Here is a 56,079-nt window from a genome sequence, read left to right as displayed (position 1 = left end):
GCTGGCGCGTCGTCGCCGTCGGCGCAGCTGGCTTGGTATCCCGCCGTGGGCTTGTTGATCGGCGGCCTGCTGTGGTGCCTGGGCTGGTTGCTGTCCGGCGCGGAGCCCATGCTCGCGGGGGGACTGTTGCTGGTGGCGTGGGTGGCGCTCACGGGTGCGCTGCACCTGGACGGGCTGGCCGATAGCGCGGATGCCTGGGTCGGCGGCCTGGGCGATCGCGAGCGCACGCTGAGCATCATGAAAGATCCGCGCAGCGGCCCCATCGGCGTCACGGCGATCGTGCTGGTGCTGCTGTTGAAGTTCGTGGCGCTGGCAAGCGTGCCGCAGCCGTCGGCGATGCTGTGGCTGGCGCCCTTGCTGGGACGCGCACTGCTCACGACGGCGTTCATGACCACGCCCTATGTGCGCAGCGGCGGACTGGGCAGCGCCCTGGTAGGCGAATCGCGCATCGCTTGCGGCATGGCGCTGCTGCTCACCGCGATCGTCGCGCTGTTCGCCGGCTGGCACGGCTTGCGGGCCATCGTGGTGGCCGCGCTGGTCTTCGCCTGCTGGCGCTGGTCCTGCATGCGCCGGCTTAGCGGCATGACCGGCGATACCTGCGGCGCCTTGACCGAACTCACCGAGGCGGCCGTGCTGGTGGCGCTGGCGCTCTAGTTTCGGAAGATATAACGGATTGCTATTGACAATATCGCAATTTGCGATATTTTTGTCCCGAACTCTCAGGGATGAGCTGCTGTGCGAGTGATATCAAACAAGCGGCTGGCCGTGTTTGGAGCGGCTCATCCCGATGCCGATGGCCCGCTGCAGATCTGGCGGAAGCTGATGGAAGGCAATCAGTTCTACAGCTTTCACGATCTTCGCCGGACGTTCGGATCGATGGATATCTACGAAGAGAAGTACATCTTCGATATCCGCGGGAATCACTATCGCATCGTCACTGGCATCAGCTTCAGCCAGCAGGTCTGCTACACAAAGCACGTGCTGACCCACGCCGAGTACAACAAAGGAAAATGGAAATGAGCGCGCTTGCTCTTGCCACCCTTGCCGAAGCCTGGGAGACCTTTCAGGAGGTCACTTGCGTGCGCCACATCGCCAGTGAACAAGACTACGACGAGGCAACCCGGATCGCCGATGCCCTGCTCGAAGAAGGCGCCATGGATGAGGCGCACCCGCAGCATTCGTTGTTCATGACGGTGAGCGACCTGATCTATGCCTACGACCAGGCGCACTACCCGCAGCCTCATGTGCGCGGTGTCGACGTCGTGCGCTTCCTGATGGATCAACACCATCTCACGCAGAATCAGCTGCCGGAGATCGGTCGCCAGAGTGTGGTGTCCGAGATTCTGGCCGGTAAGCGCAGCTTGACGGTGGAGCACATTCGAAACCTCTCCGAGCGCTTCTCGGTGAACCCCGGAGTGTTCTTCTAGGCGTGCAGCCTGGAACCTGAGAAAGCGAGCGCGAGCCGAGATTCTTCACTGCGCTTCCGGCCTCGCATCCTTGCTGCCGGGTGCACTGCAGCCGGTCGCACTATCATTGAATTCGCGCCGTTCGCCTCGATAATGGCCGATTGTCGCCGCCCGCGGCCGGAGCCTGATGCCGGCGCGGCGGCTGATCCTGTGGAGTGTCCATGCCTATCTACGAATTCGAATGCAGCAGCTGCGGCCACCGGTTTGACCGCCTGCAGAAGATCTCCGACCCCGATCCGTCGGTGTGCCCGGCCTGCGACGTGGCTGAAGTGAAGCGTCGCCTGAGCGCGCCGGGCTTTCGCCTGGCCGGTAGCGGTTGGTACGAAACCGACTTCAAGAAGGACGGCGACAAGAAGCGCAACCTGGCCGGCGACAGCGGGGCTCAGTCGACCTCGTCGAGCTCCGCCGGAACCAGCGCATCGACCGCTTCCAGCGGGTCGTCGGGTTCGTCCGGCGAGAGCTGACGGGCCGGCCGTCTGAACGCCGGATAGCCGGCCGGCAGGTTTCTACGAAACAGTCGCAAGATATTCAATTCCGGTTGAAGATATCCCCACTAGCGTGACAAGCCGTCACATGAAGGAGTGGGGTCGATGTTCCGGATACGAACTGGCTTGATGGGTGTGGCGACGGGCCTTGTGGCCGGCCTTTTGTGGATGTCCGCTCCGGTCGCCCAGGCGCAGGGGCGCGACCAGGTGCGCTGCGGCAGCGACGACGGCCGCTTTACGCGTTGCCAGGTGCCGTGGCGCGATGCCGAAATGATCCGGCAGGAATCGAACAGCCCGTGCATCCGCGGGCAGACCTGGGGCGTCGATCGCGGTGGCCTGTGGGTGGATCGCGGCTGCCGCGCGCAGTTCGTCGAAATGGGACGCGGAGGCGGTGGCTATTACCCGCCGCCGGGTTATCGACCGCCGCCGGATCAGGGGGGCTGGCGTCCGGGTCCCGACTGGGATCGCGAGATCCGCCTGCAGTGCGAAAGCAACGACAAGCAGTACCACTTCTGCCAGGTGGACGTGGGCGCGCGCGGCAATGCCGTGTTGGTGCGACAGTTGTCCGGATCGGCTTGCCAGCAGGGTTACAGCTGGGGCTGGAATCGCGCCGGCGTGTGGGTTTCCAAGGGCTGCCGCGGCCTGTTCTCGGTCAATCGCCGCTGGTAGTCGGGTGAAACACGGGCCTGGGCGCGGTCTTCGGGCCGCGCCCGGCGTCCGCCGCCGGGGCTGCCGGTGTTAACATTCCGGGTCTTCTTGTCCACGCATCACGCCGCTAGTCGGCCCGGAGTTCCAAGCGCATGCGCACGCATTTTTGCGGCCTCATCGATGAGGCACTGGTCGGCCAGACCGTCACCCTGTGTGGTTGGGTCAACACCCTTCGCCTGCAGAGCCACGTGGCTTTCGTCGACCTGCGCGACCACGAGGGCCTGGCCCAGGTGGTGATCGAGCGCGAGAACGCCGAGGCGTTCGCGGTGGCCAACGAGATCGGCAACGAATACTGCCTGCGCGTCACCGGCACCATCCGCAAGCGCCTGTCGGTCAACGACAAGCTGCGCACCGGCACGGTGGAGCTGCTGGCCGACACGGTCGAGATCCTCAATGCCGCGAAGGATCTGCCGTTCGCGATGCACGAGAATCCGAACGAAGACATGCGGATGACCTACCGCTATCTCGACCTGCGCCGCCCCGACATGCAGAAGATGATGCGCCGTCGCATCAAGCTGGTGCAGTCGCTGCGCCGCTATCTGGATGCGGCCGGTTTCCAGGACATCGAAACGCCGATCCTGACCAAGGCCACGCCCGAAGGCGCGCGCGACTACCTGGTGCCCAGCCGCGTGCATCCGGGCCAGTTCTACGCGCTGCCGCAGTCGCCGCAGCTGTTCAAGCAGATCCTGATGATGGCCGGTTTCGACCGCTACTATCAGATCGCCCGCTGCTTCCGTGACGAAGACCTGCGCGCCGATCGCCAGCCGGAATTCACCCAGCTCGACCTCGAATTCGCCTTCGTCGAAGAGAAGGACGTGCAGGATTTCGTCGAGGAACTGATCCGCCACGTGTTCAAGGAAGTGGTGAACGTCGAGCTCGACGCGGTCTTCCCGCGCATGACCTGGGCCGAGGCGATGCGTCGCTTCGGTTCGGACAAGCCGGACCTGCGCATTGCGCTGGAACTGGTCGACATCGCCGACGCGGTCAAGCACGTGGAGTTCAAGGTGTTCGCCGAACCGGCCAACGCCGACAACGGTCGCGTGGCCGCGTTGCGCGTGCCGGGCGGCGCCAGCTTCACCCGCAAGGAAATCGACCAGCTCACCGAATACGTGGCCAAGTACGGCGCCAAGGGCCTGGCCTGGTTGCGCGTGGACGATCTGTCCAAGGGCCGCGACGGCATCAATTCGCCGGTGGCCAAGTTCCTCGACGACAAGGCGCTGGAAGGCGTGCTCAAGCTCACCGGTGCCGAGAGCGGCGACATGGTGTTCTTCGGCGCGGGCGCGTGGAAGGCAGTCACCGATTTCATGGGCGCGCTGCGCCTGAAGGTCGGCAAGGATCGCGGTCTGGTCGAAAACAGCTGGAAGCCGCTGTGGGTCACCGACTTCCCGATGTTCGAATACGACGAGGAAGAGAAGCGCTTCGTCGCCCTGCATCATCCGTTCACGGCGCCGAAGGTGGACGACATCGCCGAGTTGCGCGCGAACGCGTCCAACGCGGTGAGCCGCGGTTACGACATGGTGCTCAACGGCGCCGAGATTGGCGGCGGTTCCATCCGTATCCATCGCCCGGACATGCAGAGCACGGTGTTCGATCTGCTTGGCATCACCCCGGAAGAGGCCGAGATGAAGTTCGGCTTCCTGCTCAAGGCGCTGAAGTTCGGCGCGCCGCCGCACGGCGGCCTGGCCTTCGGCATCGACCGCATCGCGGCGCTGATGGCGGGCACGGAATCGATCCGCGACGTGATCGCCTTCCCCAAGACCACCAGCGCGCAGGACTTGATGACCGACGCACCGTCGCCGGTCGGCGAGTCGCAGCTCAAGGAGCTGCACGTGAAGGTGGCGGCGGAGGCGAAGACGGCTGGGTAAGAAAGCGCCCGGTTCGTTCGCGCGTCATTCCGGCGCAGGCCGGAATCCAGTGGCGAACGAGCAGGGCTTTCGCGTCGAGCCCCAAAAGCATGCGTGGCCACGCGAAAGGCGCCCACTGGCGTCCTGGATTCCGGCCTGCGCCGGAATGATGGGCAAAAGATCGCATGCTCAAGCGTCGCGACGCGAAGGCATCCGCGCACTGCGTCGCGGCCCGGTCGCAACTTTTTGTGCACAATGGACTCTTCAGGATGACCGGGCTGCAAAAGCCCGGTGGTTCCCGTCGTCGATGAATGTCCCTTACGCGCCATGACCGATCACGTCATTCTCCTGCACGGCCTCTGGATGCGCGGTTTCGCGCTCTTGCTGCTGCATCGGCGAATGATGGAGGCGGGTTTTCGCGTGCATCGTTTCGACTACATGAGCGTGGCCGCCTCGCAGCCGCGCATCCTCAACAGCCTGCAGGCACAGATCCACGAACTGGGACAGGACGCCCATCGGGTGCATCTGGTCGGGCACAGCCTGGGCGGTTTGCTGGCGCTGCAGGCCTGCGTGGACGTGGCCTTGCCGCCGGGGCGTGTGGTCTGTCTAGGCTCGCCGCTCAAGGGCAGCGCGGCAGCGCGTCGGTTTGCCGGCATGGGGCGGGGTGGCGAGGTGTTGCTCGGCCACAATCGCGAACTGCTGGAAAACGGCCTGGACCACTGGAACGGTGAGCGCGAGGTTGGCGTGATTGCCGGCAAGGTGTCACTGGGCCTGGGTGCCATGATCGGCCAGTTCGACGGCGACAACGATGGCTGCGTGACGGTCGAGGAAACCTGCCTGCCGGGCATCGCCGACCATTGCGCCATCGAGACCAACCACACCGGCCTGCTGTTTTCGCAGGAGGCCGCGCGACAGGTCACCCAGTTCCTCCAGCAAGGCGCGTTCGACCACGCGGAGAGCTTGAACAGGCTCTGAGCCCGCCTGGCAACTCACTTTGAGTGCCGCTTGCCCGTCCGACACCGTGAAGCGATACAATTCGCGGCTTGTCCGTTCACCAGATTTGCAGGAAGTGCCATGGGTAGAGGCCCGTCCATCGAAGGTCGCAAGAACGCCGAAGACGCCAAGCGCGCCAAGGTGTTCACCAAGCTGATCCGCGAAATCACCGTGGCAACACGCGCCGGCGTCGCCGATCCGTCCGCCAATCCGCGCCTGCGCTCGGCGGTGGACAAGGCGTTGTCGGCGAACATGACCAAGGACACCATCGAGCGCGCGATCAAGCGCGGCTCGGGTGCCGACGGCGGCGCGGCGATGGAAGAGCTGCGCTACGAGGGCTACGGCCCGGCCGGCATCGCGCTGATCATCGACTGCTTCACCGACAACCCGACCCGCACCGTGGCCGACGTGCGCCACGCGCTGACCAAGCATGGCGGCAACCTGGGCACCTCCGGTTCCGTGGCATTCCAGTTCGCCCGCGTGGGTGAGCTGGTATTCGCCACCGGCGGCGATGAAGCCGCCGAGGAAAAAGTGCTGGAGGCCGCACTCGAAGCAGGCGCCGACGACGTGGTGAACGAGAACGGCGAAAGCACCGTGCTGTGCGCGCCGGAAAACTTCGAAGCCGTGCAGCAGGCGCTGGCCGCGGCCGGTCTGCACGCGGAGCACGCCGGCGTCGGCATGCGCCCGAGCAACCGCTTGCCGGTACCCGGCGAGGCGCTGGAGTCGCTGCTTGACCTGCTGGAGAAGCTCGACGGGCTCGACGACGTCAGCGAGGTCTCGCACAACGCCCTGCTGCCTGCCGAGGCCGCCGGCTAAGTACGCGGCTGTCACCGGCCCGCGGCGAGCCTTCGCCCATGACCCGCATCATCGGCATTGACCCGGGCAGCCAGCGCACCGGTGTCGGCATCATCGATGTCGACGCCAGCGGCAAGCTGTCCCATGTCTTCCATGGCGCGCTGGCGGTAGCTGGCGAGGCCACCTTTCCGCTGCGCCTGAAACGCATATTTGACGAGCTGTGTGCCATCATCGCCGCCCATCGCCCGGATGAGTGCGGGGTGGAGCGCGTGTTCATGGCGCGCAACCCGGATTCGGCATTGAAGCTGGGGCAGGCGAGGGGCGCCGCGATCTGCGCGGTGGTCAGCCAGGGGATCGCGGTGCACGAATACGCGGCGACAGAAGTAAAGCAGGCCGTGGTTGGCAGCGGCCGAGGCGACAAGACCCAGGTGCAGCACATGATCGGCGTCCTGCTCGGACTCAAAGGGCCCCTGCAGGCAGACGCGGCAGACGCGCTCGCTGTGGCGGTGGCCCATGCACACACCCGTGCCAGCCTTGCGCGCGTGGGTATTCCCCGGACCGCCTGGAGGCGTCGATGATCGGTCGTTTGCGCGGCACCCTGGTGTCCAAGCAGCCGCCGTGGCTGATGGTGGAAGTGGGTGGCGTGGGTTATGAACTCGAAGCGCCCATGTCCACCATCTACGACCTGCCGCAAACCGGCAAGGAAGTCACCCTGCTCACGCACTACGCGGTGAAGGAAGACAGCGTGGCGCTGTACGGATTCATGCACGAATCCGAGCGCACCCTGTTCCGCAACCTGCAGAAAGTCAGCGGCATCGGCGCGAAGATCGCGCTGGCCGTGCTGTCGGGCGTGTCCACCAACGATTTCGCCCGGCTGGTGCAAACGGGCGACGTGGTCGCGCTCACCAAGATTCCCGGCATCGGCAAGAAGACGGCCGAACGCATGGTGGTGGAGCTGCGCGATCGCGTGGACGGACTGGGCATCACGCTGCCCGGCACGCATGCCGCTCCGAACGGCGCGCCGCTCGATCCGGCGGGCGAAGCCACGGTGGCGCTGCAGCAACTGGGCTACAAGCCGGCGGAAGTGACCCGCCTGGTGCAAAAGGTGGCCGCCGAAGGCGATACCGCCGAATCGATCATCCGCAAGGCGCTGCGCGCCGCATTAGGGAGCTGATACGTGGGCCACGAAAGCACACAGGGCGACAGCGCGATCGATCTGCGCCGTCGCATGATGAAGCTTGCGCTGGGCGCCATTGGTGTCGTGTTCGGCGACATCGGTACCAGTCCGCTTTACACCATGAAGGAAACGCTGGGCACGCACGGCATGACGCCGACGCCCGGTGCCGTGCTGGGCGTGCTGTCGCTGATCTTCTGGTCGTTGATCATCGTGGTGTCGCTGAAATACGTGACCTTCGTGATGCGCGCCGACAACAAGGGCGAGGGCGGCATCATGGCGCTGATGGCGCTGGCCCAGCGCTCCATGAGCGGATCGGCGCGGGCGCGCTGGATCCTGGGCCTGATCGGCATCTTCGGCGCCGCGCTGTTCTACGGCGACGGCGTGATCACTCCCGCGATTTCCGTGCTCGGCGCGGTCGAGGGCCTGGAAGTGGCGGCGCCATCGCTGTCGCGTTTCGTGGTGATCATTGCGCTGGTGATCCTGGCCGGCATGTTCGCGCTGCAGCGCCACGGCACCGATGCGGTCGGCAAGGCGTTTGCGCCGGTGATGATCGTGTGGTTCGTGGTGCTGGCGGTGCTGGGCGTCAACCAGATCATGCAGCACCCGCAGGTGTTGTGGGCGTTGAGTCCGGTTTATGCCGTGCGTTTTTTCATCAGCCACGGCTACGCCTCGTTCATTGCGCTGGGCGGCGTGGTGCTGTCGCTGACAGGCGCCGAGGCGCTGTATGCCGACATGGGTCATTTCGGCAAGAAGCCGATCCGCCGCGCGTGGTTCTTCTTCGTGCTGCCGGCGTTGCTGCTGAATTACTTCGGCCAGGGCGTGCTGCTGCTGAACAATCCGGCGGCGATCGAGAGTCCGTTCTACCTGCTGGTGCCCGATAGCCTGCTCTATCCGATGATCGCGCTGGCCACCGCGGCAGCCGTGATCGCTTCGCAGGCGGTCATCTCCGGCGCGTTCTCGATGACCCGCGAAGCGATGTCGCTGGGTTATTCGATGCGCATGCCGGTGGTGCACACCTCGCGCGAAATGTCCGGGCAAATTTTTGTGCCGTGGGTCAATCGCATGTTGATGGTGCTGGTGTTCGGCGCCGTGCTGGGTTTCCGCAGTTCCGACAATCTCGGCGCCGCCTACGGCATTGCCGTGACCGGCACCATGACCATGACCACGCTGCTGGCCTTGGTGGTGGCGCGCCGTCACTGGCACTGGAACTGGGTCGTGCTCATTCCCGTGGGCATTCTGCTGCTGACGCTGGACCTGGCCTTCTTCGGTGCCAACGCGTTGAAGATCGCCCACGGCGGCTGGTTCCCGCTGGTGTTGGGCGTGTGGATCTTCATCGTGATGACGACCTGGCGTCGCGGCCGCGAGCTGGTGATCCGCGAGATCAAGCAAAGCGGACTGGCGCTGGAACCGTTCATCGAGAACATCAGCGAGCATCCGCCACTGCGCGTGCCGGGCACAGCGGTATTCCTCACCGCCAACCAGAACGCCGTGCCGCATGCGCTGTTGCACAACCTCAAGCACAACAAGGTGCTGCACGAGCGCAATGTGCTGCTGACGGTGGAAACGCTGGAAACGCCCACGGCCGACCCGGGCGAGCGCATCGAGATCACCGAGCTGGGCGGCGACTTCTACGGCTTGAGCCTGCGTTTCGGTTTTGCGGAAGATCCGAACATTCCCAGGGCGCTGTCCAAGTGCTCCAAGCTGGGCCTGCCGTTCGACATGATGGACACCACCTTCTTCCTGTCGCGCGAAACCATCGTTGCCGATGCCCGCCGGCCGGGCATGGCGCTGTGGCGGGACAAGTTGTTCGCCTTCATGGCGCGCAACGCACTGCCGGCCACCGCGTTCTTCCAGATACCGGGCAATCGTCTGATCGAACTGGGTGCCCAGGTCGAAATTTGACGAAAAGGGCGCTTCGGCGCCCTTTTCCATGCTGGGTGCCGGGTGAGCGGGCTTTTTTTCAAGCCTGCGTCACCCTGCTCTGCCATAATTTCGCCCATGACCGAACACCGCATCGTTACCGCTGCCGCCCAGATGGACGACGAGGCCCTCGAGGCTTCCATCCGTCCCAAGCGACTGACCGAATACCTGGGCCAGCAGACGGTGCGCGAGCAACTGTCGATCTATATCGAGGCGGCCAAGAAGCGCGGTGGCGCGCTCGATCACGTGCTGATCTTCGGGCCGCCCGGCCTGGGCAAGACCACGCTGAGCCACGTGATCGCCAACGAGCTGGGCGTCAACCTGCGCTCCACCTCGGGTCCGGTGTTGGAGCGGGCAGGGGACCTGGCGGCGCTGCTGACCAACCTCGAGCCGCACGACGTGCTGTTCGTGGACGAGATCCATCGCCTCTCGCCGGTGGTCGAGGAAGTGCTCTACCCGGCGATGGAAGACTTCCAGATCGACATCATGATCGGCGAAGGCCCCGCCGCCCGCTCGATCAAGCTCGATCTGCCGCCGTTCACGCTGATCGGTGCCACCACCCGTGCCGGCCTGCTCACCGCGCCGCTGCGCGACCGCTTCGGCATCGTGCAGCGTTTGGAGTTCTATACGCCTGACGAGCTCACCGCCATCGTGCGGCGTTCGGCGCGCATCCTGGGCATTCCCTGCGAGCTGGAAGGCGCGCAGGAAATCGCCCGCCGCTCGCGCGGCACGCCGCGTATCGCCAACCGCCTGCTGCGTCGCGTGCGCGATTACGCGGAAGTGCGTGCGGCAGGGCAGATCACCCGCGATGCCGCACGGGCCGCCACGGACATGCTGAAGATCGATGCCGAGGGTTTCGACGAGCTCGACCGCCGCCTGCTGACCATCATCATCGAGAATTTCGATGGCGGTCCGGTGGGGGTGGAATCGCTGGCCGCCGCGCTCAGCGAAGACCGCGGCACCCTCGAGGACGTGGTCGAGCCCTATCTGATCCAGCAGGGTTACCTGGTGCGCACCGCGCGCGGCCGCATGGCCAGCGCCAAGGGTTGGCGCCATCTGGGCCTGACCCCGCCGCCGCGTCCCTCGGTGTCCGCCGACCTCTTCACTGCCGACAACAGCGATGTCTGATACAAGCCAAGTCCTGGCCACCGAGCCGTTCGAATGGCCGGTGCGCGTCTATTGGGAAGATACCGATGCGGGCGGGGTGGTCTACCACGCCAGCTACCTGCGTTTCATGGAACGTGCACGCAGCGAGTGGTTGCGTGCCCTGGGCATCAACCAGTCCGCCGTCAAGGAAAGCACCGGCCTGGCCTTCCTGGTGCGGGAAATGCAGATCGACTTCCTGCGCGCGGCCCTGCTGGATGATGAACTGGCGGTAAGCGTGGAAGTCAAAGAACGGCGGGCAGCCAGTATCCTTTTCGCCCAGACGATCCGCCGGGCGGACGGCGCGGAGCTGATCCGCGCAAAGGTGCGCGTGGCGTGCGTCGATGTTCGCCGCATGCGTCCTGTACAAATTCCGGCCGACCTCATCCCCGGCCTTTCCCCTTAAATAAAAGTACGTGCGCTGGAGAACCCCCAAGCAATGAACGGTGGATTGAACATTTTCAAGTTGATCGCGGAAGCGAGCATCCTGGTGCAGGCCGTCATGCTGGTGCTGCTGGTGTTCTCCTTCCTCTCCTGGGTGATCATCATCCGCAAGCACGCACAGCTGAAGTCCGCGATGCAGGAGGCCGAGGGCTTCGAAGAGCGCTTCTGGTCCGGCGCCGACCTGGCCCAGCTGTTCCGCGAAGTGAGCAATCGCGGCGCCGAGAACGGCGGCATGGAAAACGTGTTCGAGTCGGGCTTCCGCGAATTCGTGCGCCAGCGCCAGCGCCGCGTGCATGACATGCGCGTGGTCATCGAGGGTTCCGAGCGCGCCATGCGCGTGGCCGGCACCCGCGAGATCGGCCGCCTGGAACGCAACCTGGAATTCCTCGCCAACGTGGGTTCGATCAGCCCGTACGTCGGCCTGTTCGGCACCGTCATCGGCATCATGGGCGCCTTCCAGGGCTTGGGCGAAATGAAGGATGTCACCATCGCCGTGGTGGCGCCGCACATTTCCGAAGCGCTGATCGCCACCGCGATGGGCCTGTTCGCCGCGATCCCGGCGGTGTGGGCGTACAACCGCTTCGCCAACAAGGTCGAGCGCGTGGCCTCGCGCTACGAAGTGTTCCAGGAAGAGTTCTCGTCGGTGCTGCAGCGTCAGATCCAGACCGACGAAGCGGCCTGAGGACTCGACGATGCGTAGCTCCGCGCGCCACAAGCGCTTCAAGCTCAAATCCGAGATCAACGTCGTTCCCTATATCGACGTGATGCTGGTGCTGTTGATCATCTTCATGGTCACCACGCCGATGCTCAATTCCAACGTCGACGTGAACCTGCCGCAGGCCAACGCCAAGTCGATGCAGGACAAGAAAGATCCGGTGATCATCGCGGTCGACCAGGGTGGCCAGCTGTACCTCACGCTGGGTGCCGAGAAGCATCAGCCGGTGGATGTGGCGACCATGAAGCTCAAGGTCGGCGCCTTCGTGAAGGCCAATCCGCAGGTCAGCGTGCTGGTCGCGGGCGATCGCGACGGCAAGTACGACGGCGTCTACCAGGTGCTGGCCGATCTGCAGCAGGCTGGCGTGGCCAAGGTGGGCCTGATGAGCGCACCGGAGTCGGGCGCCAAGAAATGAGGGCCGACTCCCCTAAGGGCACGTCCAAGGCGGTCGTCCTTTCCGCCATTCTCCATCTTGGCATCGTGGGCTTCCTGGCCTTCGCGGTGATTCCGTGCTCGTTCTACGAAGAAATGTTCGCCACGCTGAACCTTCCGGCCAGCTGGAATCCGATCACCTGCGCCAAGCCGGTGTCGCTGCAGGGTGAAATCATCGAGGCCGAGCTGGTGGGCATCACCGCTGCGCCGCCGCCGAAATCGGCCAAGGCCAAACCGGTGCCCGACACGGTGCCGCCGCCGCCCTCGATACCGCCGCCGCCGTCGGAAGAAACCCCCAAGATCAAGCAGCTGCCGCCCCCGCCGGAGCATCCGGACACCGTCGATCAGGAAAAGATCGTGGCCGATGCCGCCCAAAAGGCGGAAGACGCCAAGAAGGAACAGGAAGAGAAGCAGCGCCAGCGCGCCGCCGAATTGGACGCCCAGGCGGCCAAGCACAAGCAGGAAGAGCAGAAGAAGCTGGACGAGCTGTTCGCCAAGATGGACGCGGCCGACAACTCGCGCAAACAGGCGGAAAGCAGGGCCAAGCAGGCTCAGCAGCAGATGCAGGACCTCAAGAACGCCCAGGACAACGGGCGTGAGAACTTGCCGTATGCCGACCAGGCGCAGACCGGCAGCAACGGCAATGACGCCGATTTGAGGGCGCAATACCTCGCGGCGATTCAGAATACGCTCAAACAGAACTGGGTCGGGCCGGATAACATGCCCAACCAGCCGTGCCTGCTGCATATTGTGCAGCTGCAGGGCGGGCAGGTCGTCAGCGCGAAGGTCGACGCCAGTTGCCCGTTCGATGAAGCCGGGCGCAAGTCCGTCGAAGACGCCGCGATGAGGGCCAACCAGTTGCCCTTCAAGGGCTTCGAAAAGGTCTTCAGCCGCAACGTTGATATGTTTTTCAAGCCATAGGTGAGAACGCAATGAAAAAGCCATCCCGCTATCTGGCCCTATTGCTTGGACTGCTTGCCCTGCTGTGCGCAGGGCTGGCGTCGGCGCAGACCTCCACCCTCACCGGCACCGTCGAGGGCGTGACGAAATCGGCCACGCCGATCACCGTCGTGCCGTTCGCGCAGGCCGGCGGTGCGCCGTTGTCGACCGACATCGCCGATGTCATCCGCAACGACTTCAACCGCTCCGGCAAATTCCGCTCGCTGGCCAAGAGCGAAATCGTGGAGACGCCGTCCAAGGGCGCGGACATCAACTTCGCCACCTGGCGCCTGCTCAAGCAGGACTACATCACCGTGGGCCGCATCAGCGATGCCGGCGGCGGCATGCTGCGGGTGGAATACGAACTGTGGGACGTGAACCGCCAGCAGAGCCTGCTGGCCCAGGCATTCACCGCCCCGGCCGGCGACCTGCGCGGCGTGGCCCACCAGATTGCCGATGCCATCTACGAGAAGATCACCGGCGTGCGCGGCGCGTTCTGGACACGCATTGCGTACATCACCTCGGTCGGCCTGGGCAACAACACCACCTATTCGCTGATCGTGGCCGATTCGGACGGCTATAACCCGCAGGTCGTGGCCCGCTCGCGCGAGTCGCTGCTGTCGCCGGCGTGGTCGCCGGATGGCCGCAAGATTGCCTACGTGTCGTTCGAAAGCGGCAATTCGGCCATCTACGTGCAAGACATTACGACCGGTTCGCGTCAGCTCGTGTCGGCTCGCGCGAAGGGCATCAACGGTGCACCGTCCTGGTCGCCGGATGGCAGCAAGCTGGCGCTGGCGCTCTCGTACCAGGGCAACCCCGAGATCTACGTGATGGACGTGGGCTCCCGCTCGGAGACCCGCCTGACCAACAACCTCGCCATCGATACCGAGCCGCGCTGGACGCCGGATGGCCAGAGCATCATCTTCACCTCCGACCGCTCGGGCCGCCCGCAGCTCTACCAGATGTCGGCCAGCGGTGGCGGGGCAGAGCGCATCACTTTCCAGGGCCAGTTCAACGCCAACGCCTCGATCAGCTATGACGGCAAGCAGATCGCGATGGTGCAGGGCAACGGGAACGTGTATCGTATTGCCATTATGGATCGCAGTCTGGGTGGGCAGGTGCGCTTCATCTCGCCGGGTCCAATCGACGAAACCCCGAGTTTCGCGCCCAATGCGAGCATGCTGCTGTACGCCGCTTCGGAAGGTCGACGCGGCGTGCTTTACGCCGTGTCCGCCGACGGCCTGGTTCGTCAGCGACTGGTGCTTGCCGATGGCGACGTTCGCGAACCGGCTTGGGGTCCTTATCGTCAGCGATAAACAGTTCATGCCGTAACGCGTAAGCGTCACGACCATGTGATCACGGCGTGAAGTCCTTGGACGACACGCCGGGGTCAAGCAGCTTGCCAGCCGCGGCCTTGCGTCGCGGTCGGTGGGCGAGGCAGTGCGAGACAGCGCACGGCCGGCAGCAAAAATGTCAAAATAACAGCCGGTTCACCGGCGAAAACTGTCCCGTAACCGCAATCATTATTGACTGTCGGAACTCAAACCTGTTTGAAGGAACGTCCACCATGAATAAGACCGTTCGCGTCGCCCTGGTCGCCCTGCTCTGCGTTGGCGCGGCCGCATGCTCGAAGAAGCAGGAAGTCAAGCCGCAGCCGCAGCCGGAAGCGCCGATGACCACCCCGGCTCCGTCGACCGCTGGCAAGTACACCCCGGCCGATCTCGATACCGACGCCTGCCTCCGTCAGCGCGTTGTGTACTTCGATTTCGACAAGGACGAAATCAAGCCTGAGTTCCAGCAGATCATGGCTTGCCACGCCAAGTACCTGCAGGATCGCCCGATGGCGCAGATCCGTCTCGAAGGCAACACCGACGAGCGCGGCACGCGCGAGTACAACCTCGGCCTGGGCGAGCGTCGCGGCAATGCCGTGTCCAGCGCGCTGCAGTCGAACGGTGGCTCGGCCAGCCAGCTCAACGTGATCTCGTACGGCAAGGAAAAGCCGGTGTGCCGTGAGCACAACGAAGATTGCTGGAGCAAGAACCGTCGCGTCGAGATCGTCTACACGGCGAAGTAATGAAGAAGACACTGGCTAACAGCTTCACGGCCAGGATGGGCATGGCGGGCGCAATCGCGTCCGCCATGCTTTTTGTCATCCCGGCACAGGCCCAGGATTCACGGCTCAGCCTCGCCGACCGCGTATCGCGGCTCGAACAGCAGGCGCAGGGCCAGAATCAGGGAACCGCCCTGGTCAACCAGGTGCAGGCGCTGCAGTCCCAATTGCAGCAGATGCAGGGCCAGATCGAGGAACTGCAGCACCAGCTGCAGGAAGCCAACGACAAGAACAAAGCGCAAGCCTCGGATTTCGATTCGCGCCTGGGCCACCTCGAAAGCGGTGCCGGTGCAGCGGGTGCAAATGCGGGGAATGCCAATCCCAACGTGCCGCCTCCGGCCGCCAACGTCGCACCGCCGGTGCCGCCTGTTGCGCCGCAACCGGCCGCAGCAGCCAAGCCGGCAGCGGCCGCGGCTGCGGCAGGCAAGGGCGCCGCGGCGACCAATGCCACCGCGCAGGCCGCCTATGACGACGCCTTCAAGTCGCTGCGTGCCGGCGACTACGTGAAGTCCTCGCGTGACTTCCGCAATTTCATCCAGCAGTACCCGGACAGCCCGCTGCTGCCGAACGCGTTCTACTGGCTGGGCGAGTCGTACTACGCCACCAGCAATTACCAGGTGGCGATGGAAGCGTTCCAGCATCTGCTGACCCAGTTTCCGCAGAGCGAGAAAGTGCCCGACGCCATGCTCAAGGTCGGCTACAGCCAGATCGAGCTCAAGCAGGTCGACGCCGGCAAGAGCACGCTGAAGAACGTCAGCGCGAAGTACCCCGGCTCCAAGGCGGCCGGTCTGGCGCAGGAGCGCCTGCGCCGCCTGCAGGCCCAGCCGGCCAACTGAGGACGTGGTTGTGACTGGCAGTAGCACGAGCGTGGCTTCCACCACCTCGACCCAGGCGGCCGCTGAGCGCCTGCGCATCACCGAGATCTTCCACTCGATTCAAGGCGAGGCCGATGCCATCGGCTGGCGCACGGTGTTCGTGCGATTGACCGGTTGCCCGCTGCGCTGCGTGTGGTGCGACACCGAGTATTCCTTCTACGGCGGCGACTGGCGCGAGATCGACGACATCGTGGCCGAAGTCGCCTCGCATGGCGCCAAACATGTCTGCGTCACCGGCGGCGAACCGCTGGCGCAGAAGCGTTGCCTGATCCTGCTGACGCGCCTGTGCGACGCGGGCCACGACGTATCGCTGGAAACCTCCGGCGCGCTGGACGTGTCGACGGTCGATCCGCGCGTGCGCAAGGTGATGGACCTCAAGGCGCCCGACTCGGGCGAAGCCAAGCGCAACCTGTGGTCGAACATCGAGCATCTGCTGCCGCACGATCAGGTCAAGATCGTCATCGCCAGTCGCGCCGATTACGAATGGGCGCGCTATACGGTGGCCGAACATCGCCTCACCGCGCGCTGCATGGTGCTGTTCTCGCCGGTGCACGGCGCCATCAAGCCGCGCGAGCTGGCCGAATGGATCATCGAGGACAAGCTGGACGTGCGTTTCCAGTTGCAGCTGCACAAGCTGCTGTGGAACGACGAGCCAGGACATTGATGGGGTGAGTGCCGAGGCATGCGAGGCGCCTTCGTTGCGCTGCGCTGCTCGCCGCCCGCTTCATGCGTTTCGCGCTTCGGCCTGTGTTGCCGCTGGCGCTCTCTCGGCCGGATCACCGGCCTGAACCTGCAGTGGATCTCATCCCATGTCTCAAACAACTCCCCGCAAGGCCGTCGTGCTCGTTTCCGGCGGCATGGATTCGGCGGTCACCATTGCCATCGCGCGCGAGCAGGGCTATCAGGTGCATGCGCTGAGCGTAGCCTACGGCCAGCGCCACAGTGCGGAACTGGCGGCTTCCGAACGCGTGTCGCGCCTTCTGGGCGCGGTCGAGCACAAGACGGTCCAGGTGGATCTGCGCACGATCGGCGGCTCCGCACTGACCGCCGACATCGACGTGCCGCTCGACCAGACCGGCGAGCAGGGCATTCCGGTCACCTACGTGCCGGCGCGCAACACCATCATGTTGTCGATCGCGCTGGGCTGGGCCGAAGTGCTCGGTTCCACCGATATCTGGTGCGGCGTGAATGCGGTGGATTATTCGGGCTACCCCGATTGCCGCCCGGCCTTCATCGAGGCCTTCGAGCAGTTGGCGAACGTGGCGACCAAGGCCGGCGTGGAAGGCGCGGGCATCCGCATCCACGCGCCGCTGATGCGCATGAGCAAGGCCGACATCGCCCGCGAAGGCCAGCGCCTGGGCGTGGATTTCGCCGAGACCGTGAGCTGCTACCAAGCCGACGCCGAGGGTCGCGCCTGCGGCCATTGCGACGCCTGCCACCTGCGCGCCCAGGGCTTCAGCATTGCCGGCCTGCCGGATCCGACCCGTTACGCCTGAACGGGCTTGCTTGTGCCTGGGGCGCTCAGCCCATAAAATATCGGGCTGGCTTTTGACGCGTGGGTCGTTAGCTCAGTCGGTAGAGCAGTAGACTTTTAATCTATTGGTCCCGAGTTCGAATCTCGGACGACCCACCAAAAGTATCGGAGGCCCGCGGCGACGCGGGTCTTTTTTTGCCTGCGATACGAGGAGCTCGGAGGTCAGCTCGCCTGGCGCCAAGCCGGAGCGGCCGGCTTCTGTGCGCTGGAGCTGGAGTGGCGTTCCATCTGCGGCATGCGCGGCAGATCGAACCAGAACGTGCTGCCGCGGCCCGGTTCCGAACGCAGGCCGATGCGCGTGCCGAGCAGGCGGGCGAGGCGTTCGGCGATGGCCAGGCCCAAGCCGTAGCCGCCACGGCGTTCGCTTTCGCTGGCCTGCAACTGCACGAATTCCTCGAAGATGCGCTGCTGGTGGATCACGGCGATACCGGGGCCGTTGTCGCGCACTTCGATGCGGATGGCCTGGCCGCGACGACGCGCCGCGATCAGCACGCGTCCTTCCGGCGCATTGGCGATGGCGTTGCTGGCCAGCTGATAGAGCAGGCTGGCGGCCACGTCGGCGTCGCCGTGCAACTGATGGTGGCTGCCACGCCAGGCCAGCGTCACGTGCTGTTGTACGGCCTCGTGGTTGAGCGACGTGCGATCGCGCATGAACAGTTCGGCGGCGGTGAAACCGATGGGTTTCACGGCGATCACGCCGGCATCGAGGCGCGAGATTTCCAGCAACGCGTCGAGCAGGCGCGTCATCGACGCAATGCTGTGACGCATCTGCCGGAACAGCGACTGCTGCTCTTCGCTCGCATTCTGGTCGAGGCCGGCGGCGAACAGTTCCAGCGCCTGCAGCGGCTGGCGGAAGTGATGGCTGACCAACGCGATGAACTGCGATTTGCTGCGCGTGGCCGCCTGGCTCTGACGCAGGCGGTCGAGTGCCTCGACCGCGTTGTCGTGCTGCATCGTGCTCCAGTCGCGGCGTTGCGCTTCGTGCAGTTCGGAGAGGCGCTGCAATGTCTTGCGCAGTTCGAGGAATTCGCTGCTGACCGGCGTCTCGTCGATCTGCGGATGGCGGGCGTTGACCAGCTCATGCACGGCATAGCGAACCTGAGAGAGCGGTTCGAGCACGCGATGACGGATCGACACGCGCGCCAGCCAGGCCAGCACCAGGATGCCGGTGGCGCACAAGGCGCCCAGCAGCCAGACCATCGCCTGCGCCTTGCGCAGGGAATGGGTGTCCACTTCCATGCTCACCCACGACGACATCGTGCCTTGCGGGCGCACTTCGTTGCGGTAGGTGGCACCGGTATCGGTCGGGGCCGCGCCACTGCTCCAGAGGCGACCGTCGGAGCCGTGCAGTTCCACCCGCAGCACCTGGTCCGCCTTGCCTTCCTGCAGGGTGCGATCGAGGGCCGCCTGCGGCGAGACGCCTTCCGTGCTGCCGAGTTCGCCGGCCAGCCGCGCCAGGCGCAGGCTGGCGGTGGCATCGGCGCGTTCGGCCAGGCTATGAGTCTGCTGCAGGCAAAGCGCCAGGATCAGGGCGAGGGCCGCGATCGTGCTTGGCAAAACCACATCGATGAACAGGCGGGGCAGCAGGTGCGCGCGCGGCTCCATGCGTCAGGCCTCCCGCTCGCAGCGGCACGTCGACGGCGGGCAAGCATGCCGCCATCGAGGCCTTGGACGAACGCAGTGGCAGGTTGACGGCATTACGCAGGATCCCGGCAATCAGGAAGCAAAAGGGTTCTCGGGCGCATCACCACGCGTAATCGCCCTGGTTGGCACTCTAAAGAATCCAAACGGCCCCTTCGATACACAGTTCGATCTAGCGCGAGGCGCCATAGTGCAAACGGTCTATGGGCCGAATTTGTGACGTGGTGCGCTGCGCAACGGTTCAGCATGACGCGGGGCGATTTTGGGGTTACCTTGCCACCCGACGCCCACTCCGGGCGAAATGGAGAACCCCATGTCCTCTCGTTGTCGCTGGTTGCTCGCTGTTTCCCTGTTGAGTGTGGCCGGTGCGGCCCTGGCGCAGGATATTCCCGCCAATATGCCCAAGCGCAAGCCGGGGCTGTGGGAAATGCAGACCTCCGGCATGGGCGGCCAGGCGCAGACGACCAAGATCTGCCTCGATGCCGACACCGATACCGCGATGTACAAGATGGGCACGCACATGAGCGGCCAGATGTGCAGCACGTTCAAGATCGACGTGCAGGGCAACAAGGTCGTCACCGACGCCGTGTGCAAGATCAACGCGCCCAGCGGCGCGGTCAACATGAGCAGCCACAGCGAAACGACGTATGAAGGCGATACGGCGTATTCCACCCAGGGCCACATCAAGTACGACCCGGCGATCATGGGCCACGCCGACATGGCGATGACCAGCACCGGCAAGTGGGTCGGCCAGTGCGCCGCCGGCCAGAAGCCGGGCGACATGGTCATGCCCAACGGCCAGACCTTCAACATCAAGGACATGCCGGGACACTAACGCCCGGGTGTGTTTACGGGGTGCTGGGCGCCATCAGCTGGCGCACCAGCGCTTCGTGCTCGGCGTCGATCTTCTTCAGGCGGGCCTGCATGGCCGCATCGCTCACCCATTGCGCGCTGTAGGCGCGGCGGCGGTCGAGGTTGAATTCGATATCGGCGAACGGCACCAGGGTTTCGTTGCCGGCAGGCGCGAAACCGCTGATGTCGTGGATGAGATGCAGCTTGCCCACTTCGGCCTGCGTGTTCTTGCCCTTGGCATAGGAGGTGAGCGCCGCGGCCACGCGCTGGCGCAGCTCGGCCGGCAGATCGGTGCGGATCACCACCACGGCGTGGGGAATCAGGCTGGACGTCCATAGCACGCGCAGGCGTGCGTACTGGTCGGGAAACCGTTCGGCGAAGCGCTCCATGTCGGCGGTGTTGTTGGAGGCGACGTCGGCTTCATTGTTGGCCACCGCCAATGCGTTGTTCTGATGGTTGTCCACCATGACATTGGCGAAGAACGTATCCGAGTCCAGCCGGCGGTTGGCAAACACCTGCGTCTCGGGCACCAGGTAACCGGACACCGAGAGCACCTCGCCGCGCGCATAGCGCAGCTTGCCGGGCTGGCGAAACAGGTCTTCCAGATTGCGGATGGGCGAATCCTTGGCCACCAGCAGCACCGAGTAATACCCGCGTGAACCGTTGCTGCGGGTGAGCTGCGCGATCACCTGCATGCGATCGTGCACGACCGCATCGAGCGCGAGCCGGCCGGAGACGAAGGCGAAGTCCACGCGCTCTTCGGCCATCGCCTGGCCCAGCCCTTCATAGGTACTGACCGAGAGACTGTGAATGGGTAGGTGCAGCGTGCGGCTCAGGTCGTCCAGCATGGGACGCCAGGCGGCCAGCGATTCGGAAGGACCGCCAATGGGCAGGATGCCGAAGGTCAGCGCATTGATGTGTCCGCTGTCCTGCGGCGGGTCCGCCCAGGCGGCCGAGGTGCCCGCCTGGGTGAGCAGCAGGACGAGCAGCAGCAGGGCATGGCGCAGCAGGCGGCAGGGCATCGGTCGGGGTCCGGCGAGGGTCTCGGCAGATGCGTCCGGAACGAGCGACATAGGCGGGCGTGGCTGCCGTGAGATGAAGCGCGCGGCGATCAGAGGCCGCTGATGCGGCGCGAGGCCACCACGGCCTCGACGCGGTTGCGAACGTTCAGGGCGCGGAAGATCGCGGCGAGATGGATCTTCACCGTGCCCTCGCTGATGCCCAGATCGCGGGCGATCAGCTTGTTCGGCTTGCCCTGGGAGAGCAGCCGCAGCACATCGATCTGGCGTTCGGTGAGCAGTTTGCGCAACCGCTCTTCCAGCGAATCGGCGCCCGGTGTCATCTGCGCCGCGGAGGCCGGCGGCGGCGTGGGCACCGCGCCATCCACGCGTTCCTGCAGCAGCAACGGCGGCACGTAGACGCCGCCCGCCAGCACCAGGCGCACGGCGGAAAGCATCACGTCGGGGGAATACGCCTTCGGAATGAAACCCTGCACGCCCATGGCCAGCAGGCTTTTCATCAGCGCGCCATCTTCCGAGCCCGACAGGACCATCACGGGAACGTGGGGCAGGTGTTCGATGACTTCCGCCAGGTGCTCGCTGCCTTGCACGCCGGGCATGGCCAGGTCGATCAGCGCGAGCGACAGCGACGGCGCCTCCGGCGCATGGATGGCCTCGCGCAGTTCGGCCATGTCCATGGCCATCACAAATTCCGTATTTGGCCCAAGCTCGGCCAGCTTGAGCTTGACACCTTCGACGATCAGCCGATGGTCGTCCGCGATCAATATGCGCATCTCATTCCCCATGGCGCTGTACGGTAATCCCATCACCGCACGTCCGCTTATGCAACATAGCCCCACCCCGTTCGCGCGGCAACCTCGACGTGCGTACGAACGGCATAGCCTCAACGGGATATGGCTGTCGTGGACGCCAACCGCGAAGATTCCACCGCGATAGGGGAATCGCTCATCGATGCCGTGACTGGGTGAAACGGAGCGAGTCGGATCGTGCAGAAGCTTGGCGCGATCCACACCGGACACCGAGAGAACGGCAACTTGATGAAAGTCACGCGTAGCGTCACCGGCCCCACCGAGCCCGCCACGTGCTGCAGCCAGCCTCCCCTGATCCCGTTGGAACCCCCGGCATGCGGGTAGTCCTACCCGCGTCCGCCGGTTCGCCATGGATGGCCCTCTTGCCTGGCGACAGGCTCATTTCCAGTGCTTCGGGCTGGGCGCCGCCTCAGGCACGCCCGGATCGGCACGGCGGCGACTATCGTCGTAGACTTCGGCGCTCATCCCCGGCCAGCGCGGCATGCTGTTCCGGCGGGGGCGATAGAGCGACATGCAACAGGTTCTGACGGCGATAGGTGCCATGCGGCTGCTGGAGTGTTTTGCGCCTTTGTTCGCATATGGCCTGCTGATTGACGAGCAGGCCGCCAGCCAGAATCTTTCCGACGACGAGCTGCCGTCCGTGCACGCTCGCGCCTTGGCGCTGGTGGAACAAAGCCGGGGCGCTGCGTTTTCGCGGGGCAGGGCGCTGGCCGAGGTGGAGCTGGCGGCGTTTGCCGTCACCGCGTGGTTTGACGAAGTGGTCAGCCGCCACGGCGGTTGGCGCGGCCCGATGAGCCCCTTGCAGCAGACCCTGTTCCGCACCAGCGACGCGGACACCGAGTTCTTCGACCAGTTGGGCCGGCTTGGCAGCAGCGACGACGAAGTGCGCGAAGTGTTCAGCATGGCCTTGCTGCTGGGCTTCGCCGGTCAGTATTACTACGAGCAGGGCGATACCGGGGAGCTGGGGCGCATCAAGGCCTTGTACTGCCCGGCCAGCACGGCAGCGCCGGCGGTGCTGCAGGCCTTGCAGCGCGAATCGGTGACACCCCAGCCGTACATGGTGCCGGGCCTGCCCGTGCTGCGCCTGCCGGTGACCTGGATGGGCCGCCGCCTCGCCCAACTGGTGGCGGCGGTGCTGGTGCTGCTGGTGTTCGTGGCCTTCGTGGCGCCGGTGTTCAGTCATGCCCTGTCCGAGCAGGCCTGGTTTGCCAGCGGCATCATCGTGGCGGTGCTGGGCGTGATCGGCTGGACCGGCGTGCTGGCATGGCAATCGCTGGTGATGATGCGCGCGCATACGCGCGTGGCCGACAGCACGGACGCCGGCTACGGCATCGGCAGCTTCTCGGCCGCGGTGAAGGACGCCGCGCGCCGCCTGCGCGGCGCGATCCTGCATCCGTTCCGGCGTCGCGGCCAATGGCGACAACTGTCCCGTCACCCGTGGTTGCTGTTCATGGGCGACAGCGCCGCGGACGTGCGTTCCTTGTTGCAGGCCGCCGCATCCGCACCGCATGCGCGCGAGCTGACGCGTGCCAACGATACGCGCCCGTGGCACTGGTGGGTGTTCCGCTCGCTGGTGGCCATCGAGCCCGGCCCGCGACTTGCCCATCCGCATGCCAGCATCGGCGACGTCGAGGCGCCGTGGTCCAAGGCGCTGGCCCTGCTGGCGACCGAGCGCCGCAAACTTCCGCTGGACGGCATGGTGATCTGCATCGCCGCCCAGAGCCTGCGCGAGCCGGACAACGCGGTGGCGATGCATGCGGATCGCCTGCATCGCCTGGCAGAGGAAGCCACCCGCCGGCTGCAGCTGCAGTTGCCGGTGTACGTGGTAATCACCGGTCTCGAAGCATTGCCGGGACACGCCGCGTTCCGTTCCACGTTGCCTGCATCGGTGTTTCGCCGCGTGTTGGGCTGGCGCCGTCCGGTCGTGATCGAAGATGGTGCGCTCGATGCGCGCGTGGAAGCCCAGGCCGATGCGGTGAGCGAGCGGCTGCTGGCCACCGCGCAGGCGGTGCTGGCGATCGAGCGCGATCCGCGCCGCCGCCGCGAGGCGTTCGCCTTCCTGCAATCGCTGTATGGGCTTGAGCGCGGACTGCGCAGCTTCCTCGAGCGTCTCCACGCGAACGAGGCGCATGCCGAGCGGCGCCTGCACTGGCAGGGTGTGTATGTCACCGGCGGTTCGCGCAACGACGCGCCGAGCGGCGACTTCGTCGACGACTTGTTCAACCGCTTCCTGCCGGCCGACCGGGTGCTGGCGCGCCGCGTCGCACCGAAAGATTGAATGCCCTAGACGGTGGTGATGCGCGAGGCGCTCCAGGCCACCATCAGCGCTTCGCGCAATTGTTCCGGCGATACCGGCTTGTACAGCACGGGAATGCGTGCGGCCATGATTTCGCGTAGGCGGTCGCTGCGGGTTTCGCCGGTGATCAGCAGGCGGGAGAACGGCGGGTTGCCGTCGATCTGGTAATGCGCATCCAGCGCGGCCAGCACGTCGAGGCCGCTTTCGCCATCGCGCAGGCGCAGATCGGAAATCACGATGTCCGGCGGCACGTTCCATTCCTCGGCCGCCTGCAGGGCCTGGATGCGATCTTCGGCCACTGCCACTTCGCAGCCCCAACTCTTCAGCAGATAGCGGATGCCCGAGAGAATCGCCGGTTCGTCGTCGATCACCAGCACGCGCATGCCCGAGACATCCGGCGAAACGTCTTCGCCGCTGGCCACGGGAATGTGCTGCGCGGGTACTTCCGGCAGATGGAAGCTGAAGACGCTGCCACGACCGGGCTTGGACTTCAGTTCCACCTGGGTATCGAGCAGCTCGGCCAGGCGTTGCACGGTGGCCAGGCCCAGGCCCAGGCCGCGACGACGGCCGACGTCGTGTTCGTTGGCATGCGTTTCGACGCGATAGAACTCGTCGAACACGCGCACCTGGTGTTCCTGCGCGATGCCGCTGCCGGTATCCCACACATCCACGCGCACCGTGCCGTCCGCGCGATGGCGGGCCACCACCAGCACGCCGCCGCGGCTGGTGTAGCGCAGTGCGTTGCTGACCAGGTTGTTGAGGATGCGCGACAGCATGGTGCGGTCGCTGCGCACCCACAGGTTGGTGGCGCGCATGATCAGGCGCAGGCCGTGCTGCTCGGCGATCATGCGGAAGTTGCGGCTCACTTCCTGGAACACGTGATCGAGCGGGAACTCGGCGATTTCGATCTGCATCGCTCCAGTTTCCAGGCGCGACAGGTCGAGCAGTTCGCTGAACAGATGGTCCAGCGCTTCCACGCATTCCTGGATGTGCGCGATCCGGTCCAGCCGCACCGGATCGCGTTCGTCCTCGGCCAGCGCCGAAGAGAACAGCGTGAGCGCATACAACGGCTGGCGCAGGTCGTGCGAAGCGGCGGCGAGGAAGCGTGCCTTGGCGACGCTGGCCGCTTCGAGCGCGGCGTTCTTGCGGGCCAGCTCCACCGTGGCATGTTCGATTTCGCGTTCCATACCGCGTTGCACGTCGAACAGCGCCATCGCCGCGCTATTGAAGCCGCGTTGCAGTTCGCCGATTTCAGTCTGGTCGGTGACCTCCACTTCCACGTGGCGATCGCCGCGTCCCAGTTGGTGCACGGCGTCGACCAGCCGGCGCAGCGGGGCGCTGATCCAGCGCGCGGCCTGCCACGCGATGATCGCGGCCACGAACAGGCTGATCACCAAGGCCACCAGCGCATGGCGAAGACTGGCCTGCTGCATGGCGATCGCATCGCGCAGGCTCACGTCCACCATCACCGAGCCCAGCACGGGTTGCCCCGGCCGCTCGCTGTCGATCACGTCGCGCACCACGGTGAGGCTTTCGTTGTTGTCGGCGCCGCTGCGGCCCAGGCTATCGGCCAGGATTTCGCCGTCGGCCGCGCGGATCTGCACGCGGGCCACGTGCGGCAGGTCGCTGATCGATTCGGCGATGCGCACCAGCTCGCGGCGCTGCATGTCGCGCAAGGGCGCCGCGGTGACCGAGGCGGCCTGCGTCGCGATGGCTTCGGCGGTGTTCTGCGCCATCCCGCGCAGCGTCATCAATTGCTGCGGAGCCAGCATGGCCACCAGCAAGGTGGCCGTCACCAGCGTGGGAATCAGCGTCACCAGCGCAAGCCGCTGCATCAGCGACGTACGACGCCACCATTGCACCGTCCGGGAGTTGACCCCTGCGCCCATTTGATCCCCTTGCACGCCGTATGCGTCAGGCGAAGTCAGCCTAGCGCGATTCTCCAGGGCAGGCAGCATGCCGACTGGTGTAGCAAATGGCCTAGGGCAGTTGTAGGACTTAACCCGGCGGATGGCTCGGCTTGGTCGCCGGGGTAGCCTTGTGGCGGCGGCTGGTGAAGCGTTCGACCAACAGCGGGAGCAGGGCCAGCACGGCGATGGCGGTCAGCGGCATCCAGACGCCGCGCTGCATCAGCAGTTCCGGGCCGAAATGGCCGTGGCTCTGTGCCAACGCTTCGCCCAGGCCGGCGCCTATCGACGTCTCGAAGATCAGGGAGACGGTGCCACCGAGCCAGCTGGCGCCCATGAACAGCCACAGCGGACAGCGCAGCCAGGCCAGCGCCACCGTGACCAGGCCGAACGGCGCCACCGGCACGAAGCGCAGGAACATGGTGTAGGCGACCGGGTGGCGCTCGAAGCCGTGGTGCAGTTTGTCCACCAGCTTCGGCGGATGCTTGCTGCCCGCGCCGAACGCATAGCGGCTGGCCAGGAACAGGATCAGCGTGCCCAGGGTGAGCCCGATCGACGAATAGAGGGTGCCTTCCACCGCGCCGAAGGCAAAGCCGCCGGCCATGATGATGATCACCGTGCCCGGGATGCCGGTGGACATGGCCAGCGTGAGCAGCCCGATGTAGGTGATGCGGCTAAGCCAGGGTGCGATGTCGATCTCGCTGCGCAGCTGGTCCTGGTGCTGCACCAGTTGTTCCGGATGCAGCCGATCCATCAGCCCGGAGCTGAACAAGGCGATGCCGGCGATCACCAGCAGCAACAGCGGAAGCGCGGCGCGCAGGCGGCTCAATAGTGCTGTCCGCTCTGGCCGTAGCTCGCCAGCACGCTGCGCGCCTGGTCGCGAAGGATGTCGCGGCGCACGGCGATGCCGCGCTTCTCCAACTCGCCGATCCAGTCGGCCGGCAGCGGACCTTCGTCGAACTCGGTGAGTTCTTCCACGTCTTCGGAACGGGCGCCGATCAGCAGCTCATCCACGCCTGCCCACACGGTGGCGCCGTAGCACTGGCAACACGGCTGGGCGCTGGTGGCGAGGGTATAGCGGCCGCCATCGGCGTTGAGCCGGAACGCGGCGAGGCGTTGCTGCGCGCTCATGTACGCCATCATTTCCGCATGCGCCACGGAACAGGTCTGCGGCACCACGCGATTGACGCCGACCGACACCACGCGCCCTTGCCCGTCGAACACCGCCGCACCGAACGGGCCGCCATGGCTGCGCTCGATGTTGAGGCGAGAGAGTTCGATGGCCAGGGCCACACGTTCCTCGTCGGTGAGGTAGCGCTTCTGTGTGTCGACCACTTCGTCGATCCACGGCGGAAGAGTCAGGTGAATCTGTTGACGCAGCATGCAACGTTCCTTGTGACGATTGAGCCTATTTCATGCCTCCCCGCAGCATGGGGGGAGCATCGACGCGGCTCGATCAACCGGCTTGTTTCGCCCATGCGTCACGCAGCGTGACGGTACGGTTGAAAACAGGTTTGTCCGATGTGTGATCCACGCGGTCGGCGACGAAGTAACCGAGACGCTCGAACTGGAAGCGCTGTTCCGGATCGACCTTCGCCGCGGCGGGTTCCAGCCACGCCGTCACCACGCGCTTGGCTTCCGGGTTGATGTGTTCGATCCAGGTCTTGCCATCGGTTTCATCGTCCGGATCCGCCACGTTGAACAAGCGGTCGTAGACGCGCACTTCGGTGGCGACGCCGTGTCTGGCGCTCACCCAGTGAATGGTGCCCTTCACCTTGCGGTCCGCGCCCGGCATGCCCTGGCGCGATTCCAGATCGAGCGAGCAATGCAGCTCGATGAGGTTGCCGCCGGCATCCTTCACCAGCTCGTCGCATTTGACGATGCCCACGCCGCGCAGTCGCACTTCGCCCTCGGGCTTGAGGCGATGGAAACCCTTGGGCGGCACTTCGGCGAAGTCTTCGCGCTCGATCCACAGCTCGCGCGAGAACGGCACGTGGCGCGTGCCGAAGCTCTCGTCCTTCGGATGATTGGAGAAGGTGAGCTGTTCTTCGTGGCCTTCCGGCAGATTGGTGATCACCAACTTGAGCGGATCGAGCACCGCCATGCGGCGGGCCGCGGTGGCATCGAGATCTTCGCGGATGCAGTTCTCGAGGATCGAGTAATCGATGATGCTGTTCTGCTTGCTCACGCCCAGGCGTTCGATCAGCAGGCGCAGGCCGCCCGGCGTGAAGCCGCGGCGACGCAGGCCGCGCAGCGTGTTCATGCGCGGATCGTCCCAGCCGTCCACCAGGTTCTCGTTCACCAGCTGGGCGAGCTTGCGCTTGCTGGTGATCGAGTAGGTCAGGTTGAGGCGCGAGAACTCGATCTGTCGCGGCTTGGCCGGCTCGGTGCGGAAACCGCCTTCGCGCAGGTGCTGCCACAGCTCCGGATGGTTGACCAGGTCCACCTTGTCGACGAACCAGTCGTACAGCGGGCGATGGTCTTCGAACTCCAGCGTGCACAGCGAATGCGTGATGCCTTCCAGCGCATCGGACAGGCAATGCGCGTAGTCGTACATCGGGTAGATCGGCCACGCATCGCCGGTGTTCTGGTGCGCCACCTTGCGGATGCGATAGATCGCCGGGTCGCGCATGTTCATGTTGCCCGACGTCATGTCGATCTTCGCGCGCAGCGTCTTGGCACCGTCGGCGAATTCGCCGGCGCGCATGCGCTGGAACAGGTCGAGGTTTTCTTCCACGCTGCGCTCGCGGAACGGCGAGTTGCGGCCCGGCTCGGTGAGCGTGCCGCGATAGGCGCGCATGTCCTCCGGGCTGAGGTCGTCCACATAGGCCACGCCATCCTTGATCAGCTTGATGGCCGAGTCGTAGAACACCTCGAAATAATCGGAGGCATGGCGCAGGTCGTGCCACTCGTAGCCGAGCCAGCGCACGTCGTCCTTGATGCCTTCGACGAACTCCGGATCTTCCTTGCCGGGGTTGGTGTCGTCCAGGCGCAGGTTGCACCAGCCGGTGAATTCCTTGGCGATGCCGAAATTCAGGCAGATCGCCTTGGCGTGGCCGATGTGCAGGTAGCCGTTGGGCTCGGGCGGGAAGCGCGTGCGGATGGCGTGATGCTTACCGGTGGCCAGGTCCTCGCGGATGATCTGGCGGATGAAGTCGCGTTGACCCTCGGCCTGCGGGGCAGCAGCGGCGGAGGCAGTGGGTTCAACGGCGGCGTTTTCGGTAGACATCGGGAATCGAGGCTCGGTCGCGGTGGCGGAAACGGTGAAGTTTACCCTGTCCGGTAGATGGGGGTGTTTGGCTGTTTTTCAGCCGCTGGCGGGGGCGGGGAACCGGCGCCGATCATCGGGGAATCGCCCGCTTCACCCCCGCAACACGCCTGTAACGGGAACTTGCCCGAATACCGCCACAGGGGTAGCGTGGGTCCCATGCGCATTGCCTATCGAGCCGAAACCTTGATCGACGCCCATCTGGTGAAGGATGCGCTGGAGCGTGCCGATATCCCGGCGTTCGTGTCCGGCGAGTACCTGACCGGGGCCGTGGGGCAGTTGCCCGCGCTGGATTACGTGGCCGTGCTGGTCCCGGAAACCAGCCTGCCGGCCGCCGAAGCCGTGGTCCGCGAGGTCGAGCGGGACCTGCAGGAAGCCCGCCTGGCCATCAGCGAGGCCGATGAAGATCCGGACGCGCCGCTGCCTGCGTTCGGCTGACCGGCGCAGCGGCCGGTTTCCCGTGTCGCGGTATCCTGCGTAGTGGCCACCCGGCCTCGCAGGAGTTACAGACCATGGATGCCACGCTGCTACAGATCCAGTCGCTGATTCGCGCCGTACCGGACTTTCCCAAGCCGGGCGTGATGTTCCGCGACATCACGCCGCTGCTGGCCGATGCCGGCGGCTTTGCCCGTTGCATCGATGCGCTGGCCGAACCGTGGCAGGGCAGCGGCGTGCAGGTGGTGTGCGGGATCGAATCGCGTGGGTTTATTTTCGGCGCAGCGCTGGCGCAGAAGCTGCACGCCGGTTTCGTGCCGCTGCGCAAACCCAACAAGCTGCCGCCGCCGGTGGTATCGGTGGATTACCAGCTCGAATACGGGGTGGATCGCCTGGAAGCGCGCAACGATGCTCTGCGTCCCGGCGAACGCGTGCTGCTGGTCGATGACGTGCTCGCCACGGGCGGCACCGTGGCCGCGGCGCGCGCACTGGTGCTGAAGCTCGGTGCGCAGCTGGTGGGGGCGAGCGTGGTGATCGAACTCGCTGCGTTGCAGGGGCGCGAGCGGTGGCAGGATGAGAGTGCGCCGTTGAAGGCGTTGTTGCGGTACTGAGGCGCGGTTGGCCGGCACTCGGGATCAGCAGGCGCTTTTTGTGGGAGCGCGCTTGCGCGCGACAACCTGACGGAGCGGTATCGACATCACGTTGCTGTCGTGCACAAGTGCGCTCCCACAGTGGTGTCGCCAGATTGTGGGTGCGCGGCCGTACTCACGGCACAGCCGCTTCCACACTCTCCACATAAACCAGCTCGCACGCCCCATCGCCGGTATCGTCGCGCGACATCGACGTGCGCCAGCGCCAGCCGTTGGCGCGGCTGGCGTCCACCAGAAAACCCTGCAGATGGATCACCTCGCCGGCACGCACACGCTCCAGTTCGCGCCGGGCGGTGTCGTCGGCGGGAATCATGTGCATGTTGGCGCTGGACTGTTCGATCTCGCGGCGCGGTATCGGGAAGTGATCGACGTGCCAGTGATAGAAGCGGTTGCCCTGGCCGATCTCGATCTGCGACAGCACCTGGCTGTCGGACATGCGCCCCCAGCCCAGTGCGAGATCGATCGGCGCCAGCGCTGCGCCGGCGTCGAAACGATAGTCCTCGCGCGACAGCACGCGTGCGGTGAGCTCGAAGCGCGCGCGCGTGACCAGGGTGACGTCGTCGCGTCGCAGCGTGGTGCCGTCGTGCAGATCGATCTGCGTCGGCACGTCGGCCGCCAGCATGCCGGGAGCGTGGACGATGGCGCGGTGGCGCCACCAGTTCACGCCGCCAAGCAGCGCGATCAGCAGCAGGCCGACCAGGATGAAACGCTGCATCGACACCTCAGCGAGTGGCCTGGCGCGTGGGCTTGCTCTCCGTGATGCCCGGTTGCAGCAGGCCGGGCGGCAGATCGCTGATCACTTCCGAGAAGCGCTTGAGGAACAGGCCCATCGACGAACTCTTGCGCCACGCCAGCGCAATGCGGCGACTGGGCGGATGGCCGGCGAATTCCAGCAGGCGCACGTTGTCGGTGCGCGACACCGGCGGCTTGATCGCGAGCGTGGGCAACAACGTGATGCCCACATTCGCGGCCACCATCTGCCGCAAGGTTTCCAGGCTGGTGGCGCGGAAACCCGAGCGTTCGCCGGCACCGGCGAGCTGGCACACCTCCAGCGCCTGGTCGCGCATGCAGTGGCCGTCTTCGAGCAGCAGCAGGCTCTCGTCTTCCAGGTCGTCCAGCTTCAGGCGCTTGTGCTTCTGGCCCAGCGGATGATTCTCGGGCACGGCGAGCACGAACGGTTCTTCAAACAGGAATTGCGTGTGCAGGCTTTCCTCGTGCAGCGGCAGTGCGAGGATGCCGGCGTCGAGCGAGCCCTCGCGCAGCATGCGGATGACCTGCTCGGTCTTCTCTTCCACCAGCAGCAGTTCGAGCCGCGGAAAATGCTTGCGCACCAGCGGCACCAGGTGCGGCAGCAGGTACGGGCCCAGGGTGGGAAAAATGCCCAGCCGCAGGGTGCCCGATTCCGGATCGCGGGTGCGCTGCGCAATCGCCTTGATCTCGTCGATCTCCGACAGCACGCCGCGTGCGCGACGGGCGATCTCACGGCCGGTCTCCGTCAACAACACTTTGCGCGGCGTGCGCTCCACCAGCGCCACGCCCAGTTCGTCCTCAAGTTTCTTGATCTGGGTGGAGAGGGTGGGTTGGCTGACGAAGCTGGCCTCGGCCGCACGACCGAAATGGCGATGTTCGGCGAGGGCCACGAGGTAGTGCAGGTCGCGCAGGTTCATGGGCGGAATCGCTCATTTTTCCAATAGCTGATGTCTATCATAATGAGGTCTTTCATCGGTCAAGACAATGCATGGGGATCGGGGAGGCCCGGGCACTGTGGGCGAACTCCGAAAGCGGCGGGCAGCTCCCGCCGGCATGCCTTTTGGCACTGTGTCCAAAGTCACGGCAGCACCTAGCTTCGGGGTTTGCCTTACCAAGGGGAGCCTTTCGCGCATGCGCCGTTTCGTCCGTCCACTCGTTCTCACCGCCCTGGCCGCCTGTTGCGGCACCGCCCTCGCCGCCGCCGTCGATGACCAGCCGCACGGCCGCCTGCCCGGCTGGGCACAGCCGGAGTCCTACCAGCTCGACTTCAAGGTCGACCCGCGCCAGCAGGATTTTTCCGGCAGCACGGTGATCAAGCTGAAGCTGACCCAGGCTTCCGACCACCTGTGGATTCATGGTCGCGAACTGAAGGTGAGCAAGGTCACCGTGACCGATGCCGCGGGCAAGTCGCATGCGGCCAAGTACGTGGACGTGGCGCCGCAGGAAGGCGTGGTGCGCATCGATTTCGGCAGCACGCTCAAGCCGCAGGAGCTGACGCTGGCGATCAACTACACCGCGCCGCTCAACCAACAGCTGCAGGGCTTGTACAAGGTGAGCCACGAAGGCCAGCCGTACGCGATGACGCAGATGGAACCGATCAGCGCGCGCTACGCATTCCCGGGCTTCGACGAACCGGGCTTCAAGACGCCGTTTGATATCCGCCTGACCATCCCCAACGATGAAGTAGCCGTGGCCAACACCAAGCAGTTGAAGGAAGAGAAGGCCGGCGATGGCTGGAAGAAGCTCACCTTCTCCACCACCAAGCCGCTGCCGACCTATCTCGTCGCCTTCGGCGTGGGCCCGTGGGATGTGGTGAAGGGTCCGGATATTTCGCCCGACCAGTACCGCACTAACGCGCTGGAACTGCGCGGCGTGGCGGCCAAGGGCGAAGGCCATCGCCTCCAGCATGTGCTCAGCGAAACGCCGACGATCATCCACACGCTGGAGGATTACTACGGCTTCGGCTATCCGTGGGACAAGCTCGACCTGCTGGCCGCGCCGGATTTTTCCGCGGGCGCGATGGAAAACGCGGGTCTGGTCACCTTCCGCGACTGGCTGCTGCTGATCGATCCGGATTCCCCGGCCACCTATGTGCGCGGTTCGTTCAACGTCACCGCGCATGAACTGGCACACCAGTGGACGGGCGACACCGTGACGCTGGCCTGGTGGGACGACCTGTGGCTCAACGAAGCGTTCGCCACCTGGATGCAGCAGAAGGTGACGCAGAAGGTGCATCCGGAATACCGCGCCGATCTCGATCGCGTGCGCGGTGCGCAGGGCGCCATGAACGACGACAGCCTGGTCACCACGCGCAAGATCCGCCAGCCGATCAGCGGCAATGGCGACATCGAGACGGCGTTCGATTCCATCACCTACCGCAAGGGTGCGGTGGTGCTGGGCATGTTCGAGGGTTACGTCGGCGAATCGGCGTTCCAGCAGGGCATGCGCGCGTATATCCAGGATCACAAGTACGGCAATGCCACCGCCGACGATCTGATCGGCTCCGTGGCCAAGGCCGCCGACAAGGGCGACAACTTCAAGCAGGCGTTCAAGAGCTTCCTCAACCAGCCGGGCGTGCCGTACGTGCAGACCGAGCTGGCGCAGGAAGGCGGCAAGACCGTGCTCAAGCTCAGCCAGAGCCGGTACCTGCCGGTGGGCAGCAAGGGCAACGACAAGCAGGTATGGGGTGTGCCGATGTGCGTGCGCTACGGCACCGCCAGCGGCAGCAAGGTCAGTTGCGAACTGTTCGACCAGGCCACCGGTTCGATGGTGCTGGAAGGCGCGAGCAAGAACACCTGGGTGTTGCCCAACGCCAACGCCACCGGCTACTACCGCTTCGCCATGGCGAAGAAGGACCTGGCCACGCTGGGCAAGCAGATCGACAAGCTCGACGATGCCGAACAGCTCGCCTACGCCGATGCCGTGTATGCGAGCTTCAAGCATGGCGACCTCGATGCCGGCGACGTACTGGCCGCGCTCAAGCCGTTGACCGCGTCCAAGACGCGCGAAGTGGCCACCGCGCCGTTGACCAGCTTCAACTGGATTCATCGCAACCTGGCGCAGACCGACGCCGAGCGCGCCAAGCTCGATGCGTGGGCTACCAGCGCGTACCTGCCGCGCCTCAAGGCACTGGGTTACCAGCGCAAGGCCAATGAAGCCGACGGCGACTCGCTGCTGCGCGCCACCCTGGCCGATGAACTGGCGCTGGTGGTGAAGGTGCCGGAGGTGCGCGCCGAACTGCTCAAGCAGGGCGACGCCGCGCTCAAGCGCAAGCCCGACGGTCGCCTCGACCTGGCCACCGGCGACCGCGATCTGCTCGGCACGGCATTGGCCGTGGCCGTGCAGGAGCGCGGCAAGAGCGCGGTCGATGCGTTGATTGCCGAAATCCCGCAGACCAGCGACCCGGCCTTCCGCAATGCCATGCTGGCGGGTTTGAGCGAAGTCAGCGATCCGGCACTGGCCGTGCAGGTGCGCAACTTCGCCCTCGACAAGAAGGTGAAGGTGGGCGAGATGGCCATGCTGCTCGACGGCGGCCGCGACACGCGTGCCGAGCGCGATGCGTCGTGGCAGTGGACCACCAGCAACTACGACAGGATCGTGGAACGCACCGGCAGCTTCGCCGGCGGCAAGCTGCCCGACCTGGTCGGCGGCGGCGGTTGCTCGCAGGACGAAGCCGATCGCCTGCAGGCGTTCTTCAAGGACCGCGTGAAGCAGGTCACCGGCGCCGAGCGTGGCCTGGCGCAGACCACCGAATCGACCGTGCTCTGCCATGTGCTGGCGCAAAAGCAGGATGCCAGGTCGATCCTGCGCTGATTCAACGGTCGCAGGCAGTGGTCCCCACCGGGCGGCGCAAGCCGCCCGGTTTTTTTTGCGGGCGCTCAACCCTTTTTGCGCATCCGCCCCGTTAGAGATGACGAAGGCGCTTTCCGTCGCCTTCTGCCGGCACCTACACTGGGCTGGCTCACCCAGCGTCGTCAGGGAGAAAGACATGCGTCGTCCGTGGGAATGGTTGTGCCCGCTCGTGTTGCTGGTTGCGCCGGCCATGGCGCAGAACGTGCCGCCACCGCTGAAGGATTGGCAGGATTGGGTCTTGCACGACGTGCCCGAGCACGCGTGTCCGGTGCTGAGTTCGGTAGGTGGGACCACGCTGCAGCACGAGTGCGCGTGGCCCGGAAGGCTCACGCTGGATGCGGGCAAGGACGGCGCCCGCTTCGGTCTGGACGTCCATGTCGATGGACGCAGCTGGATCGCGCTGCCCGGCGATGCACGCAACTGGCCGCAACAGGTGAGCGCGAACGGCAAGCCGATGATCGTGCTCGATCACGAGGGCGTGCCGTCGTTGCAGCTGGAACCCGGCGACTACGCGCTGCACGGCACGCTGCCCTGGGACAACCGTCCGGCGCGTTTGCAGGTGCCGGCCTCGATTGGCCTGGTCTCGCTGACGCTCGACGGCAGTCCGGTGGCGCGCATCGAACGCAATGATGCGCAGCTCACCCTGGGCGAAGCCGCGGAGGCGCAACGCGCGGCCGATGCGCTGTCCGTGCGTGTCTTCCGCCGACTGCACGATGGCCTGCCGTCCGATCTGCAGACGCAACTGCAGTTCAACGTCACCGGCAGTTCGCGCGAGCAAGTGCTGGGACCGGTGCTGCCCCCGGGGTTCGTCGCCACGTTCATCGACGGCGGCCTGCCGGCACGGCTGGAAAGCGACGGCCGCCTGCGCGTGCAGCTGCGTCCCGGCCAGTGGACCATCAACCTGGGTGCACGCGGCACCGAGGTGCCCAAACAGATCAAGCTGACCCCGCCCGGAGCGCCGTGGCCCGCGCAGGAGATCTGGAGCTATGCCGATGAGCCGTCGCTACGCAGCACGCGCGTCGACGGGCAGCCGGTGGACGCTGGTCAGGCCGACGTGCCTGCCGAGTGGGCGGATTTTCCCGCCTACGCGCTGGACGCGGATCATGGCCTCGCCATCGAACAAGGCACGCGCAACGGCGAAGGCGGGCAGGGCGATCAGCTCGCCTTGCATCGGCAACTGTGGATGGACTTCGAGGGGAAGGGTTTCACCGCAGCCGATTTTTTGACCGGCACCTTGCGGCGTAGCCAACGACTCGACGTGGCCGCGCCATGGCAGTTGCAAAACGCTTCGCAGCCGGACCGCCCGCTCTTGGTTACCGAGAACGGCCACGGGCGCCGTGGCGTCGAATTGCGCGATGCGAAACTCCAGCTCACTGCCGGCCTGCGGCTGCCGGAGCGCGGCAATGCGCCGAGCGGCGGCTGGATGCTTCCGCTGGAAAGCATCGATACGACACTGCATCTGCCGTACGGTTATCGCCTGATCGGTGCCGCCGGCGCCGACCGTTCGCCCGATTCGTGGATCGCGCAGTGGAGCCTGCTCGACCTGTTCGTGGTGGCGCTGATCGCCTTGCTTGCCGGCCGCATGCTGGGCTGGCCGTGGGCGCTGCTGGCGCTGGGCTTTCTCGCGCTGGCGCAGCATGAGCAAGGCGCTCCTCGTTGGACGCTCGCGCTGGCGTTTGCGCTGGCGCTGCTGATGCGTGCACTGCCGGATGGAAAGCTGCGCCTGGCGTCGCGTATCGGCGCCGTGGCAGTGCTGGTGCTTGCCGTGCTGTGGAGCCTGCCGTTCGCGGCATCGCAGATGGAGTACGCCTTGCATCCGCAACTGGAACAGGGACGTATGTTCAGCAGCATTTCGTCCGAGGCTCGCGAGGTCGCGCCGCCGCAAGTCGTGAACATGGTGGAAGAAGCATCTACGAATGCGATTGCCCCTGCCCAGGTGCCGATGGCAGCGCCCGCGCTACCGCCCCCGCCTGCGCCCGCTGCAGACATGATGGCGGGCTCGCGGGCGGACTACGCGCCTAAAGTCGCGCAAAAAGCCCGGGCCACAGGTTCGCTTGAAGCGATCACGGTGACCGGCACCGCCATCAACGTCGGCCAGGAGCCGGATAGCCGTAGTGTCATCCAGGCAGGGCAGGGTACGCCTGACTGGGACGTCGGCAACAACTACCGCCTTGGCTGGTCGGGTCCGATCACGGCCGAGCAGACGACGCGGTTGGTGATTGCGCCAGCGTGGCTGGTTCGACTGCTGCGCGTGGTCATGCTGGCCTTGCTGCTGGTGATGCTGGGCAAGCTTGCCGCACGCCTTTTGCCGACGCTCCAAGGCTCGTGGCGTAGCTGGCGCATGCACGGCGGTGCCACGGCGTTGCTGCTGCTCGCGTTGTTGCCGCACGGCGTGCATGCGCAGACGACACCGAATGAGGCCATGCTGACCCAACTGCGCAGTCGCCTCACCGAAGTGCCCACCTGTGCGCCCGATTGCGCGGCCGTGGCGCAGGCCGCGTTCCAGGCGAATGGCGATCAGGTGATGGTGGATATGGAGATGCACGCGGGTGCCAGCATCGCCGTGCCACTGCCGTTGGGTGGCCCCTCGCTGTTGATCCAGAGCGTAAGTGTCGATGGCAAGGACGCGACGCTGATGCGCAATGCGGACGGCTTGCTGGTGAAACTCGACCGCGGCGTGCATCGCGTATCGCTGCGTTATGGCGCCGCCGCCACGGACGTCGGCACGCTGCATTTTCCGCTGCGGCCGCAGCATGTCGTGTTCAGCGGCAACGGCTGGAAAGCCGACGGCATGGCCGATGGCCGGCTGCTCGGCGATAGCCTCACCTTCAACCGGGTGCGCGCCGCGGTGGACGGGACGACCCCGGCGGGCGCCACGCAGGCGTTTCCTCCGTACGTGAAGCTCACCCGCATCCTGGTGCTGGGTAACGAGTGGACGGTGCGCAACGTGGTGGAGCGCATCGCACCCAGCGAAGGCGGCTTCAGTCTGGATCTGCCGCTGCTGCCCGGCGAGCATCCGCTGGGCGACGATGCGCGCGTGCACGATGGACGCATCGGCATCACCTTCAACGCCAGCGAAGCCAGCAAGAGCTGGAACAGCCGGCTGGAGCGCAGCGACGCACTCGCCTTGACCGCGCCGGGCCTCGGCGAGCGTGCGGAAACCTGGGTATTGCAGTCCTCGCCCATGTGGCATCTCGAAGCCAAGGGCTTGCCGTCCAGCCAGGACGAGCAGGGTCTTCGTTACCAGCCCTTGCCCGGCGAAAGCCTGCACGTCGCCGTGACGCAACCGAAGGCGGCGGCGGGCGACAGTCTCGCCTTCGATCAGGTGGAGGTGGATAGCCACGCCGGCGATCGCACCACCGAAACCCTGCTGACGCTCAAGGCACGCAGCACGCGCGGCGGCGAGCACGTCATCGGCTTGCCCAAAGGGGCCGAACTGCTGGAGGCGAAACGCGACGAGGCGCCGTTGAGCCTGGCCATACGCGACGACAAGATCAGCCTGCCGCTGCTGCCGGGCACGCACGTCTACACGCTGCGTCTGCGCGAGCCCGAGGGTGTTTCCTTCGCTGTACGCACGCCGGAGTTCAGCTTGAATGCGCCGGCCGCGAACATCCAGCTTCGCCATGCACTGCCGGAAAGTCGCTGGGTGCTGTGGACGTGGGGACCCAGCGTGGGCCCGGCCGTGCTGTATTGGTCGCAGCTGCTGGTGTTGCTGCTGGCGGCCTGGTTGCTGGCACGCTATGCGCCCACGCCGCTGCGCTTCCACGCATGGCTGCTGCTGGGCCTGGGCTTTTCCGCCTTCGCCTGGGGCGCGTATGCGTTGGTGGTGGTGTGGCTGATCCTGCTGGGATGGCGCGCGCGGTTTGTGCTGCCCGAACGCTATGGCATCGGTTTCAACCTGACCCAAGCGGCGCTGGCTGCGGTGACGCTGGTGGCGATCGCCGTGCTGATCTCCGCCGTGCCGAAGGGGCTGCTCGGCTTGCCCGACATGCACGTCGCCGGCTACGACTCCACCGCGTGGCAACTCAACTGGTTTGCCGACCAGACCGACAACGCGCTGCCGCAAGCGGGCGTATTCAGCGTGTCGCTGTGGGTCTACAAGATCGCCATGCTGCTGTGGGCGCTGTGGTTGGCCAACGCGCTGATCGGCTGGCTGCGCTGGGGCTTCGAGGCGTGGAGCCATGGCGGCTACTGGCGGGCGCGCAAGCCCAAGGTGGTGGAACCGCCGGTGGTTCCGGACGTGGCGGAGTGAAAGAAGGCGCCGCGTTTTAGCGCGGCGCCTTCTTCAAACCTGTCGCGCACACGGTGCGCTCCCACAGTGTCAGCGCGCATTTGTGGGAGCGCACCCTGTGCGCGACACGGCAGGCCTCAGTCGTCACTCACTTTCAACACCAACTTCCCCGTGTGACTTCCATCGAACAGCCGGTTGAGCACCAGCGGCGCGTTCTCCAGGCCATCGGCCACCGTTTCGCCCGCCTTGATCTTGCCGCTCACCACCCAGCCGACCAGGTCCTGCACCGCTTTGGCCTGATCCTTGTAGTCGAACGCGAGGAAGCCGCGCACGGTGAGGCGCTTGACGATGATCACACTGTAGTCGTCCGTGGCGCGTGCGCCGCCCGCGTAGTTGGCGATGAGTCCACACAAGGCCACGCGTCCGCCATTGACCATGCGCGACAACACCGCGCGCATCACCGCACCGCCGACGTTTTCGAAGTCGACATGCACGCCGTCGGGGGTCGCTTCGGCAAGCTTCTGCTTGAAATCGTCGGCCTTGTAGTCGACCGCGACATCGAAGCCCAGGTCCTCGACCAGGTGACGGCATTTCTCGGCACCGCCGGCAATGCCCACCACGCGTGCGCCGCGCAGCTTGCCGATCTGTCCGGCAATCGAGCCCACCGAGCCTGCCGCGGCGGAGACCACCAGCGTTTCGCCCGCTTGCACGGGCGCGATTTCAGCCAGGCCGTAGTACGCCGTGATGCCGCTGAAGCCGCAGGCGCCCAGCAGCGTGGGCAGCGCCACCGGCGGCTTGGGCGGCAGCTTCACCCAGTAGCCCGTCTTGTTTTCGTCGAGCAGGGCATAGTCCTGCCATCCCACCAGGCCTTGCACCAGGTCGCCCACGGCGTAGTGTTTGGACCTGGACGCGACCACGCGGCCAATGCCGAGACTGCGCATTACTTCGCCGATGGCGACCGGCGGCATGTATTGCGGGACGTCGCTCATCCACACGCGATTGGTGGGGTCCATCGAAAGATAGAGCACGCGAACGAGTGCCTGGCCGTCGGCGAGTTCGGCGGTGGGTGTTTCGCGCAGGTCGAAGTTGTCCAGGCCCACCAGGCCTTCGGGGCGTGTCTTCAACAGCAGTTGGCGATTCGTGAAGCTCATGGATGTCCTCCGGTCAGACGGCGCGAGCGCCGCCATCGATGACGAGTTCCGCCGCGGTCACATAGCGGCTTTCATCGGATGCGAGATAAAGCACGGCATAGGCCACATCGTCCGGTTCGCCGAGCCGGTGCATGGGAATGCCGCGCACCAGTTTACTGGTGGCTTCCTCCTCGCCCAGCTTGTCGAAGAACGGCTGCACGATGCCCGTGCGGATGAAGGCGGGATGGATCGAGTTGCAGCGCACGTCGATCTTCTGCCGCGTGCAATCCATCGCCACCGATTTGGTCAGCGCGGCCACGGCGGCCTTGGAGGTGTTGTAGGCGGTGTAGTCGGGATCGATCTTGAATGCCGCCAGCGAGGAGATATTCACGATCGAGGCCGGCTGCGCATCGCGCAGATACGGCATGGCGTGCTTGCAGCCCAGCATGATGCTGTCCAGGTTGACGCCCATCACGCGGTGCCATTCCTTCAGTTCGATGCGCTCGACGCCGCCGAGCGAACCGATGCCCGCGTTGTTCACCAACACCGAGAGACCGCCCATGGCTTTGGCGGCGTCCGCGAGCGTGCGTTCCCAGGTGGCCTCGTCGCGCACGTCCTGCGTTGCCGACCATGCCACCGTGCCGCCGCATTCCTGGTTGATCTGGGCGGCGACCGCGGCAACGCTCTGCGCATCGATATCGGTCAGGAAGACCTTGGCGCCGTGCCGCGCCAGCATGCGCGCGGAGGCGGCACCAAGACCGCCGGCGGCGCCGGTGACCAAGGCGCGTTTGCCAGCGGCACGTGCGGGAAGAGGAGATGTCATGGCGTGTTCCTTGGTATCAGACACTGAGGTAGCCGCCATCGACGTTCAGCATGGCGCCGGTGGTGTAGGAGGCCGCATCGGACGCGAGATAAAGCGCCGCACCGGCCATTTCCGATGGCTGCGCCACGCGGCGCATCGGCACGTGCGCCAGCGCCTGCTTGAGGATGGCCGGCGTGTTCACCAGCACCGAGGCGAACTTGGTGTCGGTAAGCCCCGGCAGCAGGGCATTGCAGCGCACGCCTTGTTCGGCGCATTCCACGGCGAAGGCCTTGGTCATCGAGATCACCGCTGCCTTGGTGATCGAATAGATGCCTTGCTGGAAACCCGGCACTACGCCATTCACCGAGGCCACGTTGACGATCGAGCCGCCGCCGTTCGTTGCCATCAGGCGCGCGCCATGGGTGGACATGTAGAAGTAGCCGCGGATGTTCACGTCCACGGTTTTCTGGAACACCGAAGGGTCGGTGTCGAGAATGGGTCCGAAGTACGGATTCGTGGCGGCGTTGTTGATCAGGATATGCAGGCGGCCGTGGGCTTGCTGCACGTGTGCATACAGTGCCTCGATCTGCGCCATCTCGCCGATATGACAGGCGAACGCCTCGGCCGAACCGCCCTCGGCGACGATGCCGTCGACCACGGCCTGGCAGTCCGCCTGCTTGCGGCTGGACACGATCACGTGCGCACCGTGGGATGCGAGCAGTTTCGCGATCTCGGCGCCGATGCCGCGGCTGGCACCGGTGACGATGGCGATCTTGCCGGTGAGGTCAAACGTGCTCGGTGTGGTCATGAAGTCAAGTTTCCATCGCGTAGTTGGGACGGTGCTATCGGGTGCAACGGCGACTCATCGCAAGGTCACGAGTTGCTCGTCACGCGTCCGCTCCAGGTGCGGCCACGTGTTGTACGTCACCAAGCTGGTGCTGCGGGAGCCTAGTCGAAGCTTTGTCACTCCCGTGTTCACGAGCGACCAGCTGAGATCGAAAGTCTTCGTCTCCGGCACCTGCAGCAGCGCCGCCACCATCACGGTGATGGGACCGCCCGAGGTGAACGCCCAGAGGGTGTTGGCGGACGACTCGCTCAGCTGGTTGAGTGCATCGAGCACATCGCTGCGAAAGCGGTTCCAAGGGCGGCTGTAGTCGGCGTCGTGCTCGCCGCTGGTCCAGCGCCCGATGGCGTCGACAAACAGCTGCTGGAACGATCGATACGGATCGGACTCCTGCGTCATCGCGGCGCGCAACGCGCCGGGCGCAGCCAGGTCGGGACGCAGCCGTGCCAGCAATTCCAGGTGATCGACTTCGTCCAGGCCGGGCAGGGTGATCGGCGATGCGACGACGCCCGCAGCCTCAAGACAAGGCAGCGCCGTCTGGCGATGGCGGGCACGCGGTCCCATCGCCACCAGGTCGGGCTTCTGCCCGCATTCGGCGAGCCATGCACCGAGCAGGGACGACTGTTGCACGCCCAGCGGCGACAACCGGTCGTAGTCCTCGGCATGGAAACTCGCCTGGCCGTGCCGTATCAGCAGCAGTTCCCGCATGCGTCAGTCCAGGCCGGCCATCAGCCGACGGCAGCGCGAGCCCATATAGCGGGCAGCGTCGCCGAAGCCGGCGAATTGCGGATTGGTGGTTTGTCCCAGTGCATAGCGACGGTAGATCTGCTGGATGATCACCATCAGGCGGAACAGTCCGAAGATCTCGTAGAAGCGCCAGCGCGAGACATCCATGCCGGTGCGTTCGCCGTAGTACGCGACGACCTGGTGACGCGTGAGCATGCCGGCTTCATGCGTGGGCTGGCGGCGGAACGACTGGAAGATCGGGTCGTCATCGGCCTGCACCCAGTAAGCCAGCGAGCTGCCCAGATCCATCAACGGATCGCCCACCGTAGCCAGCTCCCAATCCAGCACGCCGACGATATCGAGCGGGTGGTCGGCGGCAAGCACCACGTTGTCGAAGCGGAAGTCGTTGTGGATCACGCAGCTGGCGTTGTCGTGCCTGGGTTGCTGCGATTGCAGCCAGGCGATGATGTCCTCGCACGGATCGGAGCCTTCCGTTGCCGACTGCCGCCAGCGCTCGCTCCAGCCCGCCACCTGCCGCGCGATATAGCCTTCGCCTCGGCCGAATTCGCTCAAGCCCGGTTGGGCGGCGTCGACGTGGTGCAGCTCGATCAGCCGATCGATGAAGCCGAGGCACAATGTTCGCACGCCGTCGCGATCGAGTCCGAGTCCGGCCGGAAGATCGCGACGCAGGATGGTTCCCCGCAGGCGTTCCATCACGTAGAAGTCCTGGCCGATCACGCGGTCGTCGTCGCAACGCGCGAGGATCGCCGGCACGTACGGGTAGCTCGCCTTGAGCGCGGTCATGACGCGTGCTTCGCGCAGCATGTCGTGGGCGGACTTGGCCTTTGCGCCGCGCGGCGGGCGACGCAGCACGAGGTCTCGCTGCGGATAGCTCAGCAAGTAGGTGAGATTCGAGGCGCCGCCGGGAAACTGCCTTACCGTCGGCGCACCCTGCAGCCCTTCGATATGCTGCTTCAGAAAGGCGTCGACGCGAGCGATATCGAACGCGTCTTCCTCGCGCACCTCCCTGGCCTGGTCAGCGGGCGCGGTCATGCTCGATTCTCCACGGCGAGCTGGGCCTTCGCTTCGAGTTTGGCGACGACGGCGCGATGCACTTCGTCCGGACCATCGGCGAGGCGCAGCACCCGGGCATAGGCATAGAGCTGCGCCAGCGGGAAATCGTCGGTCAGGCCGGCGCCGCCGTGGATCTGGATCGCCGCATCGGCGGCCTGCTGCGCGACCATCGGTACCACCACCTTGATCTGCGAGATCAGGCTGAGCGCCGCCTTGCTGCCTCGCGTGTCCAGCGTCCAGGCGGTCTTGAGCGTGAGCAGTCGCGCCTGTTCGATCGCCATGCGCAGGTTCGCGATGATGTCGGCGTTGCCGCCCAGCTTGAGCAACGGCTGGCCGAACGCCACGCGCGATTGCGCACGTTTGCACAGCAGCGACAACGCGCGTTCGGCGGTGCCGATCGCCCGCATGCAATGGTGCACGCGACCCGGCCCCAGCCGTCCCTGGGCGATCTCGAAGCCGCGGCCGGCGCCGAGGATCACATGGGAAAGCGGCAGGCGCACGTTGGCGAAATGAAGTTCGCCGTGGCCCGAGGGCTCGTCGTAGTCGTGGAATACCGGCAGCATGCGTTCGATCTGCACGCCTGCGGCATCCAGCGGACAGACCACCATGCTGTGGCGGCGATGCGGCTCGGCCTGCGCGTCGCTCAGGCCCATGAAGATCACGAAGCGGCAATGCGGGTGGCCCAGGCCGGTGGTCCACCACTTGCGGCCGTTCAGGACGATCTCGTCGCCCTCCACCGTGGCCGTGGCGCGCATGTTGGTGGCATCGGAAGAGGCGACGTCCGGTTCGGTCATCGCGAAGCCCGAACGGATCTCGCCGCGCAGCAGCGGTTCCAGCCACTGCCGCTTTTGTTCTTCCGAACCGTAGCGATGCAGCACTTCCATGTTGCCGGTGTCCGGCGCGTTGCAGTTGAACGCCTCGGGCGCGATGAAGGAGTGCCCCATGAGCTCGGCGAGCGACGCGTACTCCACATTGCTTAGGCCGGGACCGCCGTCGAGACCGGGCAGGAACAGGTTCCACAGGCCGGCATCGCGGGCACGTGCCTTGAGCTGTTCCATCACCGGCGGCTGGCGCCATTGCCGATGGTCCGCGCCACCGACGAGTTGCGCGGCATAGACGGGCTCGGCCGGAATCACCTCATCGCGCATGAAACGTGCGAGGCGCTCGGTGAGCGCGTGGGTGCGCTCGGAGGGGGCGAAATCCATGGCGGTTCTCCTCAACTCCCGGGGAGCGTACGCCCCGGACCGCCAATTATTGAAATGAATATACTTTATGGGTTGGCATTAGCCACATGAATGGGCGTGGATGATGGAACGCGACAGTCGTATCGACCTCAACCTGTTCCGCGTGCTCGATGCGATCTATACCCAGGGCGGGGTCAGCGCGGCGGCGCGCGTGCTGCACCTGACCCAGCCGGCGGTGACGCATGCCTTGCGCCGCCTGCGCGACCAGCTGGGCGACCCGCTGTTCGTGCGCCAAGGCAACCGCCTCCTGCCCACCGACAAGGTGCGCGCGATGATGCCGGCGGTGCAGGGGCATCTGAAGGGGTTGCTGGCCAGCACGCATGCCCAGCCGAGTTTCGATCCGTCGCGCCTGCAGATGGAGTTCGTCATCGGCTTCCGCGACATCCTCGAATCGATCGCTTTGCCGGGACTGATGGCCAGCATCGGTCGCGATGCGCCCGGCGTGCGCGTGGTGAGCCGTCGCGTGGCGGCGGACGAGGTGGAGCGCGAACTTTCCACCGGCGCGCTGGATCTGGCGGTGGATCGTCCGCTGCGGGCCGGCGAACGCATCTCGCATCGACGCCTGCTGGATGAGACGCTGGTGGTGGTGATGCGGCGCGACCATCCGCTGTCGCGGCAACTGCGTCGCGCGGATTATCTCGACGCGCAGCACGTCACCGTCTCCCCGCTGGGCGAGTCGAGCGCGCTCGATGCCTTGATGGGCCAGAACGGCATGTTCCGCGAAGTGCGCATGGTGGCGCAGCATTACTTCTCTGCCTGCCAGATCGTCGCCGCCAGCGACCTGCTGCTCACCGTGCCCAAGGCCTACGCCGATCACCTGGCGCCCTTGCTGCCCATCGCATTACAGCCGTTGCCGGTGCGCATCAAGGCGATTCCCATCCTCGCCTACTGGCATGATTCCAAGGACAACGACCGGGCCCATCGCTGGTTTCGTGAACGTCTCGTCAAGTCGATCACCGTCGCCATGCAGGCGTCGTCGCAATGACTTGCGACCGACACCGTTGCGGCGCACGATGCATGCAGCAGCGCAGCGCAGAGTCTGCCAAACGCGCTGACATGACCTGAAAGGACGCGCCTGGCTCGCCACCGGGCCGTCCCCATGACGAGGTGTCTTGCATGTCCGAGCAGTCGCCAGCACCTGAGGTCGTCTACGACCCGACCGATCCGATGAACCGCAAGGAGCAGATGTTTCCGCGCCTGGACCCGTCGATGGTCCGGCGCATCGCCAGCTACGGCCAGGAGGAACTCGTGCCTACGGGCACGATGTTGTTCGAACGCGGTCAGCGCGGCGTCGACTTTTTCCTCGTGCTCGATGGCCTGGTGGAGGTCTTCGACATCGACAAGCACGGCCAGTCGAACGTCTTCACCATGTACGCCGCGCGCCAGTTCAGCGGCGAAATGAACATGTTCAACCATCGCGCCGTGATGGCCTCGGCGCGCGTGGCGATGGACAGCCGCGTGCTGCGAGTGCGCTCGGCGGATTTCCGCCGCATGGTGGCCGCGGAAGCGGACATCAGCGAGATCATCATGCGCGCCTTCATCCTGCGGCGCGTCGGCCTGATCCGCGCCGGTTTCGGCGGCGTGGTGCTGGTCGGCCCCGGTCATAGCGGCGACACCTTGCGGCTCGAGCGTTTCCTGGTGCGCAACGGTTACCCGCATCGATTGATCGACACCGAAGTGGATGCCGACGCGGAAGGCTTCATCGAATGCTTCCAGCTTCACCCCGATCAATTGCCGGTGGTGATCTGCCCCGAACGTTGCTTCCTGCAGAATCCGAGCACCTCGGAACTGGCCGATGAACTCGGTCTCACCGAAGTGATCGATCCGGACTTCGTCTACGACGTGGCCGTGGCCGGCGCCGGTCCTGCAGGGCTGGCCGCTGCCGTGTACGCCGCCTCGGAAGGTCTCACCACCATCGTGGTGGAGGGCGTGGCGCCGGGCGGGCAGGCCGGTACGTCGTCGAAGATCGAAAACTATCTGGGCTTTCCCACCGGCATTTCCGGGCAGGCCCTGGCCGGTCGCGCGCAGGCGCAGGCGCAGAAGTTCGGCGCACGGTTGGCCATCTCGCGACAGGCCTCGGCGTTGGACTGTTCGGTACATCCGTTCCGCATGCGGCTGGACGATGGCCAGACCATCCAGGCGCGCGTGGTGATCGTGGCCACCGGTGCGCGCTATCGCAAGCTGGACGTGCCCGGCTACGAACTGTTCGAGGGCGCCGGCATCCACTACGCCTGCACCGCGATGGAAGGACAGCTGTGCAAGAACGAGGAAGTGGTGGTGGTCGGCGGCGGCAATTCCGCCGGACAGGCCGCGGTGTTCCTCTCGCGCATCGCCTCGCACGTGCATGTGCTGGTGCGCTCTTCCGGCCTGGCCGCGACCATGTCCGATTACCTGGTGCGGCGCATCCAGCTGTCCTCGTCGATCACGCTGCACACGCATAGCGAGATCGTCAATCTGGAAGGGGATGGGCGCCTGAAGCAGGTGAGCTGGCGACAGCGCGAGACCGGCGAGGTGACTACGCGGCCAGTCAGCAACGTGTTCGTGATGATCGGCGCCGAACCCAACACCGACTGGCTGAAGGATTGCCTCGCGCTCGACAACAAGGGCTTCGTGCTCACCGGCCGTTGTGCGCAGGGACATTTGCTCGAATCGCCTTACGCGACCACCAAACCTGGCATCTTCGCCGTGGGCGACGTGCGTTCCGGCTCGGTCAAGCGTGTGGCATCGAGCGTGGGCGAGGGCTCGGTGGTGATCCAGGCGGTGCATGGCTATCTGGCGCCGGCGCCGGGCTGACGCCGGGCGCATTGGCTCTACACTGTGCGTTCCCCACACCAGGATGCAGCGATGACCATGGCGTCGATCCACGCGGCCGGCCGAGTACGCCACCCGTGACTGAAGTACGCGACGTCATCGCCGATGCCACGCGCACGCTCGGCGACCGCCTGGAAGCCGAGCTGCTGCTCCTGCATGTGCTGGACAAGCCGCGCAGCTGGGTGATCGCGCATGCCGACGACCGCCTCGACGAAACGCAGCTGGCGGCCTTCGCAGCGCTGGTGCAGCGTCGGGGAGAGGGCGAGCCGGTGGCCTATATCACTGGCCACCGCGGCTTCTGGACGCTGAACCTGGAAGTCACCTCGGCCACGCTGATCCCGCGTCCGGAAACCGAGTTGCTGGTGGAGCTTGCGTTGTCGCGCATGGATGCGGCGGCGCGCGTGGTCGACCTGGGCACCGGCAGCGGTGCGATTGCCCTGGCCATCGCGCGCGAGTGTCCGACGGCGCGCGTGGTAGCTACCGATGCGAGTGCCGATGCCCTCGCCGTGGCGCAGCGCAATGCCGCCAAGCACGGCATCCGCAACGTGCGCTTCGCGCAGGGCGACTGGCTCGCGCCGCTGGCTGGCGAACACTTCGACCTGGTCGTGACCAATCCGCCCTATATCGAAGCGGACGACGTGCATCTGGGGCAGGGCGACCTGCGTTTCGAACCCGCCACCGCCTTGGCCTCCGGCGCCGATGGCCTGGACGATATCCGCCGCATCGTGGCGCAGTCGCGCGATCATCTCGTGCCGGGTGGCGCGCTGTTGATGGAGCACGGATGGAACCAGGGGCCGGCCGTGCGTGCGATTCTCGAGGGTGCCGGCTACAGCGACGTGTTCACTGAACAAGATCTCGAGCAGCGCGATCGCGTCAGCGGCGGCGTCTGGCATGAACCTGTGTAGGAGCGCACCCTGTGCGTGACTGGCCAGTACGTTAGCTCACGCTCTGGCCGGTCGCGCACAGGGTGCGCTCCCACAAAAGACCGCTGCGGCGGTATGGACGTCCAAACAAAAAACGCCGCGACATGCGCGGCGTTTTCGGTAAGCCTGCATCGTTCGCTCAGGCGGTGATCTGGCTGCGCGAACCCACTTGCGGGAAGCGCGCACGGATCGCATGACGGATGCTTGGCAGGTCGAGGCCGGCCATGGTCAGCACTTCCTCGCGGCTGCCGTGCTCGAGGTATTTGTCCGGCAGGCCCAGGTGCAGGATCGGCTTGACGATGCCGTGCGCGGCCAGGCATTCGGCCACGCCGCTGCCCGCGCCACCGGCGACGGCGTTGTCTTCCAGCGTCACGAACGCATCGTGGGTACGCGCCAGCTCGAGGATCATCGCCTCGTCCAGCGGCTTCACGAAACGCATGTTGACCAGGGTGGCGTCCATTTCCGCGGCGATTTCCGTCGCCGGCGCCAGCATCGCGCCGAAGCTGAGCAGGGCCAGCCCGTGACCGCGACGGCGCAGTTCCGCCTTGCCGATCGGCAGCGTTTCCAGTTCCTGCTGCAGCGGCACGCCGGGGCCGGTACCGCGCGGGTACCGGATCGCTGCCGGACCGTGATAGTCGAAGCCGGTGCTGAGCATCATGCGGCATTCGTTTTCGTCGGCCGGCGCCATGACCACCATGTTCGGCAGGCAGCGCAGAAAGCTCAGGTCGAAACTGCCCGAGTGGGTGGCGCCGTCCGGGCCGACCACGCCGGCGCGGTCGATGGCGAAGGTCACGTCCAGGTTCTGGATCGACACGTCGTGGATCGCCTGGTCGAACGCGCGCTGCAGGAAGGTGGAGTAGATCGCCACCACCGGCTTGGCGCCTTCGCAGGCCATGCCGGCTGCCAGCGTCACCGCGTGCTGCTCGGCAATCGCCACGTCGAAATAGCGCTGCGGATATTCCTTGGAGAAACGCACCAGGCCCGAGCCTTCGCGCATCGCGGGGGTGATGCCCAGCAGGCGCTCGTCGGCGGCGGCCTGGTCGCACAGCCAGTCGCTGAAGATGTCGGTATAGGTGGGCTTGGACGGGCCGGCCTTCTTCACCAGGCCCGCCTGCGGATCGAACGGACCCACCGCGTGGTATTCGATCTGCGCCTGCTCGGCGGGCGCGTAACCCTTGCCCTTGGTGGTGATGACGTGCAGCAGCTGTGGGCCGGGCAGGTTCTTCACCGTGCGCAGCGCGGTCAGCAGCTGCGGAATATTGTGGCCGTCGATCGGGCCGGTGTAATGGAAGCCCAGTTCCTCGAACAGCGTGCTGGGCACGAACATGCCCTTGGCGTGCTCTTCCCAGCGCTTGAAGAAGCGGCCGAAGAACGACTGCTTCGGGATCGCACGCTTGGCCCGCTCGCGCAGCGCGTTCAAGCGGCGGCTGGACATCGCGCGCGCCGCCATCTTGGTCAGCGCGCCCACGTTCTCGCTGATCGACATGCCGTTGTCGTTGAACACCACCAGCATGTCCGGTTCCACGTCGCCGCCGTGGTTGAGCGCTTCGAATGCCATGCCGGCGGTCATCGCGCCGTCGCCGATCACGGCCACGACCTTGCGATGGTCGCCCTTGCGCTGCGCGGCAATGGCCATGCCGAGCGCGGCCGAGATCGAGGTGGACGAGTGGCCCACGCCGAAGGTGTCGTACTCGCTTTCCTCGCGACGCGGAAACGGTGCGAGGCCGTCCTTCTTCTTGATCGTGGTGATGCGGTCGCGACGGCCGGTGAGGATCTTGTGCGGATAGCACTGGTGCCCGACATCCCACACCAGTCGATCGTGCGGCGTGTCGAACACGTGGTGCAGGGCCACGGTCAGTTCCACCACGCCCAGGCCGGCGCCGAAATGGCCGCCGGAACTGGCCACGGCTTCGATCAGGTACTGACGCAATTCATCGGCGACGGCGGGCAGGTCTTCATCGGACACCTTGCGCAAGTCGGCCGGGGTCGCGATGGGCGCCAGATGGGGGTAGCGGGACAGGTCGTTCATCCGCGTATTGTTGGCCCAGCGGGGAGGCGGGGCAAGGGCGGTGAGGTGAAAACTTGCGGGCCGGCCCTCCACACGGCGCTGACACGGCAAGGACGAGGCTGCGGCGCAGTCATTCAGCCAGGACGGTCCCATGAGCATGAGCAAGGCTTTCCAGCGGTTCGCCGGAGCCGTCGCCCGCTATTCCGGTCGCCCGACGACCTTCGTCCTGGCGGTATTGGTGGTGGTGGCCTGGGCCGTCACCGGGCCGATGTTCCACTTCGGCGATACCTGGCAACTGGTCATCAATACCGGCACCACCATCGTGACTTTTCTGATGGTATTCCTGATCCAGAACACCCAGAACCGGGATTCGGTGGCCGTGCAGATCAAGCTGGACGAATTGATCCGCAGTTCACAGGCGCACAACGCCCTGCTCAACCTGGAGGAACTGGACGAGGTGATCCTGGAGCGGATCCGCCGCCGTTACTGCCAGCTGGCCGAGGATGCGCGCAACGAATTGCAGCGCATCGAGGACGAGGACAACCCGTTCGGCGACGAGGCCGAAACGCCTTAGAAGCGGTTCAAGTTCCCGGGGCCATCGGGTTCCCTTCACCGTCATTCCGGCGCAGGCCGGAATCCGGTGGCCCCGGTGGTAGGTTTTCGCGAGGCCCGTACATGTGGGCACTCGCGAAAATCCAGCGCACTCGCTACCGGATTGCGGCCTGCGCGGGAATGACGCTGAGGTATCAGCCGGAGTCCGATCCGGCTTTCAAACCATATGCTCGCGGCGGTCGCGCGGCAGGTGGTTGACCAGGAATTCCATCTGGTCGGCCAGGATGTTGCGGTTGGACAGGATCAGGTGCTCCACCCAGCTGGGGCGGTAGGGCACGGCCAGCAGCGGCATATTGGCCTGCTGCGGCGTGCGGTTGCTCTTGCGCAGGTTGCAGTGCAGGCAGGCGCTGACCACGTTTTCCCAGGTGTCCTTGCCGTGCTTGGAAATCGGCAGCACGTGGTCGCGGGTCAGCTCGCCGCGGCTGAAGCGTTCGCCGCAATACATGCACAGGTAGCGGTCGCGGGCGAACAGCGCCGTGTTGGTGAGTGCCGGCGAGGGATCGATCGCGTGGTCCCGGCAGTGCCCGGTGCTGGCGATGATGGGGTGCAGGTCCAGCGTGCTCTGCAGGCCGCTCAGGCGATTCTGGCCGCCGTGGACGGTGATGCAGGGGTCGCCCAGCGTCCATGCCACGGCGTCGCGAACATAGAGGCAAACCGCCTCCTGCCAGCTGATCCAGTCAAGAATTCGGCCGGCGGCGTCCAGCGACAGCACGCGGGTCGAATGAAGGTCGACAACGCGGCTAGGTACTTCCATCAGCATGCAAAACCGTCCTTCAACCCAGGGGAATGAACGTGCGGGTGCAGCAAAGATGCTTTTTGACAGCCCGAGGATAGACCAAATCCATGACAGAACACACGCAAACGGTTGTCCGAGCAGGGAAGAACCAGATTTGTCGGGTGTTCTCGGTTCGGTCCCGGCGCTGATATAGTGTCTGTTCATCAGTAGACCCGAGGCCGGGTTTGGGAGGGGGAGCCTGGGTGGCTACCCCGGCGCGGCTGGGGATGAGGTAGTCAACGTGGCTGAAGTTCTTTTCTACGAGCGTCCTGTTCCGCTCAACCGCACCCAACACAAAGACCTGCGCATCAAGCCGATCCCGAACCTCAAGTTCGCGGGCGCTGTGCATTCGGTGCCGCTGACCGGCGTGGAATTCCCCGCCGCTGCGCGCGATCTGCCGATCTTGTTTGGTGGCCTCACTGTCGAAGACGCCGGTCCGATGGCCCTGCTGGGCCTGCGCGAGAACGAGAACCTGTTCATCGACGCCAACGGCACCTGGGAAGCGAACGCCTACATCCCGGCCTTCATCCGCCGCTATCCGTTCGTGCTGGCCGAGAAGCCGGCCGGCACCGAAGGCGACGATTTCACCGTGTTCCTCGACGAAGCCTATGAAGGCTTCAGCACGGCCGAGGGCGAAGCCCTGTTCAAGGACGACGGCAGCGAGACCGAGATGCTGAACAACGCCGTGCGTTTCCTCGGCGAATTCCAGCAGCACGTGTCGCGCACGCATTGGTTCATGGAGCAGCTGCGCAAGCACAACCTGCTCGAGCCGCGCAACATCCGCCTGGAGAAGGATGGCAAGTCCATCAACCTCAACGGCCTGTTCGTGGTGAACGAAGAGCGCCTGCGTGCGCTCGACGAGAAGACCACGCACGAATTCCTGCGTGAGGGCGTGTTCGGCTGGATCTATGCGCACCTGCTGTCGCTGAGCAACATCGACCGCGTGTCGCAGCGCCTCAGCCAGCGTGAGCAGGCTGAAGCGGGCGCTCCCGCTCTGAACTGATGTTCCCGGCGTCACGGCACCGCACGGTGCCGTGACGCTGTTCCGCAACGCGCAAGGCGTTGCGGCCGGTTTGTTGCCCATGGCGACCCGCGCAAGGGTCCGCCCTCACACTGTCCACGCATGCCCCGGCGATATGCTCCGCCCGGACGGCGGCTGGTTGCCGTCGGCGATACCGTCCCCCGGCTCAAGGCAGGCATGTCCGAGCAGAACAAGCGCGTAGTGATGACCTACGTCGACGCGTTCAATCGCGGCGATCTCGATGCCGTGTGCGCGATGTTTGCGTCCGACGCCCTGATCTACGGCGCGCTGGGCTGGGGTGGCCTCGACACGGCGCGTCCGATGTGGGAACAGCTGATGCGCTGCTTCCAGTTGAGTCTCGAAGTGGACGCCGTGGTGGCCGAAGGCGACACCGTGGTGGTGCGTTACACCGAGCGCGGCCGTTCGGTGCAATCGTTCCGCGACGGCCCGGTCACCGGCAAGGACTACGAAGTTCAGGCGATGGAATGGTTCGTGGTGAAGGAAGGCCATATCGAGCGGCGCTGGGGTGTGCGCGACACCGCGTCGATGTTTCGCCAGATGGCCTTGCCGTTGCCTTAGCCGCGGCTCACTTGTCGTAGGTCAGGCTGGGCCGCCAATCGCCGCCACGCCCTTCGGGCAGGCAATCGAGCAGGTTCCACAGCGGCCAGATCGGGTCGACGTGACGCGGATCCTGCCCGGCTTCCGGCGGCACGAACATCAGCTCGCTGCACCAGGTGTGATGGATCTGCCCGTCGCGTTTGAGAAACACGTTGAGCGCCGGCATCTGCCGACCCTCGGCGGTTTCGCCCTGGTAATCGGCGTTGTACGTGGTGTGTTCGGACGACAGCAGATGCAGCTGCCGCCAGCCGCGTTGCTGCGCGAAACGGCGGATGCGCTGGATCGGCGATTTGGCCACCACGGCCACGTTGGCGCGCTGACGCAGATGCGGCATCTCGCCATCGAGCGCATCGAGAATCGACGAGCACGACGGGCACGGCGCAGACATCGCCGGCCCGAACATGTAGCTGTAGACCACCAGCGTGTCCTTGCCGTCGGCGAACAGTTCCGACAGGCGCGTCTTGCGCGCGACGCCAGTGGTCAGCGGCGTGTCGCCTTCGTCGTCGAATTCGTAATCCACGGGAATCGCGCCGCCCAGCGGCAACGCGCGCCGCAAGGCGGCGGTGGCTTCGGTCTGGCGCCGCAATTCGATTTCCGCCTGCAACAGCCGGTCGCGTGCGACGCGATAGGCGTGGCTTTCGCCGGGAAATCGAACCGTGTGCAGTGGATCGTTCATGACGGACTCCCGACTCAGCGGACAGGTTTGGCCAGGCGCAGCAGGTCAAGCGCGTAGCCAGCGCTCTCATACACGGCGCGGGCGCGCTCGTTGCCCGGAAAAACCGCCAGCGTCATCAGCTGGCAACGATGTTCGCGCGCCCAGTTCTCGGCGTGCTCCAGCAGCACGCGGCCGACGCCGCGACCTTCGTGCTGCGGCGCCACGGCAATGTCGGAGATGTGGCAATTGCTGCGGCCGGTGAAATAGTCCTGGGTCTTCTGCAGGTGGATGAAACCGACCGGCTCGCCGTCGTCGTCCTCGGCCACGAACAGGAAACTGTTGGCGGGTTGTTCGTCCAGATGGCGGCTGAGGTCTTTGCGGATGCCTTCGATGCATTCGTGGCGGCGCCGCCACGGCGGCAAGCTGAAGTCCACGAAGCGGGGCACCAGGCCGAGGATGAAGTCGTCATCGTCCTCGGCCAGGCGGATCAGATAGGTGGCGTCACTCATGCGGGTGCAACCGGCAGCGAGAGAAGTGCGTCGTTTCTACACCCAGCCGCGTGGAGACGGTAGTCCCGAAAGCGTGAAAAACCCCTTTGTATACGGGAGGTATATGTGGGAGCGCGCTTGTGCGCGACAGGCCTTCCCGCAGGGTCTGTCGCGCACGAGTGCGCTTCCGCAGAAAAGCTCCTCACAAAGTGCACGCCCACAAAAAAAGGCCCCTCCATCGCGGAGGGGCCTTGTGAGAGCACTACATCAAGCGATGGCGGGGATCGTATCCACGCCCGCCTCGATGGCGGCCTTGTGGGTGAGGCTGCGCGGCAGCAGGCGGGCGAAGTAGAACGCGGCGGTGTCGCGCTTGGCCTGCTTGAACGCTTCCTGCTGGCTGCTGTTGGCCAGCGCGGCGACGCCGCGTGCCGACATGTAGGCCAGGGCGATGTAGCCGGAGTAGTAGAGGTAATCCATCGCCGCGGCGCCCAGTTCCTCCGGGTTGGCCTGCACGCGCTGGGCGAGCGTGGTGGTGAGCTCGGCCCATTCCTTGGCGTACCTGGCGAGCGGGCCGATCAGTCCGGCCAGCGCGGCGTCCTGCGCATGCTGCTGGCAGAAGGCCTGGATTTCCTGCAGGAACAGCTTGAAGCCGGCGCCCTGCAGCTGGAGGATCTTGCGGCCCAGCAGGTCGGCCGCCTGGATGCCGGTGGTGCCTTCGTACAGCGTGATGATGCGGGCATCGCGCACGAACTGCTCCACGCCGTTCTCGGCGATGTAGCCGTGGCCGCCGTAGACCTGCAGCGCTTCCTTGGTGCACTCCTGCGCCAGCTCGGTCACCACGCCCTTGGCGATCGGGATCAGGAACGCGACCAGGTCGCTGGCCTGCTTGCGGGTGGCTTCGTCGGCGCCGCGCGCTTCCACGTCGGTCTGCAGCGCGGTGTACAGCAGCAGGGCGCGCGAGGCTTCCACGATGGCCCGCTGGGTCAGCAGCATGCGGCGCACATCCGGCTGCACCATCAGGTTGTCGGCCGGCTTCTGCGGGAACTTCGGACCCGACA

General features: G+C 65.6%; 53 protein-coding genes and 1 tRNA gene (2 of these 54 running past the window's edge). 34 read left to right on the top strand and 20 right to left on the bottom strand.

Annotated elements, in window-relative coordinates; translation table 11 throughout:
- The 22 genes from ISP20_RS15705 to ISP20_RS15600 all read left to right on the top strand — a co-directional run.
- Window positions 1-654, top strand: partial view of an adenosylcobinamide-GDP ribazoletransferase gene (locus tag ISP20_RS15705; protein WP_204637374.1) — the 3' portion only. 66 nt of this gene lie to the left of the window's left edge; the window shows 654 of its 720 coding nt (coding positions 67-720); its start codon lies off the left edge, out of view; its stop codon occupies window positions 652-654.
- An 81-nt stretch (window positions 655-735) separates the two neighbouring features.
- On the top strand, window positions 736-1,020 hold the full coding sequence (locus tag ISP20_RS15700; RefSeq protein ID WP_204637056.1) for a type II toxin-antitoxin system HigB family toxin: 285 nt from the start codon (window positions 736-738) through the stop codon (window positions 1,018-1,020).
- Window positions 1,017-1,427, top strand: a complete 411-nt coding sequence (locus tag ISP20_RS15695) for a helix-turn-helix domain-containing protein (protein ID WP_204637055.1) — start codon at window positions 1,017-1,019, stop codon at window positions 1,425-1,427. Before ISP20_RS15700 ends, ISP20_RS15695 begins: the two co-directional genes overlap by 4 nt.
- 200 nt (window positions 1,428-1,627) lie before the next feature.
- Window positions 1,628-1,930, top strand: a complete 303-nt coding sequence (locus ISP20_RS15690; RefSeq protein WP_204637054.1) for an FmdB family zinc ribbon protein — start codon at window positions 1,628-1,630, stop codon at window positions 1,928-1,930.
- Window positions 1,931-2,056: 126 nt separating this feature from the next.
- Complete coding sequence (locus ISP20_RS15685) at window positions 2,057-2,620, top strand: DUF3011 domain-containing protein (RefSeq protein ID WP_275586818.1); 564 nt, start codon at window positions 2,057-2,059, stop codon at window positions 2,618-2,620.
- A 131-nt stretch (window positions 2,621-2,751) separates the two neighbouring features.
- A complete protein-coding gene (gene aspS / locus ISP20_RS15680) occupies window positions 2,752-4,524 on the top strand; it encodes an aspartate--tRNA ligase (protein ID WP_204637053.1) in 1,773 nt (590 codons plus the stop codon).
- Window positions 4,525-4,830: 306 nt separating this feature from the next.
- Complete coding sequence (locus ISP20_RS15675; protein WP_204637052.1) at window positions 4,831-5,478, top strand: esterase/lipase family protein; 648 nt, start codon at window positions 4,831-4,833, stop codon at window positions 5,476-5,478.
- Between the two features lie 99 nt (window positions 5,479-5,577).
- A complete protein-coding gene (locus tag ISP20_RS15670; protein WP_204637051.1) occupies window positions 5,578-6,312 on the top strand; it encodes a YebC/PmpR family DNA-binding transcriptional regulator in 735 nt (244 codons plus the stop codon).
- 38 nt (window positions 6,313-6,350) lie between these two features.
- Entirely contained in the window at window positions 6,351-6,869 is a 519-nt protein-coding gene (gene ruvC, locus ISP20_RS15665) for a crossover junction endodeoxyribonuclease RuvC (RefSeq protein ID WP_204637049.1), read from the top strand.
- The gene (gene ruvA / locus ISP20_RS15660; RefSeq protein ID WP_204637047.1) at window positions 6,866-7,465 is read left to right on the top strand and encodes a Holliday junction branch migration protein RuvA; all 600 of its coding nucleotides are present in this window, start codon (window positions 6,866-6,868) and stop codon (window positions 7,463-7,465) included. Before ruvC ends, ruvA begins: the two co-directional genes overlap by 4 nt.
- A gap of 54 nt (window positions 7,466-7,519) precedes the next feature.
- The gene (locus tag ISP20_RS15655; RefSeq protein ID WP_204637372.1) at window positions 7,520-9,370 is read left to right on the top strand and encodes a potassium transporter Kup; all 1,851 of its coding nucleotides are present in this window, start codon (window positions 7,520-7,522) and stop codon (window positions 9,368-9,370) included.
- A gap of 96 nt (window positions 9,371-9,466) precedes the next feature.
- On the top strand, window positions 9,467-10,516 hold the full coding sequence (ruvB, locus tag ISP20_RS15650) for a Holliday junction branch migration DNA helicase RuvB (protein ID WP_204637046.1): 1,050 nt from the start codon (window positions 9,467-9,469) through the stop codon (window positions 10,514-10,516).
- A complete protein-coding gene (gene ybgC, locus ISP20_RS15645) occupies window positions 10,509-10,937 on the top strand; it encodes a tol-pal system-associated acyl-CoA thioesterase (RefSeq protein WP_204637045.1) in 429 nt (142 codons plus the stop codon). Before ruvB ends, ybgC begins: the two co-directional genes overlap by 8 nt.
- Before the next feature lie 33 nt (window positions 10,938-10,970).
- A complete protein-coding gene (gene tolQ, locus ISP20_RS15640) occupies window positions 10,971-11,657 on the top strand; it encodes a protein TolQ (RefSeq protein ID WP_204637043.1) in 687 nt (228 codons plus the stop codon).
- 10 nt (window positions 11,658-11,667) lie between these two features.
- Window positions 11,668-12,105 carry a protein TolR gene (tolR, locus tag ISP20_RS15635; RefSeq protein ID WP_204637042.1) on the top strand — a complete coding sequence of 146 codons (438 nt, stop codon included), beginning with the start codon at window positions 11,668-11,670 and terminating at the stop codon, window positions 12,103-12,105.
- Complete coding sequence (locus tag ISP20_RS15630) at window positions 12,102-13,043, top strand: protein TolA (protein ID WP_204637041.1); 942 nt, start codon at window positions 12,102-12,104, stop codon at window positions 13,041-13,043. The genes tolR and ISP20_RS15630 overlap by 4 nt, the downstream gene beginning before the upstream one ends.
- Before the next feature lie 11 nt (window positions 13,044-13,054).
- Window positions 13,055-14,377, top strand: coding sequence for a Tol-Pal system beta propeller repeat protein TolB (tolB, locus tag ISP20_RS15625; RefSeq protein ID WP_204637039.1), 1,323 nt, complete (start codon window positions 13,055-13,057; stop codon window positions 14,375-14,377).
- Between the two features lie 251 nt (window positions 14,378-14,628).
- Window positions 14,629-15,135 carry a peptidoglycan-associated lipoprotein Pal gene (pal, locus tag ISP20_RS15620; protein WP_204637038.1) on the top strand — a complete coding sequence of 169 codons (507 nt, stop codon included), beginning with the start codon at window positions 14,629-14,631 and terminating at the stop codon, window positions 15,133-15,135.
- Between the two features lie 65 nt (window positions 15,136-15,200).
- Entirely contained in the window at window positions 15,201-16,007 is an 807-nt protein-coding gene (ybgF, locus tag ISP20_RS15615; protein WP_484489047.1) for a tol-pal system protein YbgF, read from the top strand.
- Window positions 16,008-16,017: 10 nt separating this feature from the next.
- Window positions 16,018-16,710 carry a 7-carboxy-7-deazaguanine synthase QueE gene (gene queE / locus ISP20_RS15610; protein WP_338031019.1) on the top strand — a complete coding sequence of 231 codons (693 nt, stop codon included), beginning with the start codon at window positions 16,018-16,020 and terminating at the stop codon, window positions 16,708-16,710.
- 145 nt (window positions 16,711-16,855) lie between these two features.
- Window positions 16,856-17,542, top strand: coding sequence for a 7-cyano-7-deazaguanine synthase QueC (gene queC / locus ISP20_RS15605; RefSeq protein WP_204637036.1), 687 nt, complete (start codon window positions 16,856-16,858; stop codon window positions 17,540-17,542).
- 61 nt (window positions 17,543-17,603) lie between these two features.
- Window positions 17,604-17,679, top strand: a tRNA-Lys gene (locus ISP20_RS15600).
- Between the two features lie 63 nt (window positions 17,680-17,742).
- Here ISP20_RS15600 and ISP20_RS15595 read toward each other — a convergent pair.
- A complete protein-coding gene (locus tag ISP20_RS15595) occupies window positions 17,743-19,185 on the bottom strand; it encodes a sensor histidine kinase (RefSeq protein ID WP_204637035.1) in 1,443 nt (480 codons plus the stop codon).
- 349 nt (window positions 19,186-19,534) lie between these two features.
- Between ISP20_RS15595 and ISP20_RS15590 the strand changes: the two genes are divergently transcribed.
- Window positions 19,535-20,056, top strand: coding sequence for a DUF3617 domain-containing protein (locus tag ISP20_RS15590; protein WP_204637034.1), 522 nt, complete (start codon window positions 19,535-19,537; stop codon window positions 20,054-20,056).
- Window positions 20,057-20,069: 13 nt separating this feature from the next.
- Here the strand turns inward: ISP20_RS15590 and phnD are convergent, their stop codons facing one another.
- Both phnD and ISP20_RS15580 read right to left on the bottom strand, forming a co-directional pair.
- A complete protein-coding gene (gene phnD / locus ISP20_RS15585; RefSeq protein ID WP_239535952.1) occupies window positions 20,070-21,095 on the bottom strand; it encodes a phosphate/phosphite/phosphonate ABC transporter substrate-binding protein in 1,026 nt (341 codons plus the stop codon).
- A gap of 89 nt (window positions 21,096-21,184) precedes the next feature.
- Window positions 21,185-22,102: a LuxR C-terminal-related transcriptional regulator gene (locus tag ISP20_RS15580; RefSeq protein ID WP_338031018.1), complete on the bottom strand. Its 918-nt coding sequence runs from the start codon at window positions 22,100-22,102 to the stop codon at window positions 21,185-21,187.
- A 310-nt stretch (window positions 22,103-22,412) separates the two neighbouring features.
- Here ISP20_RS15580 and ISP20_RS15575 point away from each other — a divergent pair, with 310 nt between their 5' ends.
- Window positions 22,413-24,179: a type VI secretion protein IcmF/TssM N-terminal domain-containing protein gene (locus tag ISP20_RS15575; protein WP_204637033.1), complete on the top strand. Its 1,767-nt coding sequence runs from the start codon at window positions 22,413-22,415 to the stop codon at window positions 24,177-24,179.
- Window positions 24,180-24,184: 5 nt separating this feature from the next.
- Here the strand turns inward: ISP20_RS15575 and ISP20_RS15570 are convergent, their stop codons facing one another.
- From ISP20_RS15570 to ISP20_RS15555, 4 genes are all read right to left on the bottom strand, one after another.
- Complete coding sequence (locus ISP20_RS15570; RefSeq protein ID WP_239535950.1) at window positions 24,185-26,086, bottom strand: ATP-binding response regulator; 1,902 nt, start codon at window positions 26,084-26,086, stop codon at window positions 24,185-24,187.
- 109 nt (window positions 26,087-26,195) lie between these two features.
- Complete coding sequence (locus ISP20_RS15565; RefSeq protein ID WP_204637032.1) at window positions 26,196-26,933, bottom strand: TVP38/TMEM64 family protein; 738 nt, start codon at window positions 26,931-26,933, stop codon at window positions 26,196-26,198.
- Window positions 26,930-27,487 (bottom strand): nucleoside deaminase, encoded by a 558-nt coding sequence (locus ISP20_RS15560; protein ID WP_204637031.1) that lies wholly within the window; start codon window positions 27,485-27,487, stop codon window positions 26,930-26,932. Before ISP20_RS15560 ends, ISP20_RS15565 begins: the two co-directional genes overlap by 4 nt.
- Before the next feature lie 73 nt (window positions 27,488-27,560).
- Window positions 27,561-29,333: a glutamine--tRNA ligase/YqeY domain fusion protein gene (locus ISP20_RS15555; protein WP_204637030.1), complete on the bottom strand. Its 1,773-nt coding sequence runs from the start codon at window positions 29,331-29,333 to the stop codon at window positions 27,561-27,563.
- Between the two features lie 198 nt (window positions 29,334-29,531).
- Between ISP20_RS15555 and ISP20_RS15550 the strand changes: the two genes are divergently transcribed.
- The gene (locus tag ISP20_RS15550; RefSeq protein WP_204637029.1) at window positions 29,532-29,810 is read left to right on the top strand and encodes a putative signal transducing protein; all 279 of its coding nucleotides are present in this window, start codon (window positions 29,532-29,534) and stop codon (window positions 29,808-29,810) included.
- Between the two features lie 74 nt (window positions 29,811-29,884).
- On the top strand, window positions 29,885-30,418 hold the full coding sequence (locus tag ISP20_RS15545; protein WP_239535948.1) for an adenine phosphoribosyltransferase: 534 nt from the start codon (window positions 29,885-29,887) through the stop codon (window positions 30,416-30,418).
- Between the two features lie 154 nt (window positions 30,419-30,572).
- Here ISP20_RS15545 and ISP20_RS15540 read toward each other — a convergent pair whose 3' ends face one another.
- Together ISP20_RS15540 and ISP20_RS15535 are read right to left on the bottom strand one after the other, a co-directional pair.
- Complete coding sequence (locus ISP20_RS15540; protein ID WP_204637028.1) at window positions 30,573-31,172, bottom strand: hypothetical protein; 600 nt, start codon at window positions 31,170-31,172, stop codon at window positions 30,573-30,575.
- Between the two features lie 7 nt (window positions 31,173-31,179).
- Window positions 31,180-32,124: a LysR substrate-binding domain-containing protein gene (locus ISP20_RS15535; RefSeq protein WP_204637027.1), complete on the bottom strand. Its 945-nt coding sequence runs from the start codon at window positions 32,122-32,124 to the stop codon at window positions 31,180-31,182.
- A gap of 214 nt (window positions 32,125-32,338) precedes the next feature.
- On the opposite strand from ISP20_RS15535, the gene ISP20_RS15530 reads away from it, so the two are divergent.
- Together ISP20_RS15530 and ISP20_RS15525 are read left to right on the top strand one after the other, a co-directional pair.
- A complete protein-coding gene (locus tag ISP20_RS15530; RefSeq protein WP_204637026.1) occupies window positions 32,339-35,020 on the top strand; it encodes a M1 family metallopeptidase in 2,682 nt (893 codons plus the stop codon).
- A 175-nt stretch (window positions 35,021-35,195) separates the two neighbouring features.
- The gene (locus ISP20_RS15525; protein WP_204637025.1) at window positions 35,196-39,311 is read left to right on the top strand and encodes a hypothetical protein; all 4,116 of its coding nucleotides are present in this window, start codon (window positions 35,196-35,198) and stop codon (window positions 39,309-39,311) included.
- A gap of 116 nt (window positions 39,312-39,427) precedes the next feature.
- Here the strand turns inward: ISP20_RS15525 and ISP20_RS15520 are convergent, their stop codons facing one another.
- The 6 genes from ISP20_RS15520 to ISP20_RS15495 are packed head-to-tail and all read right to left on the bottom strand — an operon-like array spanning window position 39,428 to window position 45,071.
- Entirely contained in the window at window positions 39,428-40,441 is a 1,014-nt protein-coding gene (locus ISP20_RS15520) for an NADP-dependent oxidoreductase (protein ID WP_204637024.1), read from the bottom strand.
- Between the two features lie 13 nt (window positions 40,442-40,454).
- Complete coding sequence (locus ISP20_RS15515) at window positions 40,455-41,243, bottom strand: SDR family oxidoreductase (RefSeq protein WP_204637023.1); 789 nt, start codon at window positions 41,241-41,243, stop codon at window positions 40,455-40,457.
- Between the two features lie 16 nt (window positions 41,244-41,259).
- Window positions 41,260-42,030 carry an SDR family oxidoreductase gene (locus ISP20_RS15510; RefSeq protein ID WP_204637022.1) on the bottom strand — a complete coding sequence of 257 codons (771 nt, stop codon included), beginning with the start codon at window positions 42,028-42,030 and terminating at the stop codon, window positions 41,260-41,262.
- Window positions 42,031-42,084: 54 nt separating this feature from the next.
- The gene (locus ISP20_RS15505) at window positions 42,085-42,774 is read right to left on the bottom strand and encodes a histidine phosphatase family protein (protein ID WP_204637021.1); all 690 of its coding nucleotides are present in this window, start codon (window positions 42,772-42,774) and stop codon (window positions 42,085-42,087) included.
- Between the two features lie 3 nt (window positions 42,775-42,777).
- Entirely contained in the window at window positions 42,778-43,845 is a 1,068-nt protein-coding gene (locus tag ISP20_RS15500) for a phosphotransferase family protein (protein WP_204637020.1), read from the bottom strand.
- Entirely contained in the window at window positions 43,842-45,071 is a 1,230-nt protein-coding gene (locus ISP20_RS15495) for an acyl-CoA dehydrogenase family protein (protein ID WP_204637019.1), read from the bottom strand. The genes ISP20_RS15500 and ISP20_RS15495 overlap by 4 nt, the downstream gene beginning before the upstream one ends.
- A 100-nt stretch (window positions 45,072-45,171) precedes the next feature.
- On the opposite strand from ISP20_RS15495, the gene ISP20_RS15490 reads away from it, so the two are divergent.
- From ISP20_RS15490 to prmC, 3 genes are all read left to right on the top strand, one after another.
- On the top strand, window positions 45,172-46,095 hold the full coding sequence (locus ISP20_RS15490) for a LysR family transcriptional regulator (RefSeq protein WP_204637018.1): 924 nt from the start codon (window positions 45,172-45,174) through the stop codon (window positions 46,093-46,095).
- A gap of 131 nt (window positions 46,096-46,226) precedes the next feature.
- Window positions 46,227-47,903 (top strand): FAD-dependent oxidoreductase, encoded by a 1,677-nt coding sequence (locus ISP20_RS15485; protein ID WP_204637017.1) that lies wholly within the window; start codon window positions 46,227-46,229, stop codon window positions 47,901-47,903.
- A gap of 95 nt (window positions 47,904-47,998) precedes the next feature.
- A complete protein-coding gene (gene prmC, locus ISP20_RS15480; protein ID WP_204637016.1) occupies window positions 47,999-48,826 on the top strand; it encodes a peptide chain release factor N(5)-glutamine methyltransferase in 828 nt (275 codons plus the stop codon).
- A 157-nt stretch (window positions 48,827-48,983) separates the two neighbouring features.
- On the opposite strand, the gene dxs is transcribed toward prmC, so the two are convergent.
- The gene (gene dxs, locus ISP20_RS15475; protein ID WP_204637015.1) at window positions 48,984-50,873 is read right to left on the bottom strand and encodes a 1-deoxy-D-xylulose-5-phosphate synthase; all 1,890 of its coding nucleotides are present in this window, start codon (window positions 50,871-50,873) and stop codon (window positions 48,984-48,986) included.
- A 130-nt stretch (window positions 50,874-51,003) separates the two neighbouring features.
- Between dxs and ISP20_RS15470 the strand changes: the two genes are divergently transcribed.
- Window positions 51,004-51,426: a low affinity iron permease family protein gene (locus tag ISP20_RS15470; protein ID WP_204637014.1), complete on the top strand. Its 423-nt coding sequence runs from the start codon at window positions 51,004-51,006 to the stop codon at window positions 51,424-51,426.
- A gap of 195 nt (window positions 51,427-51,621) precedes the next feature.
- On the opposite strand, the gene ISP20_RS15465 is transcribed toward ISP20_RS15470, so the two are convergent.
- The gene (locus tag ISP20_RS15465; protein WP_204637013.1) at window positions 51,622-52,224 is read right to left on the bottom strand and encodes an HNH endonuclease; all 603 of its coding nucleotides are present in this window, start codon (window positions 52,222-52,224) and stop codon (window positions 51,622-51,624) included.
- A 256-nt stretch (window positions 52,225-52,480) separates the two neighbouring features.
- Between ISP20_RS15465 and ISP20_RS15460 the strand changes: the two genes are divergently transcribed.
- Together ISP20_RS15460 and ISP20_RS15455 are read left to right on the top strand one after the other, a co-directional pair.
- Window positions 52,481-53,242 carry a SapC family protein gene (locus tag ISP20_RS15460; RefSeq protein WP_204637012.1) on the top strand — a complete coding sequence of 254 codons (762 nt, stop codon included), beginning with the start codon at window positions 52,481-52,483 and terminating at the stop codon, window positions 53,240-53,242.
- Between the two features lie 195 nt (window positions 53,243-53,437).
- On the top strand, window positions 53,438-53,839 hold the full coding sequence (locus ISP20_RS15455; protein ID WP_204637011.1) for an ester cyclase: 402 nt from the start codon (window positions 53,438-53,440) through the stop codon (window positions 53,837-53,839).
- Between the two features lie 7 nt (window positions 53,840-53,846).
- On the opposite strand, the gene ISP20_RS15450 is transcribed toward ISP20_RS15455, so the two are convergent.
- The 3 genes from ISP20_RS15450 to ISP20_RS15440 all read right to left on the bottom strand — a co-directional run.
- Window positions 53,847-54,554 (bottom strand): DUF899 family protein, encoded by a 708-nt coding sequence (locus ISP20_RS15450; protein WP_204637010.1) that lies wholly within the window; start codon window positions 54,552-54,554, stop codon window positions 53,847-53,849.
- Window positions 54,555-54,568: 14 nt separating this feature from the next.
- The gene (locus ISP20_RS15445) at window positions 54,569-55,042 is read right to left on the bottom strand and encodes a GNAT family N-acetyltransferase (protein WP_204637009.1); all 474 of its coding nucleotides are present in this window, start codon (window positions 55,040-55,042) and stop codon (window positions 54,569-54,571) included.
- Window positions 55,043-55,288: 246 nt separating this feature from the next.
- On the bottom strand, window positions 55,289-56,079 hold the 3' end of the coding sequence (locus tag ISP20_RS15440; protein WP_204637008.1) for an acyl-CoA dehydrogenase C-terminal domain-containing protein. The gene runs 985 nt beyond the window's last position; 791 of the gene's 1,776 nt are visible here — the last part of the coding sequence; its start codon lies beyond the right edge, outside the window; it ends in the stop codon at window positions 55,289-55,291.

The sequence above is a fragment of the Dyella kyungheensis genome, assembly GCF_016905005.1.
Lineage (GTDB): Bacteria > Pseudomonadota > Gammaproteobacteria > Xanthomonadales > Rhodanobacteraceae > Dyella > Dyella kyungheensis.
Note: the sequence above shows the minus strand (reverse complement) of the source record. Positions and strands in the feature narration are given on the sequence as shown.

Coding starts and splice junctions, on each gene's coding strand:
- ISP20_RS15695 (WP_204637055.1), top strand. CDS start 1,017: ATGAGCGCGCTTGCTCTTGCCACCCTTGCCGAAGCCTGGGAGACCTTT.
- ISP20_RS15690 (WP_204637054.1), top strand. CDS start 1,628: ATGCCTATCTACGAATTCGAATGCAGCAGCTGCGGCCACCGGTTTGAC.
- ISP20_RS15685 (WP_275586818.1), top strand. CDS start 2,057: ATGTTCCGGATACGAACTGGCTTGATGGGTGTGGCGACGGGCCTTGTG.
- aspS (WP_204637053.1), top strand. CDS start 2,752: ATGCGCACGCATTTTTGCGGCCTCATCGATGAGGCACTGGTCGGCCAG.
- ISP20_RS15675 (WP_204637052.1), top strand. CDS start 4,831: ATGACCGATCACGTCATTCTCCTGCACGGCCTCTGGATGCGCGGTTTC.
- ISP20_RS15670 (WP_204637051.1), top strand. CDS start 5,578: ATGGGTAGAGGCCCGTCCATCGAAGGTCGCAAGAACGCCGAAGACGCC.
- ruvC (WP_204637049.1), top strand. CDS start 6,351: ATGACCCGCATCATCGGCATTGACCCGGGCAGCCAGCGCACCGGTGTC.
- ruvA (WP_204637047.1), top strand. CDS start 6,866: ATGATCGGTCGTTTGCGCGGCACCCTGGTGTCCAAGCAGCCGCCGTGG.
- ISP20_RS15655 (WP_204637372.1), top strand. CDS start 7,520: ATGATGAAGCTTGCGCTGGGCGCCATTGGTGTCGTGTTCGGCGACATC.
- ruvB (WP_204637046.1), top strand. CDS start 9,467: ATGACCGAACACCGCATCGTTACCGCTGCCGCCCAGATGGACGACGAG.
- ybgC (WP_204637045.1), top strand. CDS start 10,509: ATGTCTGATACAAGCCAAGTCCTGGCCACCGAGCCGTTCGAATGGCCG.
- tolQ (WP_204637043.1), top strand. CDS start 10,971: ATGAACGGTGGATTGAACATTTTCAAGTTGATCGCGGAAGCGAGCATC.
- tolR (WP_204637042.1), top strand. CDS start 11,668: ATGCGTAGCTCCGCGCGCCACAAGCGCTTCAAGCTCAAATCCGAGATC.
- ISP20_RS15630 (WP_204637041.1), top strand. CDS start 12,102: ATGAGGGCCGACTCCCCTAAGGGCACGTCCAAGGCGGTCGTCCTTTCC.
- tolB (WP_204637039.1), top strand. CDS start 13,055: ATGAAAAAGCCATCCCGCTATCTGGCCCTATTGCTTGGACTGCTTGCC.
- pal (WP_204637038.1), top strand. CDS start 14,629: ATGAATAAGACCGTTCGCGTCGCCCTGGTCGCCCTGCTCTGCGTTGGC.
- ybgF (WP_484489047.1), top strand. CDS start 15,201: ATGCTTTTTGTCATCCCGGCACAGGCCCAGGATTCACGGCTCAGCCTC.
- queC (WP_204637036.1), top strand. CDS start 16,856: ATGTCTCAAACAACTCCCCGCAAGGCCGTCGTGCTCGTTTCCGGCGGC.
- ISP20_RS15595 (WP_204637035.1), bottom strand. CDS start 19,185: ATGGAGCCGCGCGCGCACCTGCTGCCCCGCCTGTTCATCGATGTGGTT.
- ISP20_RS15590 (WP_204637034.1), top strand. CDS start 19,535: ATGTCCTCTCGTTGTCGCTGGTTGCTCGCTGTTTCCCTGTTGAGTGTG.
- phnD (WP_239535952.1), bottom strand. CDS start 21,095: ATGCCCTGCCGCCTGCTGCGCCATGCCCTGCTGCTGCTCGTCCTGCTG.
- ISP20_RS15575 (WP_204637033.1), top strand. CDS start 22,413: ATGCAACAGGTTCTGACGGCGATAGGTGCCATGCGGCTGCTGGAGTGT.
- ISP20_RS15570 (WP_239535950.1), bottom strand. CDS start 26,086: ATGGGCGCAGGGGTCAACTCCCGGACGGTGCAATGGTGGCGTCGTACG.
- ISP20_RS15560 (WP_204637031.1), bottom strand. CDS start 27,487: ATGCTGCGTCAACAGATTCACCTGACTCTTCCGCCGTGGATCGACGAA.
- ISP20_RS15555 (WP_204637030.1), bottom strand. CDS start 29,333: ATGTCTACCGAAAACGCCGCCGTTGAACCCACTGCCTCCGCCGCTGCT.
- ISP20_RS15550 (WP_204637029.1), top strand. CDS start 29,532: ATGCGCATTGCCTATCGAGCCGAAACCTTGATCGACGCCCATCTGGTG.
- ISP20_RS15545 (WP_239535948.1), top strand. CDS start 29,885: ATGGATGCCACGCTGCTACAGATCCAGTCGCTGATTCGCGCCGTACCG.
- ISP20_RS15540 (WP_204637028.1), bottom strand. CDS start 31,172: ATGCAGCGTTTCATCCTGGTCGGCCTGCTGCTGATCGCGCTGCTTGGC.
- ISP20_RS15535 (WP_204637027.1), bottom strand. CDS start 32,124: ATGAACCTGCGCGACCTGCACTACCTCGTGGCCCTCGCCGAACATCGC.
- ISP20_RS15530 (WP_204637026.1), top strand. CDS start 32,339: ATGCGCCGTTTCGTCCGTCCACTCGTTCTCACCGCCCTGGCCGCCTGT.
- ISP20_RS15525 (WP_204637025.1), top strand. CDS start 35,196: ATGCGTCGTCCGTGGGAATGGTTGTGCCCGCTCGTGTTGCTGGTTGCG.
- ISP20_RS15520 (WP_204637024.1), bottom strand. CDS start 40,441: ATGAGCTTCACGAATCGCCAACTGCTGTTGAAGACACGCCCCGAAGGC.
- ISP20_RS15515 (WP_204637023.1), bottom strand. CDS start 41,243: ATGACATCTCCTCTTCCCGCACGTGCCGCTGGCAAACGCGCCTTGGTC.
- ISP20_RS15510 (WP_204637022.1), bottom strand. CDS start 42,030: ATGACCACACCGAGCACGTTTGACCTCACCGGCAAGATCGCCATCGTC.
- ISP20_RS15505 (WP_204637021.1), bottom strand. CDS start 42,774: ATGCGGGAACTGCTGCTGATACGGCACGGCCAGGCGAGTTTCCATGCC.
- ISP20_RS15500 (WP_204637020.1), bottom strand. CDS start 43,845: ATGACCGCGCCCGCTGACCAGGCCAGGGAGGTGCGCGAGGAAGACGCG.
- ISP20_RS15495 (WP_204637019.1), bottom strand. CDS start 45,071: ATGGATTTCGCCCCCTCCGAGCGCACCCACGCGCTCACCGAGCGCCTC.
- ISP20_RS15490 (WP_204637018.1), top strand. CDS start 45,172: ATGATGGAACGCGACAGTCGTATCGACCTCAACCTGTTCCGCGTGCTC.
- ISP20_RS15485 (WP_204637017.1), top strand. CDS start 46,227: ATGTCCGAGCAGTCGCCAGCACCTGAGGTCGTCTACGACCCGACCGAT.
- dxs (WP_204637015.1), bottom strand. CDS start 50,873: ATGAACGACCTGTCCCGCTACCCCCATCTGGCGCCCATCGCGACCCCG.
- ISP20_RS15470 (WP_204637014.1), top strand. CDS start 51,004: ATGAGCATGAGCAAGGCTTTCCAGCGGTTCGCCGGAGCCGTCGCCCGC.
- ISP20_RS15465 (WP_204637013.1), bottom strand. CDS start 52,224: ATGCTGATGGAAGTACCTAGCCGCGTTGTCGACCTTCATTCGACCCGC.
- ISP20_RS15455 (WP_204637011.1), top strand. CDS start 53,438: ATGTCCGAGCAGAACAAGCGCGTAGTGATGACCTACGTCGACGCGTTC.
- ISP20_RS15450 (WP_204637010.1), bottom strand. CDS start 54,554: ATGAACGATCCACTGCACACGGTTCGATTTCCCGGCGAAAGCCACGCC.
- ISP20_RS15445 (WP_204637009.1), bottom strand. CDS start 55,042: ATGAGTGACGCCACCTATCTGATCCGCCTGGCCGAGGACGATGACGAC.